The organism is Nostoc sp. FACHB-110, from assembly GCF_014697425.1.
GTDB lineage: Bacteria > Cyanobacteriota > Cyanobacteriia > Cyanobacteriales > Nostocaceae > Nostoc_B.
Genome location: NZ_JACJRU010000034.1, coordinates 1 through 57671 on the forward strand (window position 1 = coordinate 1; position 57671 = coordinate 57671).

Annotated in this window: 59 protein-coding genes and 2 riboswitches (1 of these 61 running past the window's edge); of the genes, 23 read left to right on the plus strand and 36 right to left on the minus strand. The window is 39.0% G+C overall.

Going from position 1 to position 57671, the window contains the following annotated elements; translation table 11 throughout:
* Positions 1–170, plus strand: a 170-nt coding sequence (locus H6G69_RS24475) for a transposase (protein ID WP_190691724.1), incomplete at its 5' end; no start/stop codon positions are given.
* Positions 171–258: 88 nt separating this feature from the next.
* On the opposite strand, the gene H6G69_RS24480 is transcribed toward H6G69_RS24475, so the two are convergent.
* The 3 genes from H6G69_RS24480 to H6G69_RS24490 all read right to left on the minus strand — a co-directional run bounded on the left by H6G69_RS24480 (position 259) and on the right by H6G69_RS24490 (position 1764).
* Positions 259–465: a hypothetical protein gene (locus H6G69_RS24480; RefSeq protein WP_190691725.1), complete on the minus strand. Its 207-nt coding sequence runs from the start codon at positions 463–465 to the stop codon at positions 259–261.
* A gap of 760 nt (positions 466–1225) precedes the next feature.
* Entirely contained in the window at positions 1226–1501 is a 276-nt protein-coding gene (locus H6G69_RS24485; protein ID WP_190691726.1) for a type II toxin-antitoxin system RelE/ParE family toxin, read from the minus strand.
* Positions 1498–1764, minus strand: a complete 267-nt coding sequence (locus tag H6G69_RS24490) for a CopG family ribbon-helix-helix protein (protein ID WP_190691727.1) — start codon at positions 1762–1764, stop codon at positions 1498–1500. Before H6G69_RS24490 ends, H6G69_RS24485 begins: the two co-directional genes overlap by 4 nt.
* A 523-nt stretch (positions 1765–2287) precedes the next feature.
* On the opposite strand from H6G69_RS24490, the gene H6G69_RS24495 reads away from it, so the two are divergent.
* A complete protein-coding gene (locus tag H6G69_RS24495; protein WP_190691728.1) occupies positions 2288–3187 on the plus strand; it encodes an ABC transporter substrate-binding protein in 900 nt (299 codons plus the stop codon).
* Positions 3188–3260: 73 nt separating this feature from the next.
* On the opposite strand, the gene H6G69_RS24500 is transcribed toward H6G69_RS24495, so the two are convergent.
* The 4 genes from H6G69_RS24500 to H6G69_RS24515 form a co-directional block, all read right to left on the minus strand.
* Positions 3261–4208 carry an FTR1 family protein gene (locus H6G69_RS24500; RefSeq protein ID WP_190691729.1) on the minus strand — a complete coding sequence of 316 codons (948 nt, stop codon included), beginning with the start codon at positions 4206–4208 and terminating at the stop codon, positions 3261–3263.
* Positions 4209–4337: 129 nt separating this feature from the next.
* Positions 4338–4772 (minus strand): bacterioferritin, encoded by a 435-nt coding sequence (locus tag H6G69_RS24505; protein ID WP_190691730.1) that lies wholly within the window; start codon positions 4770–4772, stop codon positions 4338–4340.
* Positions 4773–4922: 150 nt separating this feature from the next.
* Positions 4923–5957 (minus strand): helix-hairpin-helix domain-containing protein, encoded by a 1035-nt coding sequence (locus H6G69_RS24510; protein ID WP_190691731.1) that lies wholly within the window; start codon positions 5955–5957, stop codon positions 4923–4925.
* Between the two features lie 192 nt (positions 5958–6149).
* Positions 6150–7175: a multicopper oxidase domain-containing protein gene (locus H6G69_RS24515; RefSeq protein ID WP_190691732.1), complete on the minus strand. Its 1026-nt coding sequence runs from the start codon at positions 7173–7175 to the stop codon at positions 6150–6152.
* 195 nt (positions 7176–7370) lie between these two features.
* Here H6G69_RS24515 and H6G69_RS24520 point away from each other — a divergent pair, with 195 nt between their 5' ends.
* On the plus strand, positions 7371–7553 hold the full coding sequence (locus H6G69_RS24520; RefSeq protein ID WP_397326988.1) for a DUF6887 family protein: 183 nt from the start codon (positions 7371–7373) through the stop codon (positions 7551–7553).
* A gap of 79 nt (positions 7554–7632) precedes the next feature.
* On the opposite strand, the gene H6G69_RS24525 is transcribed toward H6G69_RS24520, so the two are convergent.
* From H6G69_RS24525 to H6G69_RS24545, 5 genes are all read right to left on the minus strand, one after another.
* Entirely contained in the window at positions 7633–8532 is a 900-nt protein-coding gene (locus H6G69_RS24525) for a DUF4351 domain-containing protein (RefSeq protein ID WP_190691734.1), read from the minus strand.
* A gap of 194 nt (positions 8533–8726) precedes the next feature.
* Positions 8727–9464: a hypothetical protein gene (locus H6G69_RS24530; RefSeq protein WP_190691735.1), complete on the minus strand. Its 738-nt coding sequence runs from the start codon at positions 9462–9464 to the stop codon at positions 8727–8729.
* A 207-nt stretch (positions 9465–9671) separates the two neighbouring features.
* Positions 9672–11078, minus strand: a complete 1407-nt coding sequence (locus H6G69_RS24535; protein WP_190691736.1) for an NAD(P)(+) transhydrogenase (Re/Si-specific) subunit beta — start codon at positions 11076–11078, stop codon at positions 9672–9674.
* Positions 11075–11368 carry an NAD(P) transhydrogenase subunit alpha gene (locus H6G69_RS24540; protein WP_190691737.1) on the minus strand — a complete coding sequence of 98 codons (294 nt, stop codon included), beginning with the start codon at positions 11366–11368 and terminating at the stop codon, positions 11075–11077. The genes H6G69_RS24535 and H6G69_RS24540 overlap by 4 nt, the downstream gene beginning before the upstream one ends.
* A gap of 72 nt (positions 11369–11440) precedes the next feature.
* A complete protein-coding gene (locus tag H6G69_RS24545) occupies positions 11441–12616 on the minus strand; it encodes a Re/Si-specific NAD(P)(+) transhydrogenase subunit alpha (RefSeq protein ID WP_190691738.1) in 1176 nt (391 codons plus the stop codon).
* A gap of 733 nt (positions 12617–13349) precedes the next feature.
* Here H6G69_RS24545 and H6G69_RS24550 point away from each other — a divergent pair.
* The 9 genes from H6G69_RS24550 (at position 13350) to H6G69_RS24590 (ending at position 20007) form a co-directional block, all read left to right on the plus strand.
* A complete protein-coding gene (locus H6G69_RS24550) occupies positions 13350–13904 on the plus strand; it encodes a DUF2808 domain-containing protein (protein WP_190691739.1) in 555 nt (184 codons plus the stop codon).
* Positions 13905–14181: 277 nt separating this feature from the next.
* Entirely contained in the window at positions 14182–14316 is a 135-nt protein-coding gene (rpmH, locus tag H6G69_RS24555; protein ID WP_190691740.1) for a 50S ribosomal protein L34, read from the plus strand.
* 25 nt (positions 14317–14341) lie between these two features.
* Complete coding sequence (rnpA, locus tag H6G69_RS24560; RefSeq protein WP_190691741.1) at positions 14342–14761, plus strand: ribonuclease P protein component; 420 nt, start codon at positions 14342–14344, stop codon at positions 14759–14761.
* The gene (locus H6G69_RS24565) at positions 14748–15134 is read left to right on the plus strand and encodes a PH domain-containing protein (RefSeq protein ID WP_190691742.1); all 387 of its coding nucleotides are present in this window, start codon (positions 14748–14750) and stop codon (positions 15132–15134) included. Before rnpA ends, H6G69_RS24565 begins: the two co-directional genes overlap by 14 nt.
* 239 nt (positions 15135–15373) lie before the next feature.
* Positions 15374–16516 carry a membrane protein insertase YidC gene (gene yidC, locus H6G69_RS24570; protein WP_190691743.1) on the plus strand — a complete coding sequence of 381 codons (1143 nt, stop codon included), beginning with the start codon at positions 15374–15376 and terminating at the stop codon, positions 16514–16516.
* Between the two features lie 3 nt (positions 16517–16519).
* Complete coding sequence (locus tag H6G69_RS24575; RefSeq protein ID WP_190691744.1) at positions 16520–17035, plus strand: R3H domain-containing nucleic acid-binding protein; 516 nt, start codon at positions 16520–16522, stop codon at positions 17033–17035.
* 112 nt (positions 17036–17147) lie between these two features.
* Positions 17148–17654, plus strand: a complete 507-nt coding sequence (locus H6G69_RS24580) for a DUF177 domain-containing protein (protein WP_190691745.1) — start codon at positions 17148–17150, stop codon at positions 17652–17654.
* Positions 17655–18754: 1100 nt separating this feature from the next.
* On the plus strand, positions 18755–19099 hold the full coding sequence (locus H6G69_RS24585; RefSeq protein WP_190691746.1) for a DUF1815 family protein: 345 nt from the start codon (positions 18755–18757) through the stop codon (positions 19097–19099).
* A gap of 407 nt (positions 19100–19506) precedes the next feature.
* The gene (locus H6G69_RS24590) at positions 19507–20007 is read left to right on the plus strand and encodes a thioesterase family protein (protein WP_190691747.1); all 501 of its coding nucleotides are present in this window, start codon (positions 19507–19509) and stop codon (positions 20005–20007) included.
* Between the two features lie 542 nt (positions 20008–20549).
* Here the strand turns inward: H6G69_RS24590 and H6G69_RS24595 are convergent.
* Together H6G69_RS24595 and dxr are read right to left on the minus strand one after the other, a co-directional pair.
* Positions 20550–20747, minus strand: a complete 198-nt coding sequence (locus H6G69_RS24595; protein WP_190691748.1) for a hypothetical protein — start codon at positions 20745–20747, stop codon at positions 20550–20552.
* Positions 20748–21244: 497 nt separating this feature from the next.
* On the minus strand, positions 21245–22441 hold the full coding sequence (gene dxr, locus H6G69_RS24600) for a 1-deoxy-D-xylulose-5-phosphate reductoisomerase (protein WP_190691749.1): 1197 nt from the start codon (positions 22439–22441) through the stop codon (positions 21245–21247).
* A 340-nt stretch (positions 22442–22781) separates the two neighbouring features.
* Here dxr and H6G69_RS24605 point away from each other — a divergent pair, with 340 nt between their 5' ends.
* On the plus strand, positions 22782–24086 hold the full coding sequence (locus tag H6G69_RS24605; protein WP_190691750.1) for a mannosyltransferase family protein: 1305 nt from the start codon (positions 22782–22784) through the stop codon (positions 24084–24086).
* Between the two features lie 76 nt (positions 24087–24162).
* Positions 24163–25551 (plus strand): DUF2079 domain-containing protein, encoded by a 1389-nt coding sequence (locus H6G69_RS24610; RefSeq protein WP_190691751.1) that lies wholly within the window; start codon positions 24163–24165, stop codon positions 25549–25551.
* Between the two features lie 33 nt (positions 25552–25584).
* Here H6G69_RS24610 and H6G69_RS24615 read toward each other — a convergent pair whose 3' ends face one another.
* Positions 25585–27135 carry a glycosyltransferase family 39 protein gene (locus H6G69_RS24615; protein ID WP_190691752.1) on the minus strand — a complete coding sequence of 517 codons (1551 nt, stop codon included), beginning with the start codon at positions 27133–27135 and terminating at the stop codon, positions 25585–25587.
* 823 nt (positions 27136–27958) lie between these two features.
* Between H6G69_RS24615 and H6G69_RS24620 the strand changes: the two genes are divergently transcribed.
* Positions 27959–28870 carry a polysaccharide deacetylase family protein gene (locus tag H6G69_RS24620; protein WP_190691753.1) on the plus strand — a complete coding sequence of 304 codons (912 nt, stop codon included), beginning with the start codon at positions 27959–27961 and terminating at the stop codon, positions 28868–28870.
* Positions 28871–28992: 122 nt separating this feature from the next.
* Here the strand turns inward: H6G69_RS24620 and H6G69_RS24625 are convergent, their stop codons facing one another.
* The 3 genes from H6G69_RS24625 to aroB form a co-directional block, all read right to left on the minus strand.
* Positions 28993–29442, minus strand: a complete 450-nt coding sequence (locus H6G69_RS24625; RefSeq protein WP_190691754.1) for a hypothetical protein — start codon at positions 29440–29442, stop codon at positions 28993–28995.
* Between the two features lie 262 nt (positions 29443–29704).
* Entirely contained in the window at positions 29705–30277 is a 573-nt protein-coding gene (locus tag H6G69_RS24630) for a Uma2 family endonuclease (protein WP_190691755.1), read from the minus strand.
* Positions 30278–30320: 43 nt separating this feature from the next.
* Positions 30321–31415: a 3-dehydroquinate synthase gene (gene aroB / locus H6G69_RS24635; protein WP_190691756.1), complete on the minus strand. Its 1095-nt coding sequence runs from the start codon at positions 31413–31415 to the stop codon at positions 30321–30323.
* 201 nt (positions 31416–31616) lie between these two features.
* Between aroB and petL the strand changes: the two genes are divergently transcribed.
* Entirely contained in the window at positions 31617–31712 is a 96-nt protein-coding gene (gene petL / locus H6G69_RS24640; protein WP_190691757.1) for a cytochrome b6-f complex subunit PetL, read from the plus strand.
* A gap of 79 nt (positions 31713–31791) precedes the next feature.
* Here the strand turns inward: petL and bioB are convergent, their stop codons facing one another.
* On the minus strand, positions 31792–32808 hold the full coding sequence (gene bioB / locus H6G69_RS24645) for a biotin synthase BioB (protein WP_190691794.1): 1017 nt from the start codon (positions 32806–32808) through the stop codon (positions 31792–31794).
* 501 nt (positions 32809–33309) lie between these two features.
* Between bioB and rimJ the strand changes: the two genes are divergently transcribed.
* On the plus strand, positions 33310–33888 hold the full coding sequence (rimJ, locus tag H6G69_RS24650) for a ribosomal protein S5-alanine N-acetyltransferase (RefSeq protein WP_190691758.1): 579 nt from the start codon (positions 33310–33312) through the stop codon (positions 33886–33888).
* A 2454-nt stretch (positions 33889–36342) separates the two neighbouring features.
* Here rimJ and H6G69_RS34865 read toward each other — a convergent pair.
* The gene (locus H6G69_RS34865) at positions 36343–36402 is read right to left on the minus strand and encodes a hypothetical protein (RefSeq protein ID WP_397326990.1); all 60 of its coding nucleotides are present in this window, start codon (positions 36400–36402) and stop codon (positions 36343–36345) included.
* A 1384-nt stretch (positions 36403–37786) separates the two neighbouring features.
* Between H6G69_RS34865 and H6G69_RS24660 the strand changes: the two genes are divergently transcribed.
* Complete coding sequence (locus H6G69_RS24660; RefSeq protein WP_190691760.1) at positions 37787–37990, plus strand: high light inducible protein; 204 nt, start codon at positions 37787–37789, stop codon at positions 37988–37990.
* A gap of 44 nt (positions 37991–38034) precedes the next feature.
* Positions 38035–38253, plus strand: coding sequence for a high light inducible protein (locus H6G69_RS24665; protein WP_190691761.1), 219 nt, complete (start codon positions 38035–38037; stop codon positions 38251–38253).
* 36 nt (positions 38254–38289) lie between these two features.
* Here the strand turns inward: H6G69_RS24665 and H6G69_RS24670 are convergent, their stop codons facing one another.
* The 11 genes from H6G69_RS24670 to H6G69_RS34490 form a co-directional block, all read right to left on the minus strand.
* The gene (locus H6G69_RS24670) at positions 38290–39405 is read right to left on the minus strand and encodes a sensor histidine kinase KdpD (RefSeq protein ID WP_190691762.1); all 1116 of its coding nucleotides are present in this window, start codon (positions 39403–39405) and stop codon (positions 38290–38292) included.
* A gap of 27 nt (positions 39406–39432) precedes the next feature.
* On the minus strand, positions 39433–39846 hold the full coding sequence (locus H6G69_RS24675; RefSeq protein WP_190691763.1) for a hypothetical protein: 414 nt from the start codon (positions 39844–39846) through the stop codon (positions 39433–39435).
* Complete coding sequence (locus H6G69_RS24680) at positions 39847–40344, minus strand: Rab family GTPase (protein ID WP_190691764.1); 498 nt, start codon at positions 40342–40344, stop codon at positions 39847–39849.
* 2 nt (positions 40345–40346) lie between these two features.
* Positions 40347–42134, minus strand: coding sequence for an OmpA family protein (locus H6G69_RS24685; RefSeq protein WP_190691765.1), 1788 nt, complete (start codon positions 42132–42134; stop codon positions 40347–40349).
* Between the two features lie 264 nt (positions 42135–42398).
* Entirely contained in the window at positions 42399–43007 is a 609-nt protein-coding gene (locus H6G69_RS24690; RefSeq protein WP_190691766.1) for a hypothetical protein, read from the minus strand.
* A gap of 155 nt (positions 43008–43162) precedes the next feature.
* Entirely contained in the window at positions 43163–44500 is a 1338-nt protein-coding gene (locus tag H6G69_RS24695; protein ID WP_190691767.1) for an ArsB/NhaD family transporter, read from the minus strand.
* Positions 44501–44614: 114 nt separating this feature from the next.
* Positions 44615–45259, minus strand: a complete 645-nt coding sequence (locus H6G69_RS24700; protein WP_190691795.1) for a universal stress protein — start codon at positions 45257–45259, stop codon at positions 44615–44617.
* 203 nt (positions 45260–45462) lie between these two features.
* Positions 45463–45600: riboswitch (cyclic di-AMP (ydaO/yuaA leader) on the minus strand.
* Between the two features lie 17 nt (positions 45601–45617).
* The gene (locus H6G69_RS24705; protein ID WP_190589509.1) at positions 45618–46454 is read right to left on the minus strand and encodes an ABC transporter ATP-binding protein; all 837 of its coding nucleotides are present in this window, start codon (positions 46452–46454) and stop codon (positions 45618–45620) included.
* 57 nt (positions 46455–46511) lie between these two features.
* A complete protein-coding gene (locus H6G69_RS24710) occupies positions 46512–47954 on the minus strand; it encodes an ABC transporter substrate-binding protein (protein ID WP_190691768.1) in 1443 nt (480 codons plus the stop codon).
* Positions 47955–48068: 114 nt separating this feature from the next.
* A complete protein-coding gene (gene ntrB / locus H6G69_RS24715; protein ID WP_190691769.1) occupies positions 48069–48920 on the minus strand; it encodes a nitrate ABC transporter permease in 852 nt (283 codons plus the stop codon).
* Positions 48874–48996 (minus strand): hypothetical protein, encoded by a 123-nt coding sequence (locus H6G69_RS34490; RefSeq protein ID WP_277883453.1) that lies wholly within the window; start codon positions 48994–48996, stop codon positions 48874–48876. Before H6G69_RS34490 ends, ntrB begins: the two co-directional genes overlap by 47 nt.
* A 20-nt stretch (positions 48997–49016) precedes the next feature.
* Positions 49017–49217: riboswitch (cyclic di-AMP (ydaO/yuaA leader) on the minus strand.
* Positions 49218–49543: 326 nt separating this feature from the next.
* On the opposite strand from H6G69_RS34490, the gene H6G69_RS24720 reads away from it, so the two are divergent.
* Positions 49544–50734, plus strand: a complete 1191-nt coding sequence (locus H6G69_RS24720) for a sensor histidine kinase (protein WP_190691770.1) — start codon at positions 49544–49546, stop codon at positions 50732–50734.
* 49 nt (positions 50735–50783) lie between these two features.
* Here H6G69_RS24720 and rnc read toward each other — a convergent pair whose 3' ends face one another.
* The 4 genes from rnc to H6G69_RS34700 all read right to left on the minus strand — a co-directional run bounded on the left by rnc (position 50784) and on the right by H6G69_RS34700 (position 53414).
* Positions 50784–51467, minus strand: coding sequence for a ribonuclease III (gene rnc, locus H6G69_RS24725; RefSeq protein ID WP_190691771.1), 684 nt, complete (start codon positions 51465–51467; stop codon positions 50784–50786).
* A 63-nt stretch (positions 51468–51530) separates the two neighbouring features.
* Positions 51531–52043, minus strand: coding sequence for an NYN domain-containing protein (locus tag H6G69_RS24730; RefSeq protein ID WP_190691772.1), 513 nt, complete (start codon positions 52041–52043; stop codon positions 51531–51533).
* 421 nt (positions 52044–52464) lie between these two features.
* The gene (locus H6G69_RS24735) at positions 52465–53052 is read right to left on the minus strand and encodes a Uma2 family endonuclease (protein WP_190691773.1); all 588 of its coding nucleotides are present in this window, start codon (positions 53050–53052) and stop codon (positions 52465–52467) included.
* 56 nt (positions 53053–53108) lie between these two features.
* Complete coding sequence (locus H6G69_RS34700) at positions 53109–53414, minus strand: hypothetical protein (RefSeq protein WP_313951955.1); 306 nt, start codon at positions 53412–53414, stop codon at positions 53109–53111.
* A gap of 401 nt (positions 53415–53815) precedes the next feature.
* Here H6G69_RS34700 and bchD point away from each other — a divergent pair, with 401 nt between their 5' ends.
* From bchD to H6G69_RS34495, 3 genes are all read left to right on the plus strand, one after another.
* Entirely contained in the window at positions 53816–55855 is a 2040-nt protein-coding gene (bchD, locus tag H6G69_RS24745; protein WP_190691774.1) for a magnesium chelatase ATPase subunit D, read from the plus strand.
* Between the two features lie 283 nt (positions 55856–56138).
* On the plus strand, positions 56139–56717 hold the full coding sequence (locus H6G69_RS24750) for a Uma2 family endonuclease (protein ID WP_190691775.1): 579 nt from the start codon (positions 56139–56141) through the stop codon (positions 56715–56717).
* Between the two features lie 70 nt (positions 56718–56787).
* Positions 56788–56922, plus strand: coding sequence for a hypothetical protein (locus H6G69_RS34495; RefSeq protein ID WP_277883455.1), 135 nt, complete (start codon positions 56788–56790; stop codon positions 56920–56922).
* A 165-nt stretch (positions 56923–57087) separates the two neighbouring features.
* On the opposite strand, the gene H6G69_RS24755 is transcribed toward H6G69_RS34495, so the two are convergent.
* Positions 57088–57671 carry the 3' portion of an RNA polymerase sigma factor SigF gene (locus H6G69_RS24755; protein ID WP_190691776.1) on the minus strand. It continues 202 nt past the right edge of the window, so the window shows 584 of its 786 coding nt (coding positions 203–786); its start codon lies beyond the right edge, outside the window; its stop codon occupies positions 57088–57090.

Here is a 57671-nt window from a genome sequence, read left to right on the forward strand (position 1 = left end):
AAATTGTTAATGCTTTGAAAGGTGTTTCTAGTCGCAGGTATGGACAAGCCGGATACAAGAAACCCCACAAAGAAGCCTTGTGGAGTCCTAGTTATTTTGCTGTATCCGTAGGGGGTGCGCCATTAGAGATCCTAAAGGAGTACATCAGAAACCAAGAAAAGCCGTCGTAGAACGACGGGGCTTGTATCCCATTCTTTTGGTCAACGGGTAAGATGCGCTCGCGCCTAGCCAGTTAAATAGAAGAAAAAATTGCTTAACTTATTTACTCTTTAAGCGATCTTCGGTAAATAAGTGCGACACGCCAAACTCAGCTCTTTTCAGAATTTGCTCCCATTCTGCGTAAGTACGTATTCTGCCAGTACCTGCTTTCACTTGTTCAGGAGTCAAGGGACGTTGGACTACCCCAAATCTTCTGTTGGCTAGTCGAATAACTAATCGCTCCCTGTCGCGTAAACATAAACTCATGAACTTTCTCTCCTGGGCTTAAGTATCTTGTCCCCTGGTAGCTCATCCCAATCTTATTATTATAGTATTCAAAAGCTCGTGCTTTTGAAAACAGTAGAAGTAAACACTCATCGTTTGAATTAAGCTGAGATAAGAGTTTTAAGCCTACATTTACACAGTACCAAATTAGCCATTTACCTACAGGCTCTACCAACCTGTTTGATTTTGTACCTCTACTAATAGGATTTGTCTCCAAATTATCAATCATTACAAAAGATGGGTTATCTTTTGGAAAAATCCCGTATTGAACCAATCCCCACACTTCATCTTCAATACTCATCTTGACTATGGTTAAGCCATCTCTGTTACTTCTCCACAACTCTCTCCAGGGAAAACTCCAATTTATTGGCATATCAGACAAACTAGCTGGAGATAAAACGGCTTTTTTTAGTAGTGTCCCCTCAATCCTGGCGGGAACTTGATATGCACCTATATCCAAATCCATAGTATTTTGTACGGGGCAAGTTTTAAAGCGAATATTTGCATTTATTAAACTTACTTCATTGTGTACATTTCACAATTCAACATTGGGCTTGGCATAATCGCGCCTTACATAGATTTGCGTTTATGTCACTGTATCAAAGATATCCAATTTATTATCGATAAACAAATTGTGTCCCGACCGAGCAATAAAGCTGTGCAGCCGCACCAAAGTTTAAATAGAATAGCGTTTCTTACTTTTTACCTAATCGCTGAATTGATTTGGATTTTCTGCGCTTACTTAAAAATCACGAAATTCCTTGCCGTGCCATACCCGTAAGACAAATACTGTATCTTCCTCACGCAAGTAACGAACCACGTAGTTTCCAGCGATTAGCTCACGCACATTTTCAAGCTCTGGGACAGGACGGCCTATGTCGGGATAAAGTACGAGTTTTCCTATGGCCTGCCTAAGCCTGAGCGATACTCGCTCTGCCGCCTGCGGATTATTTTGGGCAATGAACTCTCTTAGTCGTACTAAGTCCTGCACCGCACTGTCTGAGAACTGAAGCTTCATATCTTCGGTGCTTGAGTTTCGCCACTGGTTCCCCAGGTTTCCAGCCACTTCATAACTTCCTCACCAGAAACGACTCTTTGTGCTTCAATATCGGATATCGCTTCTTGTGTCTCTTCAAGCATTCTCAGCTTTTGCTCTTCCCGTGCAATATACTGCCGTAGAGCGTCGTTAATTATCCAGCCTTTCGTTCGTTGCAGTTTCGCTGCGGTTACTTCAAGCTTCTCTTCAAGGTCATCATCAAGCCTGAAACTTGTAGTACTCATACCTTAACTTCAGAATAATGCGTTATATTGCATTGCATTATAACAGTAATTAATTTGTGTTATTCATCTACGAAAAAAGACAGGACTTACGCAACTGGCACAGGCGATTGTCCTTACTTTTGAACAACATCCAGTCTCTTAACTCACATAAGGCGTATATTTGTTATTTAATTAACAATAGTTTTTGTACCTCATCATATATATTATGTAAAGCTTTTCTCAATAAACCTTGTATACTCAATGGCGAGTGGCATAGTCATCAATTCATTAAGAAATTTTGGCTAATGTCTATTCTCGCCTTTTCCAATATATATCATAAGTTTTTTCAATATTAGCAAGTTTCCATCTTTTAAATTTGAGTTAATGTCCAAAAAGGCTGTATTAAGTAGGGATGTTACAGCTATGCGAAGATTTGGGAGTTTGAGAGAATAAGATTAGCCATAACGCACCATATTTCTCTACAAATTAAGGTTTATTTTATAAATTATCTTTAATTTGGCATACAACTCAAAAGGAATTATATATGTATCGTCAATGGATATTACCTGCCTTAGCAATTGTATTAAGTATAGTCTTGAGTGCTTGTAGTACTGCAATTACTCAACAGCCGCCAGCGACAGTAACAGAGGCTAACACAAAACCTAATAACCAACAAACTATCAACAGAGTTGTTACCCTTTCGTCTCTTGCTACGGATATTATTTATCAACTTGATAAAACAAAGCTAGTAGGTATTACGGGAAGTTCATTATTTAAAAATAATCCAAACTTTCAAGATATTACTCGTGTCAGTGAAGGGCAAACTCCTCCTAATTTAGAAAAAATCGTAGCTTTAAAGCCAGATTTAGTGATTGGTGCAGAAGGCTTTTCTAATCTAGTAATTCAAAGGTTAAAAGAATTAGGAATTTCTACTTTGCTAACTCAAGTGAAGACTTGGCAAGCGTTGGAAGAACTTACTCAAAAACTAGCGCAGTTAATTAATGCCAATCCTCAGCCTTTGTTAAATCGTTATCAAAGTTTTTTACCAAAAAATCCAACCAAGAATACTTCTACTTTAGTTTTAGTTAGCAATCAACCAATTTTAGCACCGAATAAAAATAGTTGGGCAGGAGATTTGCTGGCAAAATTTCAGTTAAAAAATCTCGCAGCAGAATTACAAGGTAAAAGTTCTATAGGTGGTTATATTACTTTATCACCCGAAAAAGTTTTAGAAGCTAATCCAGAGGCAATAATTTTAGTTAATGCTCCGCAAGCAAATTCTCAATCAGATATTTTAGCAACTTTTAAAAAAGAACCTTTTTGGCAAAAGCTACAAGCAACTCAGAATAATCGAGTTTATGTTTTTGATTATTATGGATTAGTAAATCCCGGTAGTATAGATGCAATTGCTAAAACTTGTCAGCAACTTAAACAAAATTTGTAAATAAAAATATCCCCGACTTTGCCAAACAGTCGAGGATAGGAATCTCATTATCTTTGTTGGTAGTAAGATTTATTTACTTTCGTGCCATAGAAACATTGTTAGGAGATTTTATAAGACTGCCATTTAAACTGCGGAAATAAAGCCCTCCGACAGTTAGTAAAAATGCAATATATCCTACTGCTTCTACGACATAAAGATGTTCTCTATAGCCAAATAATGATTTGAGAATTATTCCGGGAAATTGCTCATCTGGCAAAATACTAGAAGTATTCCAAACCATTGGCCCTAAGATACAAGAATGCACTTTGGTGAAGTGTTCATAATAAAAACACAAGCTTTCTGTAGCACGGCTACTAAGAGATAAGTTAGCTACAGCTTCATCAAAATGTACTAATGCCGAAACTACTAAGCCAGCAACAATCAACACCAAGAAAACACCCATTACTTGGAAAAACTGGCGGATGTTAATTTTAACACCTAGTTTAAATAGCAATACGCCAATTCCTGCTGCTACTAACAAGCCACCTAATGCGCCAATTGTGGGAATGAAACCTTGCTGAAAATTAGCGGCGATGAACAGCACGGTTTCAAAACCTTCTCGGACTACAGCTATTAAAATTAAGCTAAAAATACCCCAGCCAGCATTATTGTTTTTTGTTAGTGCTTCTGTCACTGCACCTTCAACTTGGGCTTTCATAAATCTGGCTTGTTTTGTCATCCAGATTAGCATCCAACTGAGCATTGCGATCGCCAGCAGACTAAATACTCCTTCTAGTGCTGGTTCCATCACAGAAGTATACTGAGGATTAATTTTTCCCAATGCTTGAATTAAGAGACTAAACAGCACACCTATTAATGCGCTGACAATAATACCAACAAAAACACCAGCATACACCCAAGAATTAAGTCGGGATTGTTTGGCTTTTTTCAACAAAGCCAAGACAATACCAACAACTAAGGCGGCTTCCACCCCTTCTCGGAGTGTAATCACAAAAGTAGGTAAAGCAGTACTAAAATTCATTGTCTTGTCTTCAGTTTAAAGTCAACAGCCCCCAGTTAATAGTCTAAAGTCAATAGTCGAAAGTCAAGAGTTGAGCAGCTAGAGTTTTTGACAGTTGACTATTGACCCTTGACTACTGACTATTGACTATCAGCTAAAATCTCGCAGCATCTTCTTCAATTCCAGATTATGCAGTTCTTCTTGTCCAATCATCCCACGCGCAAATTCTTCTAAGTAAACACTGGCGTTACTTACAGTATCCAAGAGGGTTTTGTATAATTCCAATGCTTTCTTTTCGTGGGATAAGCTTTCTGCCAAGATGTCTTTGACAGAATGCTTATAAGTTTCTTCCATTGGCGCAATTCTCAGGGTAGGGTGTCCGTCTAAGCCTGTGAGAATTTCTCCGACTTGTTGGGCATGAAGTAAAGATTCACTTGCTTGCCCTTTAAAGAAGGCTACAATGGGAATCCGGTTTGGGCCTGTCACCATTAAGGAATAATGTGTGTAACGCACTACTCCTGCTAGCTCAAATTCCATGATGGTGTTCAGGAGTTCTATGGTTTTTTTCTGGTCAAGCTCTTGCATCAGTTGTTAAGTTCAGCAAAATATAAATGGAGCGATATGAGTAATTATTAGGCATAAAGTAGATAATAACTTCATTTTTCATCCCTAATAAATTTCTCACTTCCACTCATTTTAAACGTGTAAATCTGCAATTTTCTGTTAGTTTCGAGTCTATCGTTGTGCTTGGGTGCTGGATTTATCAATAATTGCTTGCGAGTTTTGCTCAATGGTTTTTACCAGCTTTGTTACTTCTGGAGGTGTCTTAACTGGTTGAGCAGGCGGTACAGCACTGGGCCAGACTTTTGTTAATTCTGCAAAACTGGCTTCGATAGTTTTATGTGCTTCTGGGTTGTTTTGAGCTACTTGACTAGAAATACTTTTATATAATTCGTTGGAATAAACTACAAAACCACGAGAATCTTGATATTCAATTGCTGCGGCTATTTTACCATTAGCGATCGCTGCCCCATATTCGGAATTAGCAGCATCTAGCAACCCATTAATTACTTGTAAGACAAATTCTGGTTTTGAGCGTTGGGATTCTGGTAAAACTGCGATCGCACCATCAACAGATTCTACAGAAGCAGTAAAATTAGTTTTAACTTTGGCATCTTTCGGATTAGATTTGACTAAATCTTGCAAACTTACTAAAGTACTCTTAAATTCTTTGACTTTGCGCTCATTTAATTGGTCTTCTACATCTACATAAATTTCTTCAACTGGGTGTCCTATATGAGGTTCTGCTTGTTTGGGAAGATTTTTGTCTAACAGTTCTTGTGCTACTAAAAGATGCCCTTTCATCAAGCCCAACTTGGTCATGTAATCGACATCTTTCACTTCACCAGTTAGCACAACTTCCTGAACAGTTACTTGGTCTTTAATTTGTTCAAACTGTTCTTGAGTTATTACTTTTTTGTTAACTAAATCTTCTGGGTTAGCATAGGGACGACCCGCTTGAATTTTGTTAGATAAAGCTGGGACACCTAATTTAGCTTCAAACTTATCTAACTCTGACAAAATCGCAGTATTGATATTTATTTTAGCTTTGCTTCCGTGACTTGCGTGAGTAGTCGCTTCTGATACTTGCGCCGTTGTAGTCGTAGCTGGCGCAGATGAATTTTCTGCGGTTGGTGTGTTGTTACAAGCACTTAGACTGACAATTGCCGCAGTCGCAACAGCTAAACAAATATATTTAAAGTTTTTCATTTTTTCGGCAGTTAATATGACTCAGTGTCGTAGAGTTTGCTATGCTCATTTTGCAGGTAATGACATATTTTGGCAACTGCTTGCAAAATTTTTGGCGATAATTTTAGATTTTTTTCAATATAATTACGAATCAAAGCGATTAAAATTATTGCTCAAAGGCAGTTTTGCAGTAAATTGACAGCAATAATCAAGCTAAGAACTTTTTAATTGATTTTGAGAAGTATTATCAGCAATTACTTCAAATTGTCCCATACAACCATTTTGTGCGATCGCATCTTGGTGCGGATGGAACATATACTTACCGGGATGGCGATAGGTGAATTCTAAAATGTGCCGTTCTGCCACACCCATCGTAATCACATCTGCTTTTTCACTAGGAGTCATAGTCATCCCAGTGCGGTAAACATCAAAAAAGTTAGCGTGTAAGTGAAAAGTTACTGCCGGATCGTATTCAATGATGTTGAGGACATATAGCCGAATCAACTGATTTTGGTAAATTGGGATGGGATGATGCATATAGTGATGCGGCAACCCATTGAAGGCGTAATATTCATTGTGGTTATCATCATTAATGTCATATCCAGCCATCACCAGCACCATTTCATCAGCAGGGGGGCGCGGCGTAGGCGGATCAATAATAAACATTCCATACAAGCCCTTGGCAATATGGCGCGTCACTGGTTCAATATGACAGTGGTATAAATGAACACCGTAAGGTTCTGCGTCAAACTCATAAATTGTGGCACTACCATTACTCACTGGGCGAATACCATCCATTTCTGCCGGATGAACACCATGAAAATGTAAAGAGTGAGAATGCCCCGCCTTATTGAGAAATAATACTCTTACCCGTTCGCCTGCTTTTGCTCTTAGCGTTGGCCCGGGAATACGCCCGTTTAAATCCCAAATATTGTAAGAAACAGCACTATTGAGTTGAATTACAGATGTACCTGCTGTTAACTGAAATTCTCGAATAGTACGCCCATTTTCCTGCTTGAGCGTGCCATAGTCAAAATTTCGTAACACCTGCATAGGACTTGCAACTTGTTTTGTTGCTTCGATTTCCAGTGGCGGTACTTTCACAATTGATTTGCTTTGTGCATTAAGGGTATGCCAAAGTGCTGCCGTACCTGCAACCCCAGCAGTGCATATACCCCATTTCAGCAGTTGACGACGACTTAATAGTTTTTCTGCACTGAGTACGAAGTTGTTTGGCATCACCTTAGAATGATTATTGGCACAAAAAAGTTGCAAAAATTTTGCAACTACAGTTTTTTATCTTATAAGAAGTAAGAATTATTAGCAATAATCTCTAAAAATTGCTTCACATCTATCTAAGGTATTAAATTTGAGGTATTGATCAGTAATTTTTTTCTCACGCAGAGACTCACAGATGCGGATGGTTTTGATTCAATGACTCAAATTGAGTATAAAGTTATGTCTGATGGTGAATTGCTTGCGTATGTTAAGCAACATCCTGAAGACAATGAAGCTCTTTATGCATACGTAGATAGAAAACGCGCAGGTTCAAACGCAGTTCCTATAACACTTGAACAAGCTGAAATTGAACTCAAACAGCGAATTAATCAGGAGTAAATTTTAATATTGAAGTTACAGAAATTTTCCAAGCAATACCCGGTCTTAGTATATGCGATCGCTTAATAGGATAAATATTTTATTGTTGCTGTTGCAACCAAGCCATTAAATCCGCTTCAGTAGAAAAATCTAGCAAAGCTTCTGCTAAATCTTCTAATTGAGTTAACGATAAACCGCGCAGTCGCTCTTGTAATTCAGGAGTAATTGCACCAATGCGCCTGGTTAATTGACGATGGATTATTTTCAACTCTCCTTGTTGTATCCCTTCTTCCATCCAACTGGTGACTATCTGCATAACTACCTCTTGTTGAGTTGGTTCAAATTGGGCAATTTCCGCCTGGAATATTTCATTTTCTTGGGCATTTAGCCGTAGGTAACTGTCAATAAACCCTGAAATTAACTGCATTCTTGCTGGATCTAACTGCAATGTAGCTAATAGGCGCAGACACTCAGATTTTACTCTAGGACGTTCTTGTGGTGCTATGTTCATTTTAGCCATCAGCGCACTAGCTACAGGATTTTGCTGTTGTAGATACTCTCGCCAATTCAAGCGATTTAACTGAATCACATCATAGTTGAATTGCAAGACGACTTTATTAGGAAATGCAACTTGATGAAAATCTTGTTCGACTTTTTTGGGGCGATCGTAAGAAAATAAAGCAATTGGATAAACTGGCAAACCGTATTTCTCATACAATCTGGCAAAGTAGCGATACATTCGTAAATCAAATGCTTCTTGATAATAAGCTTGATGTTCGAGATGTATTAAGAAACAGGATTCCTGTCCTCTAAATTTTGCTTTTACTACTATGTCAGTTTCATATTTTTCACCAGCCGTAACATCGGTAAATACTTCTTTATCAAGGAAGGTGATGGTGTCTCTTTCCAGATAAGCAGTAATTTCTGGGAAGAATAACTCGATGAATTCCCAAAAGAAGGTAGTGAGTAGTTCTTTGAATAGGCGATCGTGGTCTATCATGATTAGATTTATATAGCAATCCTATTTGAGATATAAACAGAAGCAATCTGGAAGGCTTGTAAATAAACTATCCTGCGAATGTGTCGTTTGTAATTCATTTAGGATTGCTATATCATCTTACTGATGAGCGATCGCTGTTTTTAACGAACCGCAAAGTTCGCAAAGAATGCTAAGGAATTCAGCATATTTCTATCTCAAAGTTGAGCAGCGATCGCTCTACCAATGCTATGAAAGTATTGTTTAGTTAGTCCGAAAGCTACCGGATGTTTTGCCATAACAAATACAGTATGATTATTTCTACAAGTTAAGAAACCTTCTGAGGTCGATGTAAACTCTACATTTGTTATCTTTTCAGTGATTTTTCTCCAAGAGTATTCATATAATTTACCGTAGAAAACAACTCCTTTAGGTTTATGTTCTTTGATTTTCTGAGCAATATAATTTCTTCGAGTTTCAAGACAATAATTTTCAAAAGCTGCTCTATCAGATAAATAAGTTAATTTGGTGTGATGCTTAAATATCCAATGCTTTAGAGATGGTGACGGTAAAGGCAATAATTCTAATAAACACGTCTCATTATCTTTTCTACCTAACTCATTTATTTGATATTTACGAATATCTTCTACAGTAATATTTTCTTTTCCTTTAGCACTTAATACAGCCCGAATCAATCCTTTCCAAGTTGGTTGTATTGCTGCGCCTGATTGAAAACCAGCAGGCCATCCTATATCTATATGATATTCTGCAACATCATCTATTTCTCTATGACTTCTTTTCGCCCATATATTTATTCTGTTATTAATATCTTTAAAATCTCCTCCTGCTTCTTCCATGCCTATAAACCAATAATTACCTTTGTAATTACCATAGCCATAAAATGTGTCGATTCTCTTTTCTAGAAGCTTATCATCAAAAAATTCTTGATTATGCATATTTACACGTTTTTACTTACTATAAGTAAAATTGACTAATAAAAAATAATCTAAATTATAATCAATAAATTTTCTATACTTTGCGTCTTTGCGCCTTTGCGCGAAATAATCTCTAAAAAACTTGCCTCAGAAGCATCACACCTCCAAGGCAAGCCAACTCTTTAATTCTTTACTCCGCGCCCTCTACGTCTTGGCGGTTCGTTTCTCTTACAGTTGCTTCACTTCCGAAACCAACTTCGCCACCATATCTTTCGCACTACCAAACAACATTGTGGTTTTATCTTTGTAGAACAACTCATTATCTACACCAGCAAAGCCAGCACTCATTCCGCGCTTAATGACAATTGTCTGCTTTGCCTTATCCACTTCCAAAATCGGCATCCCATAAATTGGGCTATTGGTATCGCTACGCGCCGCAGGATTTACTACATCATTTGCCCCAATTACTAAAGCTACATCTGCTTGTTCTAATTGAGGGTTAATATCATCCATGTCATACAACTGGGTATAAGGTACATTTGCCTCAGCCAGCAAGACGTTCATGTGTCCAGGCATTCTTCCAGCTACAGGGTGAATGGCATACTTCACATCCACTCCCATACGTTCTAACTGATCTGCTAATTCTCTTACACTATGTTGTGCTTGAGCAACAGCCATACCGTAACCAGGGACAATTACCACGTTCCGTGCATATCCCAACATCATCGCGCCTTCTTCAGGATCAATGCTGCGGACAGTTTGATTGGCTGTACTACCACCAGCAGCACCACCGCCAGCTGCACTGACTGAACCAAAAGCACTGAACAGCACACTGAATAAAGAACGGTTCATTGCCTTACACATAATTTCGGTAAGGATGATACCGGAAGCTCCTACTAATGCGCCTGCGATGATTAACATATTGTTCATCACCACAAATCCGGCGGCGGATGCAGCGATCCCCGATAAGGAGTTTAACAGCGAAATCACCACAGGCATATCGCCACCACCAATAGGGATGACGAACATCACACCCAGCACCAAGGAAACCGCCACTACTGCCAAGAATATGGGTAGGCTATCTGGTGAGACGATTAAGTAAGCACTACCAGCTAAATAAGCACCTAAAAGTAACAGATTAAATGGTTGTTGAAACGGAAATGTAATTGGAGAACCGCTAATTAAACCTTGTAATTTGGCGAAGGCGAGAAAACTTCCTGTGAAGGTGACACCACCAATTAACACATCTAACAACATGGAAATGTTGACATCAAGGGGGATGGGTTGAGAACTGCCTAACAACCGCCAGAATTCGGCAACGGCGACTAGTGCTGAAGCCGCACCACCCAAACCATTGAGTAAACCAACCATTTGGGGCATTTCTGTCATTTGGACTTTGTAGGCTGCGATCGCACCAATTCCTGAACCAATCGCCAAGCCTAACAAAATCATCTCATAGTTCAATACGTGCTGATCCAGCATGGTGGCGACAATTGCTAGCAGCATTCCCACGGCTGCAATCACATTCCCATTCCTTGCTGTCGCTGGTGATCCCAGCTTTTTTAAACCAAAGATAAATAAAGATGCAGCGACTAAGTACGTCAGCTGAATCCCAGTTGGTAAAAAGTCGCTCACGCCTTAATCTCCTTTTTCTTAAACATTTGCAACATTCTATCGGTGACTAAAAATCCACCGACAACGTTGACTGTAGCCAGTACCACCGCAATCAAACCGAGAATTACAGAAATATTAGTTTCTCTAGCACCAGCAGCGACAATTGCCCCTAGTACCGCAATGCCAGAAATCGCGTTTGAGCCTGACATCAAAGGTGTGTGCAGAGTTGGTGGCACTTTGTTGATGACTTCAAAGCCAATAAAAGATGCCAATACAAATACAAACAAAGCAGCGAGTAATGCGTCTGTCATGTTGAAAAAACTCCTTATATGAGGGGCTAGGGGTGCTTAGGTTAGAGGTTAGAACTCCCTACTCCCTATTCCCTAATTCACAGCAGGTTGTTGAATGTTGATAGCTTGCAGTGCATCCTTAACTCGTTGATTGCGAATTTCGCCTGTATGTGTAATGCAAGCTGCATCGATAATGTCGTCGGCAAAGTCTACTTGCAAAGCTTTTTCTTTGTTAATTAATAGTTGCAGCAAAGATGTCAGGTTCTTGGAATACAACTGACTGGCGTGGACGGGCATAGATGAAGGAAGATTAATCGGGCCAATTATTGTTACACCATTCCAAACAATATCTTTACCCGGTTCTGTACAAGCGCAGTTACCACCTTGTTCAGCTGCTAAATCGACAATAACTGAACCTGGTTTCATTTGAGCTACCATTTCTTCGGTAACTAGCCTTGGTGCTTGTTTACCTGGGACTTGGGCAGTTGTAATCACCACATCGGCGTTTTTAACGTGTTCAGTGACGACTTCTTGGGTGCGTTGTTTGCTAGCTTCCGAAATTTCTTTGGCGTAACCGCCTGCTGCGGTGGTTTCTTCATCTAGTTTGACTTCGACGAATTTCGCCCCTAAACTTTGGACTTCTTCTTTCACAGCCGGACGAATATCAAAGGCTTCTACTACTGCGCCTAAGCGTCTGGCGGTGGCGATCGCTTGCAGTCCTGCCACACCTGCACCCATAATAAATACTTTAGCTGGGGCGATTGTGCCTGCGGCTGTGGTCAGCATCGGGAAATATTTTGGTAATGCAGCCGCAGCAATTAATACGGCTTTGTAACCTGCTAACGATGCTTGTGAAGAGAGTGCATCCATGCTTTGCGCTCTGGTAGTACGGGGGATCAATTCCATACTCAAAGCTGTAACTTTGCGGTTCGCTAATTGCTGGGCTACGATGGGATTTCCTAAAGGATTGAGAAAGCTAATTAAGACCGATCCTTCGTGGAGTAAATCAATTTCTGATCGTCCATCTTCGCGCTCTTGTGGTGGACTAACTTTGAGTAAAATATCAGCTTGATTCCACAATTGATCCGTATCACTAATAATTTTAGCTCCTACGGCTTCATAGGCAGAATCGCTAAAAAACGATCGCTCTCCTGCACCTTTTTCTACCCATATTTCTAAACCCTGTTTAATTAATCGAGCAACGCTGTCAGGATTTAATGCCACACGACGTTCACAAACTTCTATTTCTTTAGCAACTGCTATTCTCATGAAATCTCCTAGAGATAAATACTTACATATCTGCAAAACCTTCAATTTTCCCAGTTTTGGGACTTTCCACTTTGATAGTGGATCTGCATTAATGTTAGCGATCGCGCGTTGTTTGTAGATTGAACCTGGAAATTTATATTTCCCATTCTTACTGATCAAGACAAAGCCTAACCTAGCTTGTTATAACTGGCAAAACTGACTGGTAGTTACCCATAAGTTCACATACTACCAATCCTATGCTGATTCTCCAGTTAATATCTTTGTCTTTAGCTTATTTTCGGGATTAGAAAATTTTGCATTCCTTACATCTTGCTATTTTGTAAAGTTAGAAAATCTTAATAATTTTCGAGGATTTTTAAAGATTACTATTTCTTCAATACCAACTTATTTTTATAAATCTAGCCTAATATACTTGGCTATCGCTGATGATATCGCTCAATTTTTATAACAAAGATATTAAACTTATATACACTTGTACATATTTAGTAATACACTCACATTTAATTTGCCCAAAAATCAGCAGATTGCCAAGCTACAAACCTATATTTTTGCCAAAATTATTGATAGCAACTTTCACCTATGATTGCTTGCTTGTCTCATCTTTCTATGATTGACGGCACTTTTTGTTTTAAGTTATCGTCCAAATGTCAAGAAATCAGTAGTAAAGTTTAGTTAAGAATACTAAACTTAGGTGTTTACATAAAAAAGCTATATCTGCTAGAGGAGTTAAACTATGCAACCTTTACTTGGTGGCAAATCTATTCGACGTAAATCATACCTGGCAATACTTTGCGCCTTAGCCGTAAGTAGCAGCTTGATAACTGGTTTGACAACTAAAGCTGTAGGGCAAAGCTTACCTGGCTTCACACTATTTAGTGGTGTCAAACCAGAATATCAACTTCCTTTCCGGTTAGATTTTGGGGGACAGACTAACAGTAAAGATAGATATAGGCTGAGAATTCCCCAACAAAAGATGAAATTGGCAGTCGCTCAATTTGCGATTACTTATCCTAATTACTACAAAGGCAGGTTTGATACCAAAAGTATAGAAGTTAGAGTCAAAGATAAAAAAGTACCGCTTTCAGAAGTGAAATGGGATAAAGAAGGTCGAGTCATTGAAATCTTTCCCAAAGAACCAGTTCCAGCAGGCAGTCGCGTTGAGTTAGTCTTATCTAACGTGGATAACCCTTCATTTGGTGGGACTTTTTATTTCAACTGTCAAGTTCTCTCGCCAGGAGATGTACCCCTACTGCGCTATTTGGGAACTTGGATTTTGAGTGTCAGTTAAATCAAACAATTTTAGGTTCTAGATTTTAGATTGATTGCAGTCACTCGGAGAATGCAGCTAGAAGTGATTGTGAGATTTTAGCAATATTTGAACTAAAAACACGCCAAAATCACCCTAACAAAAGTCCCCTCAAGTCTATCAAACCACCTAAATCGCTGTCTGTTCACCGCAATGGCTTTAAGCCTTCAAATATAATATTCGGTGGACTCTTGGCAAAAGACAATGGTAAGATTATAGATTGTGACTTTTTATCAGAATCGCCTTAGAGGACAACAGTATGAAAAGAACCCTGGGCGGCACTTGCCGCAAGAGAAAAAGAACCTCAGGATTTCGTGCCAGAATGCGGACACCAGATGGCAGAAATGTGATTAGAGCTAGAAGAAGAAAAGGCCGCCATCGTTTGAGCGTTTAGAGCATTTTCAGCAACCAGAACAGTTGTGGCTTTGCCTAAGGCGAATCGACTTAAATCTCGCAAAGATTTTCAGGCAGTTTTCCGAGAAGGAATTCGGCGCCAAAGTTCTCATTTCACATTGAGAGCTTTGCGACCCCGACGTTCCGAAGAAATTTCTTGGGATACTGCCTCTAATACACTAACAACCAATGCAAAACAAGTTGTTAGCACACAAATTGGCATATCAATCAGCACAAAAGTCAGTAAAAAGGCTGTAGTGCGTAACCGAATTAAACGTCAAATGGCAGCAGCTTTGCATCAGTTGTTGCCAAAATTATTACCAGGATGGCGGTTAGTATTTGTTGTGAAGCCAACAGCAGCAAAATCTAAGTGCGGAAGCCAACAATTTCTGCAAGAATTAGAGCAGTTGTTGGCACAAGCTGAGGTATTAAATGGGCATTCGTGAAGAAGTTTATTATGAAGGCGGGCCGCACATTGGCGACTTAATTCTCAATTTGTTGATTGGACTGACTGTTGTAGGAATTCCCTTAACAATTGGGTCAATTGTCAGAGCATTGTGGCTACGCTATCGGATTACAGACCGCAGAATTTCTGTAACTGGTGGTTGGATGGGGCGCGATCGCACTGACATTATCTACTCAGAAATTGTCAAAATCGTTAAAGTTCCTCGTGGTATTGGCATTTGGGGAGATATGGTAGTCACCCTCAGAAATGGTAGCCGCTTAGAAATGCGGGCAATTCCCAAGTTTCGTGAAGTATACGACTACATCAATGAAAGAATTGCTGTTAAAAATCCCACATCCACAAGTACTAATTAAAAGTAGGGAATAGGGAGTAGGGAAAAGGGAGTAGGGAAAAGAATAATTGCTCTGTATAAAATAAACAATTTACAACTTCCCACTTATCAAATACTACCTACAACTCCCAACTCACCACTCCCCGCTCCCAAATTTCATCATGTGCGGCTATCCGTAGCAAGAGATAGTCGCAGCGGAATCATGATTTAGATAAATTAGATCCAGTTAAATTTACAGTACCTCAGGTTGAATTCAGAATAATGGATTTTGGTATCGGGTTCCTCTCAAACAACGTAATGTTGCCAATCATAGACTTTTTCTATGGCATTTTGCCGAGCTATGGATTGGCGATCGTTGCCTTGACATTGATAGTCCGCTTTGCGCTCTATCCCCTGAGTGCTGGTTCAATCCGCAATATGCGGCGGATGCGAATTGTGCAACCTCTAATGCAAAAGCGGATGGCAGAAATCAAAGAGCGTTACAAAGACGACGCCCAAAAGCAGCAAGAAGAAATGATGAACGTCCAAAAGGAGTTCGGCAACCCCTTAGCTGGATGTTTGCCACTGCTTTTGCAAATGCCTGTATTGTTAGCGTTGTTTGCTACCCTACGGGGATCGCCTTTTGCTGGGGTAAACTACTCTGTTAACTTGCAAATCTTTCCTGCTGAACAAATCGAAAGAATTCAACCCCAAGCCTTTGCTACAGCCCCACAAAACATTTACGTTGCTGATGGAGAACATCATAGAGTAACTGCTATTCTCCCTGGTGGTAACAAACTATCAGTAGGAGAAAAAACAAAAATACAATACCAGACTTTAGAAGGTAAACCCTTTGATGTCTTATTAACCGAACACCCAGAAACAAAGCTAACTCCCGAATGGAAAATCACCAAAGGCGAAGAAAGAATTAAAATCGATGCCCAAGGTAACATCGAAGCCTTACAACCAGGAGACGTGACAATTCAAGGCACAATTCCCGGGCTAGCAGCAGATAAAGGATTCCTCTTCATCGATGCCTTAGGGCGAGTTGGTGCAGTTGATCCCGATGGAACTATCCACTGGGATATCGTTGCTATGGTGATCTTCTTTGGGATCAGTCTTTACGTGAGCCAAATACTCTCAGGCCAAAACTCCAGTGGTGGCAACCCACAACAGGATACAGTCAACAAAATCACACCAGTTATCTTTTCTGGGATGTTTTTGTTTTTCCCCTTACCTGCTGGGGTGTTGATGTATATGGTAATTGGTAATATTTTCCAGACATTGCAAACTTATATTCTCTCCCGTGAACCCTTGCCAGAGGAATTACAAAAGATTGTAGAGACGCAGGAGAAACAAGCAGCTACTGAACAAAAGTCATTACCTTTTGAGCCAAAAAGTTCTAAGAAAAAGCCTACAGGTTGATAGATGAGTAACAGTTCCATGCAGCGAGGTCAGCAGTGGTTAAAATCACTGCTAGAACTCACTGGGGTCTCTGCTGATATTCAGGGCAATTTAGAAATAGCCCAACCTGAATACGACGATTCCCCAGAACCAGATAATTACTGGTTAACGATTGACGAAACTAAATTGACACCAGCACAAATCCAAGTTTTCATCGGTGCTGATGGTTCTGTGCTAGATGCAATTCAGTATCTAGCTAATTCTGTCCTTAACCTGAACCAACCCCAGGAAGAACAAGCATCCTATACCATCGAATTGAATGGTTATCGGGTGAGGAGACAAGCAGAAATTCGTTCCTTAGCTGAAGATGCAGCCAATGAAGTACGTAGTTCTGGTAGAGAAGTAGAGATAAAATCCCTCAGTTCAGCTGAACGGCGACAAATTCATACTTTCTTAAAGGAATTTTCTGATTTGGAAACTTTCAGTCGCGGCAAAGAACCCCATCGTCATTTAGTTGTTCGTCCAGCAGTGGAATTCTGAAAGCCCACTCAGTCAACAACTTCGACTGTTCTCAGAGCTAAGATAGATATGTAATGTCAGCAAAATTGCTGAGTGAAAACATAAGTTATCGTGAGGATGTCTCACAAATCCTATGGACGCAATTTTTATTCCGCAGCTAACCAAAGCCCCGGAGCGGACAGAGGAAATTCAGGTTAAAGAGTTTCTGCCTGGACTGGATACATTAACACCAGTTCGCGGTCGGCTCCGTGTTCAGCATCACGGTAACTACCTGGAAGTTTCCGGTCAGGCAGAAGCAATTATTACTTGTACTTGTAACCGCTGTTTACAGCAGTACAATCACAGATTGACGCTGAATACCAAAGAAATTATTTGGTTAGATGAGGAGGCCAATCAAGCTCAAGATTTGCCATTAGAGCGAGAAGTAGCAATAGAGGATTTAGTAGAAACCATATCGCCCAATGGTTACTTCTATCCTAGTGAATGGTTGTACGAGCAAATGTGCTTAGAAATACCTCAGCGTCAGTTATGTGACCTCAACTGCCCAGGTATTTTAACCGCTGCTAATGATAGTTCAGATCAGCCTGTTGATAGCCGTTGGGCTGGACTAGAAGCTTTAAAAAGGCAACTTCCAGGATAAGTTTTTCTAATTATTAACAGCGTTAATAATCATAAGTATAAAACCCAACATTGATAACATTGTTGGGTTTAGTTGTAGGTGTGACTGACAAACTTATTCGTCAAAAGTAGGAGCTAGAAACAGAGAACCGATTGATTTAAGCTTGTCAGAGCAAGAAACGTTGAATAAATCCTATATAAAGTTGTACATTTATTTGTTGCATTAATCGATAACTACTGTTACATTAACTAAACTCAAGTATTAATTATTATCAATTAATAGAATTTATCAAGGATAGGCTCTATTCAACAGGGAAAGATAGTTATACTGAGTTATTTATATCTTTGCCAGTTTCGGATTAATACCTGATCTTATATATGTTCTCTTCCTTCAAGTTGCTGCCTAGCATTAGGTAACTTACCCCAGCAAATCTCAAAACTTCATAAAAATTGCCGAATTGGCAACATACTGATTCTGAGTTTAGTTATTCTCTGGGTTGAACCTATAGATAGTTGGGTGGCAAAATTATCTTAGTGTTCTGAGAGTAGCTGATGTATTAAAAATATTAAGCAAGCTTGCAAAAATTCGGAATTTTTAAGTCTAATCTCTGCAAGTTTTTCTACCAAACTCCATATATTTATTGAGGAGGTATGGATTTTTTGGAATTACTGCTTGGGTAATTTGCAAATTTGACTAAATGATACTTTCTGTCTATTGACCACACAAAGGCATGAAGAAGGTTGAAGAGCTTTCAAGCTTTTGCTAGTCATGCGTTAGGCTACACATAGCTATAGAATAATAAATCCGTAGCTTTTCTGTGGTTGATTGGTGTCGAATTTGAGTTACTCTTAAAGCGGATTCTGGCAAGTACTATCTACTAGGACAGAAATATATAAAGAAATAATAAATTTTTGGGGCTTCTGTCTGAAAAATTAAACTTGCAAACTGAATAGTTTGATACGGCAAACTTAACAGTTATCCAATACCCTAAGCTAGGTAGTTAATTAACTACTGTAAATGTATCCGGGAATTGTAATGAATAGTTTACAATACCAGTGTGTGAGAAAATCTAAAAAAAATATAAAAGTGACTAAAATGACTGTGGTGTCTGGAGGACAAAAGTGTTTCAAAGGCTAGCGCATCAACATCGGCAATTCGTTCAAGACTTGGTAATGAACTTACAAGCCTTGGCAATTGTATTAGAACGACGTGGTTATCCTGCGTCTTGTTATACCTGTGGTGATCAGATGAATAGTGCCTCTTTTATGGTGAGCCTAGGCAACAACCATCTGATTCGATTTTTGGTATCAGATTATGGGATTACTTGGACAGAAATGCGTGATGACCGCGAATTGATGAAGTTGGAAGGAGCAGAAGCAATCAACCAGTTACAGGAATTAGCTAATTTGGTTAAGCAGTCTACGCCAGCCTATTCAGCTAGTAAAGCTTTAGCTAAGAGAAGTTAAGGGTTTCTGTATCTGATGGGTTACTGGCAAAACTACTACACGAACCAATCGCTGATTCAGTATAGGTTCCTGGTAATTGGTAATTGGTAATTTTGGTAGGTTTTTCAAACCACCATTACCCATTCACCATTACCTTGAATAGATCGTGAATAAATATAACATTCTGCAAAGGTTGTGCATCTGGAATCATCAGGATGCCTGAGTTTAACTGTGGAAAAGATTAGTAATTTTAAAGAGACAAGAATATTTGGGTGTTTTGTCTGGTGTTTGCAATGCGGGTGTAGATTTGGAGAATGAGTAGAAATTTTTGGCGCGATCGCTAATAAATATAATTTTGATCTGGTATGGATGCATCATTTTTATGATATTCCAGATGTGGAAAACTATTATTGCTCTCAAACTGGAATATGTCTGAGCCACAACCAAACCCAGCACAGCTACCACCAACTAATGCTATAGACATTCCTTCAAATCGTGCTTTTGAAAGTTGGTTTGAATATCCTGTCAGAGTACAACCCCATCACACTGACTATTCAGGTATTGTCTGGCATGGTACTTATCTTACTTGGATGGAAGAAGCACGGGTAGAGTGTTTACGTTCTATTGGAATTGAATTTGCCGATTTAGTGGCTTTAGGCTGTGATTTACCAGTAGTGGAACTTTCAGTACGCTATCACCGCTCAATGGAGTTAGGTATACCAGCTATTGTGAAAACGCGGATGAATGAAGTGACTGGTGTACGCATTAACTGGGATTATGCAATTGTTTCTCCAGATAGACGGCAATTATATTTAACAGCAAAGGTAACACTAGTAGCATTAGATAGAGAAAGAGGAAAAATCATGCGTCAGTTACCTACAAATGTCAAAGATGCGTTGGCTAAGATTTCCTCAATACACAATAATTGAATCAGCCCAATGCAAGGAAATAAAGAATAGAAATACAAGTATCTTGCATCTAGCACCAATGAATAAAGTTCGTGGCTAGACAAACCTTATCGCGCTGGTGCTGCACTGGCCGCACTACTAGCAAAGCTAGTAAATTCCAGGATTTTAACCCAGCGCATCTATCTAGGTTTTGTCTATGCAGCGGCGAATTTTATCAAATCAAAGATATAGCAATCCTATTTGATTTGTGAAAATTAGAGAGATTCATATCCTCGAATTATTGAAGAAGTTGGGTATCTTGTTCTTCACGAATGATTTAGGATTGCTATAAGAGTTTTCAAATTATTCAGCAAGCCATAAATATTAGAGCCATTACAATAATATAAATTCTTTAAATATGAAAATAGAATGTAAGAATTCATCACCTAGTAGTCAGAAGTCATAATTTAGAAATATCTAGAGAATAGATAAATTAATTTATCAAATATTCCTCTTCATTCTTGAACCCTTTTGAATCGTGACTTCTGACTACTGAATACTTAGCATAGAATTGTTAATTGTGGTTATTTATTCACCCGAATTTGTGATAAGGTTTGAGTAAACTGAATTATTTGATGCCAAATATCTTGGGGAGTAATTCCAAAACCTACTTGTAATAAAATAATAATTGCAGCAATTGTTATAGCATTACTGACGGTTGTTTTGAAAATTTTCCAAAATATTGTAAAGACAATCCAAGCAATAATTAATGTAGGAATCATAAATGCTAATCAGTGGTAAATCTATCTTTTTTTATTTAGCTAAAAGATAAAAGTTTGTCTATGTGGTAGAGCTATAGCAGTCCTAAATAATTTGTAAAATTTCTATATATTTTTCTTCTTTCTTAGCTTTGCGTTCTTCTCTACGAGACGCTGCGCGAAGGCGTTCTTGGCGGTAGCCTGCGGCAAGCCGCTTACGCGTCTACGTTTCCATATATATGTTTTTCACGACCATTTAGGATTGGTATCTTAATTAAGATTTTCTAATCAAGTATAAACTATCTAAATATTGTAGATAATCATGCTAATTTTAATCATTGCTTTTAGTAAAAATATAAATAATGTAATTAAAGATTATATAAATTTGTAGGCATAAAATTTCTACCTGTAAAATTAAAATTTTTAGTAGTGCTGGAAAAATATCTATTTTATGTAAGTCCGCAAAGGCGGACTTAATTTGAATAGCAGCAAATGTGATTTGCTTAGTACTTTGAAAGGATTTAATTCAAAGAAATTACATGGGGTTTGGTTGTTAAATTTTTAGTTGCTGTTAAAACTTCTTGTCTAGCCCATTGATCTGCTGCCAAAATGTCATCTAAAGAAGGATTTGCACAGTTATGATTTTGATGGCGATCGCACACCCATTCAATACACCGAGGAATATCTAAAAAGCCAATTTTCTCTGCTAAAAATAATGCGACAGCTTGTTCATTAGCGGCATTTAATACAGCTGGCATTGAGCCACCTGCTTTGCCTGCGGCATAAGCTAACTGCATACAGGGATATTTTTGATGATCTGGTTCGCGGAAAGTTAAACTACCTGCTCTCACCAAATCTAGTCTTTCCCAATCAGTGTAGATGCGATCGGGCCAAGATAAGGCATACAACAACGGTAAACGCATATCTGGCCAACCAAGTTGTGCTAACACAGAGGTATCTTGCAACTCAATTAATGAGTGAATAATACTTTGCGGATGAATAACAATCTCGATATCTTGGTAATCTAAGCCAAACAGAAAGTGAGCCTCAATTACTTCCAATCCTTTATTCATTAAAGTAGCAGAGTCTACCGTAATTTTTTTACCCATCGACCAGTTAGGATGTTTGAGAGCATCACTAACAGTAACTTCTGGTAACTTTTCGACAGGCCAATCACGGAAAGCACCACCAGAGGCAGTGAGTATAATCTTACGTAATCCGCCTTGGGGAACTCCTTGCAGGCACTGAAATATTGCTGAATGTTCAGAATCAGCAGGTAATAGTTTTACACCATGTTTCTCTATTAAGGGTAGAACTACAGGGCCACCAGCAATTAAAGTTTCTTTGTTGGCGAGGGCAATATCTTTACCTGCTTCAATGGCGGCGATGGTTGGCAACAAACCAGCGCAACCTACAATACCTGTAACGACAGTTTCGGCATCGCCGTAGCGAGCAACTTCAATCACTCCGGCTGTGCCAGCTAGTAAAAGAGGTTGGGGATCAACGTCTTTGATCGCAGCTTGGAGTGCTGGTAATTTATCTTCAGCAGCGATCGCGGCTATACTTGGCCGAAACTGCCGAATTTGATCTGCCAACATCTCCACATTATTCCCGGCAGCTAATCCCACAATCCGAAATTGATCTGGGTACTGCGAGACAATATCTAAAGTCTGAGTACCGATTGAGCCAGTGGAACCAAGAAGAGTAATAGCTTTCACAATTGCTTAAGGATTTACGGATAACTCCCACTATAAATTGCCTGGGACTCATATATCACAGTGATCCCCATAATCAGTAGTCAAACTCTCTTTTACTTGGCAATTGGAATAAATTGTGTATATAAATACTATATTGTTAATGATAAATGCTGAGAATTTCGACAATAAAAACTTCATTTTGAATACGGATACGATGGACTCAAACAAGGTAAAAATATTTATTGCGGTTCAGATGGAATTCAATTCTGATTTTAACAACTATGTTTTTAATGATACTAATAGTTTGGAGCAACCATAGGTAAAAAGATACATCAAGGAGCCTGTAGAACAACTGAAGCCTATGGTTAGGTCTCAAATATCAATCATAAAATTTTTCTGGAAAAATGAAGCGATTTTTCCAGCAGCAATGTGGTTTGGTAGTCGCATCTTAATTTGGTGTGCCATGTTGCTATTAGCCCCACATTTACCCTCAAATCATACAGAAGAGTCTATGATTTTAGGCTGGAGTGCTGTTGATGGCTGGGATAGTGTTCATTATCGAGCAATAGTGACTTCTGGATATGAATTTGTGGATGATGGGAAACAACATAATTTAGCTTTTTTCCCGCTGTTCCCTTTGTGTATTTGGGCATTAATGCGCCTGGGTTTATCTTTTGAAATTGCAGGTACACTGGTCAATAATTTGGCGTTTTGTGCTGCACTCTACTGTATTTACTTTTGGGTAAAAGAACATTGTGGTATAAAAGCAGCACAGTGGGCGACGGCTGTGGTGTCTTGGTGTCCGATGGCGATGTTTACAGGAGTAATTTATACCGAGGGACTGTATTTATTTTTGAGTACCTCGGCACTGTGGGCTTTTGACCGCAAAGATTACCCTTGGGTGGCTTTTTGGGGTAGTTTGGCTACAGCAACTCGGCCTACAGGTATAGCATTAATTCCAGCCTTAGCGATCGCAGCTTGGCAAGAACGCAGACCAGCAAGTGCTTATCTTGCCAGTTTAGCAAGTGCCACAGGCATACTTTTATTTAGTTTGTATTGTGCCATTTATTTTCACAATCCTTTAGCTTTTATCGCAGCGCAGCGGGGCTGGCGGCCTTCCTTGGGTTTTGATTGGCAAGGTTGGCTAAATATGCTGATGCAAATTGTAGTGGGTGATAATTGGAAATTTGGTTGGGTACAAAACCCCAACGGCGGACTACAAGATCCTTGGCATCCCTTGTTATTTAGCTTGGTGGTTGGCTGTATTTTTTGGATGTGGCGTACTCAGAAAAGTTTGCATTCCTTAAATAGAATCTATGGTTTTTACACCTTGGTTGCATTTTTGCTCATTATTGCTGAGGAAAAACTCATCAATAATTTGCTGAATGCGTTGATGCTTTTAGGTGGCGGCTTTGTCTTGTGGCGTTTTAGGGCAGCACTCACCCCCGTAGCTATAATTTATGGCTTTTGCGGTATCGGTTTGTTACTAGCTTCTGGTGGTACGATTTCTTTAAGCCGTTTGGCTTATGGAATCATACCTTTGAGTGTTGCTATTGGTGTGCTGCTGTCGCGTTATCCCCGTCAGGGATGTTTAATGCTAGGTTTATTTGCGATGTTGCTGGTCAAGTTAGCTGTAGGATTTGCCCAGGAACAATGGGTAGGTTGACATCTGCCTAGCTATCAAAGATATTGACGAAAGCATAGAAAATGTTAATTTTTTGATGGTACGTATGCGAAAAAGTATGAGTCATCTTCAGCCTCTTGGCTGGATGATTGGTATTAGCAGCTTAATTTTATTTGCTGCTAGTAGCCTGAGACACGCTTTGTTTCAATCTACGGCTCTTGATTTAGCAGTTTTTGACCAATGGATATACCTAGCTAGCCAAGGTCTACAGCCAATTTCATCATTTTTTGGATTTCACCTACTTGGGGATCATGCTGCTTTCATATTGTATGCGATCGCCCTACTATACAAAATTTATCCTAATGTACACTGGCTATTTGCTGTACAGGCGCTCGCTTTAGCCGTTGGTGCTGTACCAATATATGCTTTAAGTCTACAAAGTGGTTTAAACATTACTTATGCACGAGCGATATCACTCTCATATTTGCTTTATCCTGCCTTATTCAATATCAACTTTTTCACTGACTTTCGTCCAGAAGCAATCGCCGTACCAGCATTATTATGGGCAATGTGGGCAGGAATCGCTGGTCGAATTGGACAGTTAATGTTTGCTGTTATTTTAGCCTTAAGTTGTAAAGATATTTTGAGTTTAACTGTAATTGCTTTAGGGCTTTGGCTGTGGCTAATTCAACACCGTCGTTGGTATGGTCTAGGGTGTATTTTTATTGGCACAGCTTGGTATTTAATCACAATTGTTTATCTTGTTCCGCTACTCCGTAGTGGGCAAGCTGGCGGGGTTATATTTTATCGTTCTCTTGGCGATTCACCAAAACAAATTCTTTGGAATATTATTACTAATCCTAGTTTAATTGCAGGAAAATTTTTTGTCCTTGATACAATACTTTATTATTTTCTTTTAATTTTACCAGTAATTATTGGCTTACATTGGCGAAAAATCGCTGTAATTTTGCCAGCCTTACCAATGCTATTACTCAACATTCTTTCTGATTATTGGGCACAAAGAGATTTAATTCATCATTATTCTTTGTTGATTTTCCCATTTATAATTGTATGGTTAATAAAATCTATTAGTTATTATCAGCAACACAACAAAAGACTTTGGTTAAAGCCGAAAATTTTAATTATTTGTTCTATAATTGCATTTTTATTACTAGCTAAGTATGAATTTTTTGTAACTCGTTATCTATCAAGTTTACCTAATCTGCGATCACTTTATACTGCTGTCAGTTTAGTACAACCAGAAGGAGGTATTTTAACAACATCACGAATTGCTCCTCATGTGAGCCAACGTCCTATGGTTAAGTTAACTGACATCAATTTAGATTTATTACCAAAAAGTGATAATGCTTTTAAATATATATTGTTAGATGCCAATACCAATAATAAACGTGAATTCTCTTCTACCTTCATTAATCAACTACAAATTAACAAAGATTTTCGTTTAACTTATAAGCAAGACAATATATATTTATTTACCAAACAGTAGTTGATAAACGTATTGATTTTAAGTACAAAACAATTATTTTATAGATGGTGCAATTAAACTAAAATCTTCAACATTACCCAATATTTGATTGTTATTTAAATTTAACGTTTTTAAGGTAGTTTTGTTGACAAGTAAATAAGCATTATTAGTTAATTTTTTTGGTAACACTAAATCATTTGCTGGCATAACTTTGCAGTCGCAGTAAAAGTCTAAACTAGGACGACCATAAGCAAAAGAAGTGTAAATTATTGTTCCTGGTGGAACATGATTGCGAATTAATTCTGCTACTGGTTTGACTGCAAAGTTTTCATTTAATTCCCAAATCCAAGATTTGGAACTCATTAACAGGAATAGAACTAAATACATTCCTGCAAATAATACGGGAATAAATCTGCGATCGCTTGCTAAAATCAGCCATCCACTTATACTCATAGTAATGAATAAAACTATACTCATAGCAATTAGTACAGGTTGATAATCACCAATCGTAAAGTAAACAATACCTCCTATACCTGCAATAGCAATGACGAAGAGAAAATATCCCAAAATTCTGGCTCTAAAGTGAGTTTGCTGCCAAATATCACTCAATTTTAATCCAATAGCTAAAGCCAAAAAAGGATAAACTGGCATGACATACCACGGCAATTTAGTAGTCATTAAAGAAATTGTGCCTAAGTAAATAGTTGTCCCAATTAAAATAAGACTACCCCAGCTAGTTTGGCGTTTTTTCCAAGCTAAATAAAACCCTCCTGGCCAAAATAACAACCAGGGGAATGAATATTTGAGTAATTCAATCAAATAGTACCAAAGAGGGCCTGTATTACCTTCTACAGACTGTCCTAAACGTGCGAAAGTCTGTGCTTGCAAATTGACCTCTAAGAAATTACTACCATAATGTTGCCATTGGGCCAAATACCAAGCGATCGCTGGGAATATGCCTAAACAAATTCCTATCCATAAATAACGATTTTTAATCAAAATTAATTGTTGAGAAGCAAACACAAATACACCAACAATTCCCGCTAAAAGTAAAACTAGCATTCCCTTGGTTAAAGTAATTAGCCCTAAACAAACTCCTACACCTACAGCCCAGCGATGATGATGACGCGCTTTGAGCAAACAAAATAATAACAACAGAAAAAAACTAATACTTGCACCATCAAGCATTGCCAAGCGTCCGTGACGTACCACAGGTAACATTGTTAAATAAACTAATGCTGCAAACAAAGCAGGTAAATTTTGCTGAAAAAGCAAATTGCCAACTAAGTACAGCAAAGGAACTCCTAAAGCTGTTAAAACAGCACCCGGTAAGCGTGTTGTCCACTCATTTACACCCCCTAAAGAGTAAGTCCAAGCAATTAATAAGTGCATCAGAGGTGGCTTGTTGTGATATGCTTCACCGCCCAAAGTTGGGTAAAGCCAATGCCAAGAACCTAGCGGAGCGCGCCAAATTTCCCGGGCTACTTGTGCTACAGTACCTTCGTCCCAATCTCTTAAAGGAGAGTTACCTAAAAAGATTAACCATAAAACTAAAGAACATATAAGTAAGATTAATAGCCATTCTTTATCTCTGTATGGAAACATATTGAAAATTTAGTTATCTAAATTACAAGAGTTTATGTATTTTTAGGTATTAGCAAACTTGATAAATTTGCCATAGCAATTAATTAATCATCTTAAAATTACCAACATTGCCTTTGGTCTGAGAATCGACTGTTATGCTAAGATATACAGCTAAATAAATTTTAATTAAAAATCATGAGTTGCTCACATCATCTCAATAATTAATCAAAGAGTATATAAATTGACTAATTGATCTGCTTTAACAATGAGAAACTATTTTTTATAGGTTGCTGTTAATTAACTTGATGAATGGTAACTAAAGATGTCAAGATAAACTTAATTTTTTGTAAATGTAAAAAAATGTCCCCAAGCAGTAAAATCTACCTAGAGTGATTTCAAAATAGATAACCTAATAATTAAGTTATCTACTCAATAACTTTTATTTATCTGCAAACATTGATGCTATTTCAGGGGGTGAGTAATTTTAGCAGCATTAGTTACATACAAGTGAAAGTGCTGACTAAGTTTTAAGAGTGGATTTTCTAAAATTAGTAAATTCACTGAATCACCTGTTAAAGAAAAACCTCATACTATTTGAGTATAGAGGCGAAGAAACTGGGTACATATTACCTGAATGTTTTTGGATGGCGATCGCTCCAAGCTAGATTGCATTTACCATAACCTATGGTGTTACAGCAAAACTCAAATGTTAACTTCAATTAATCCAGATGTAAAATTTCAGGATTAAAGTGGTTAACTTGGGTATCTAATTTTTAAAGAAAAATGTGCTATAAAGTACCGTCAGAACCATACTTGATGGTTCTACCCTTGAAGGAGCTATAAAGTGGAAAATAATAAATCGTTACTTTGGCCGCAAGGTATATTAATTGCTTTGCTTGCCTTGGGTGCTACCTTGAGCGTCGGAGTTATGATGCTGATTAGACCCAATACCTCTGAGGCGCAAAGCAGTCAAATTATCAATGACAATAATAATTTAGTTGCTAAAGTCGGCACTCAAAAGCGGATTGAGAGTTTAAAAACAACCATGCTCACAAGTTGGCAGCAAGAAGCACAAGCTAAAGGGCTTGGTTATAATTTAGCTGCTCGTTTTCAAGGGGCAATAATTAAAGAAGCTAAACTCAGTCCAGCCCAAAAAGTCATTGCTTTGACTTTTGATGATGGCCCTTGGCCTCAAAGTACTGCTCAAGTATTAGATATTCTTAAAGAAAATAATATCAAAGCTACTTTTTTTGTTGTTGGACAGAACGTCAAAAATTATCCAGAATTATTGAAACGTATTAATGCAGAAGGTCATGTGATTGGTAATCACACATGGCATCATTGGTATCATTTTATGAACCCACAAGCCGCTGCTTATGAAATTGACCATACAACAGACATGATTTATCAAGTTACAGGGGTGAAAACTAATTTGTTTCGCCCACCTGGAGGGATCATGCATAATGGCGTGGCTGCTTATGCAAAGGGCAAAAAGTACGCGGTTATTATGTGGTCAACCGATTCTGTAGATTACTCTATGCCTTCTGTACCAAAGTTAATTGATAATGTGTTTAGATTAGCTAAACCTGGTGGTATTGTACTAATGCATGATGGTGGAGGAAATCGTTCTCGAACTGTCCACGCTTTACCTGAGATTATTGCTAGATTTCGCAAGCAGGGATATCGCTTTGTAACTGTTTCAGAACTTTTAGAAATGCAAGATAAACAGCAAAGCACAATTGCTCAGAAAAAGTAATAGTTTTAATAGATAATTTACTATAGTCATCCTAATTGAAAATAAAAGTTAGATAACCCAGATTGATAAAACAAATCTGGGTTATTTTTTTGATGAATCAATTACAGATTTATATATTTAGTTTACCGCTTAAATTTTTCTTGCCATTCTTTTAAGCTAATGTATTTATTCTCAATTAAATCAAGAACTTCAATTACACGATTAGTACTAGAAACACGAAACCAATAAATTGTGGAATCGTGATCTGGTTGCTCTTCATATATCCGAACTACATAGTATGGTTCATCGGGAGTAGGAGAGCTATCCACTACTGCACCTACTTTGATAGCACCTCTAGAAAGCCTTTCGATTTCCCGTGCTTTACGTTGTACTTGGGGTAACTTCCAAACTAAATTAAGAGCAGTCTTGTCATCAATTTCTCTAGTGAATTCAGCAACTTTTATATTAGAGATTAAGGTTGGCTGAATTAACTCAGTTTGGGAGTCATGATGAGGACTTTCAGAAAGAGCTAATTGGCATCCCATACTCATTAGTAAAGAAGCCATTATAGGGAAATAGATGAATCTTGTCATGAAACAATTCTTGAGTGTTATGGTTGGCTTGCTTGTTATGTCATACATACACTAGGTTAACAGTCTCTACCTCATTGTTGAGGTAATTAACCATTTCTTCTTATTACGCTTAACAATTTGCTTTTTGTTATCTATAGCAGTCCTAATTCATTCTTGAACAATCAGACAACAGACTTATTAACAAAGTCTGGAATATAGATATAACGACTGTTAACACATATTGTGAATTAAATATTTTTACCAATTGATAATCGAAAAATGACTATTTTAAAGGTATTTTAGCTTTTTGAAATACCTGCTCTACTGTAAATTCTAAACCTGGAAATAAGGAATCTTGTAGCAGTTCATCTCCCATATATGTTTGTGGTGCTGCATCTGGAAAAAAAACAGTAATGCTTCTGGCTTTACTGTCAACTACCCACACACGCAGCACTTTTGCATCTAAATAATCTTTTGCTTTAGCTGCCATTGCACCAAATGTTTGCCCCGGTGAAATAATTTCAATAACTAAATCAGGTGGAACAGAACATACTCCTTCTTCTTCCCAATCAGAGGGTAAGCGATCGCTTGAGATATATACAATATCAGGTACAGGAACCCAATCTCGCCCTCTACGAGATAAGGAAACAGCTAATTCTGGACATACCTCTCCTTGAGAATCACACAATTCTTCAATCAAATTGAGAAGCGCACGAGTCAATTTAGAGTGAAATTTTTGCGGTGACATTTTTGGTATTGTTTGACCATCCACGAGTTCATAGGTGATATCTCCTTCACCTGGGGTAAGGTTGAAAAACTCTTGCAAGGTCAATTGATTTTTAGCTTGGAGAATCATGGCACAAACTAGCAGTTGGCTAGTTCAATTGTAGTTGGCTAATCTATTGCATGTTTTGTAATACTTGGCGGATGGTGTCTGCGGGTACTTGGTCTGTAACTGTGACTACACCAATTTGGGTTGGTAAAACAAACCGGACTTTCCCAGCTTTGACTTTTTTATCTAGTTGGAGTGCGTTAATGATTGCTTCGATATCGACCCCAGCAGGTATTTGTGTCGGTAAGCCGGTTTTTTGAATGATGGCGTTTTGGCGGTTGGTTTCCTCTTGCTGCCACATACCCAAGTCCACAGCAATTTGTCCGGCTGCTACCATCCCAATGGCGACAGCTTCACCATGATTGACTAAACGATAACCTGTTAAGCTTTCGATCGCATGACCTATGGTGTGGCCGTAATTAAGAATAGCCCGTAGTCCCCCTTCTTTTTCGTCTTTGCCGACGACATCGGCTTTGGCTTGGCAAGAACGGGTTAATATTTCGTTGAGTAACTCTGGCTTAATGTATCGCAGTTGATTGAGATTTTTGCTGGCTTCTAGCTGGGTAAACAATTCTGCATCCCAGATAACACCATATTTAATGACTTCTGCCATCCCTGCACGAAATTCCCGTACAGGTAGAGTTTTTAATACTTCGGGGTCTATTAACACTAGACGCGGTTGATGAAATGCGCCTATTAAGTTTTTGCCGTTGGGATGGTTGACACCTGTTTTGCCACCTATGGCGGAGTCTACCATTGCTAAGAGGGTGGTAGGTACTTGCACAACGTTAATTCCCCGCAGCCAAGTGGCGGCAGCAAAACCAGTCATATCACCAATTACGCCGCCACCCAAGGCTACCATTGTGGCGGAACGTTCCAGGCGGTTTTCCAGGGCGACATCGTAGATTTTTTGGATGGAGTTAAGGGTTTTGTAGCGTTCTCCTGCGGGTAAGCAATAACTAGCGACATCAAAACCCGCAGATTGTAAAGATGCGATCGCTCTTTCGCCATAATGTTTAAAAATAGTCGGATTAGAAACCACTAATACTTTCTTGCCTAGCTGGAGATCGGCCATTTTTTGACCAAGTTGATCTAAGCTAGCAGGTGCGATCGCAATCTCATAAGACTGCTGCGGTAAATTAACGTTAATTACAGAAGTCATTGCCCAACCTTAAAATGCGCCCGTGGGCTTGTATTCTACCGCAATCTCAGTCTGAAGTCTGAAGTCTGAAGTCTGAAGTCTGAAATTTCTTGTTCTGTCTCCCTACACCCCACACCTTTGTTCTTGAGCAATGACCATTGACTATTAACCAATAACTAATGGTTCAATAGATTTAGTGAAGTATTGTGGAGAAATATCAAAATGTTTGCAGTAGTAGCTTACATCGGTTTTTTGGCTTTATTCACCGGCATAGCAACTGGTTTGTTGTTCGGTTTGCGCGCGGCTAAAATTATCTAATCATTAAGGGGATGAGGGTATAGGGGTGTAAGTGAGACAGAATTTGACACCCTTACACCCTCATCTCTTACACCCCTGTTTATCCCACAGCTACAGGGCTAGCTACCTGATTTTGATTTTGTCTTTGGGCTGGTGGACGCATTTGTAAGCCCAATAAGTTCAACATTTCTTGGTCAGCATCATAATCTGGACAAGGCGTGGTGACAGTGAGCATTTTGTTGTCGTCACTAGAGAAGATAGAATTAGCTCCTGCCATAAAGCAAAAAGCTTGTTCCACTTGAGAAAGTCTCGCTCGTCCGGCACTCAGACGCACGTCAGAAGTGGGCATGACAATACGTGCTGTGGCAATCATCCTGACTACTTCCCAAAAAGGGACATCGGGTTGATTTTCTAGGGGTGTACCTTCAACTTGGGAAAGAATGTTGATTGGCACTGACTCTGGATGAGGGTTGAGATTGGCCAGAGTGGATAACATTGATACGCGGTCATCAACAGTTTCGCCTAAACCTAGGATACCGCCAGAGCAGACGGTGACGTTAGTTTGCCTGACATTTTCAATTGTATTCAAGCGATCGCCATAAGTCCGAGTGGTAATAATTGTGCTGTAATAATCCTCAGAAGTGTCTAAGTTATGGTTGTAGGCATACAACCCTGCCGTTTCTAGTCGTTTTGCTTGGTCTGCTGTCAACATTCCCAAAGTACAGCACACCTCTAAACCCATGTCGGTAACTTCTTTTACCATACCCAACACTTTCTCAAACTGAGAATTATCTCGCACTTCCCGCCAAGCCGCACCCATACAAACACGACTGACACCTTTTTGTTTTGCTGCTTGGGCAATACCTATTACTGTCTCTTTATCTAGCAAGGACTGGGGCTTGACCTCGGTTTGATAACGAGAAGATTGGGCACAGTAGCTACAATCTTCGGGACAGCCGCCTGTTTTAATAGAGATGAGCTTACAGACCTGTATTTTGCTTGGGTCATGATATTGGCGATGCACGCTAGCAGCTTGATAAATTAGCTCTAGCAATGGCATATCGTAAATCTGCCGAATTTCTGCTTCCTGCCAATCGTAGCGTATTCCCACCGACATCATCCTTGTTATTGATTGGATTGATTAATATCTGTCTTCTTGCTGGATTTCCTGAAGTACCGCCGTCAATCCCAAAACTGTAGACATTAGACATCAGCTTACCAAGATTTTGAATGGATGGCTGTTATTTGTCATTGGTCATTGGTGATTTATCCTCGTTCTTAGGCTCTTTCTTGCTTCTACTCAGCACCAATCACAATTCCCACACCATTATTCTCTAACAATCTGGAAGTAACAGCCAATTATCAGCGTTTAATTATCCTCTCAGAGGCTCTAAAAATGATGACTGAGGTAATTTTAGAAGCTAAACCAAGGAAAGTTCAGCACATATGCGTGTTGTCGATTTCTCTAGAGCCAATTTGGAAAATGCTAATTTTGCTAAATCTTGTTATAACAGTTTTACTATGTTCAATCAGCAGTTTCAGCCGTAATTAGCTGGTATCAGGAAAGTTAAAAAATCAAAATACTGTTAGTGCAAGTTATTAATTTAATCAAAGTTTTATGAAGTCGGAATTACCAATTATTACTAGCGATCGCCTTTTATTACGGATTGCGATTCACGAGGATATTCCCCAAATTTTGAAATACTTTACAGATAATAAAGCTTATTTAACTCCGTTCTATCCTCAATGGGCGGAGCATTTTTTTACTGAAGAGTATTGGCAATATCAACTAGAGAATACATTTTTAGAATTCATTCATGACCAATCATTAAAGCTGTTTATTTTTCCGAGAAATCGGCCGAACAAAGTTATCGGTACGATTAATTTTAATAATTTTATTCGGGGTGCAGCACATTTTTGTTATGTAGGCTATAGCCTAGCTGAAAATGCTCAAGGTAATGGTTACATGACAGAAGGCTTAAAAGCAGCTATTGATTATGTATTTGAAGACTTAAATTTTCACCGGATTATGGCAAATTATATGCCACATAATCAGCGCAGTGGTAATGTTCTCAAACGATTGGGATTTGTGGTTGAAGGCTATGCCAGAGACTATTTATTAATTAATGGCCAATGGCAAGATCATATTTTGACTAGTCTGACAAACCCTCATTGGCAAGCTAGCAAAGATTCATAGGATTTATAGCAAAATTCAGGGGGAGAATAGCTTTGAGAACTCAATTGTGTACCTACTAATGGTTCGTTTCATTAATTGTGAGAAGTTGGTGGTGGTAAGATCCCCGACTTTTTTACCGTCGGGGATCAATGACATATCATAATTGGCTTGGTGGACTACTAGTTGATGAGCCAATACAGTTCAGAACAGCATTTTTTCTTTTCCTGTTCCCTGACCTCCATAGAGAAGCTTTCTTAACTCAACGGTATTGGTGAATGAGCCTAGACAAACAATACCGCGATCGCACCACCAAAGGCGGCGAAAATTGCGGAAACTACGGCTGTAGCAAATAACCACCAAGCAGCTGTGGCTGCGGCTTTGCGGGTTTCTTCGGCTTGCTTTTGGGCTTGGCGTTTGACTTCTTCTAAACGGCGTTGCGCTTCTTGTTGGATGCGTTCTGCGCGTTGTAAGACTGTGTTCCGAGCGCGTTCTACTTGGTCAATAATCCGGTTAGCATCTTCCTCGGAGATATCTTCGCGGGAACTCATGATGGCGACTAGAGTATCACGGTTGAAGGCAGATAAGCGATCGCGCAAGGCATCAAATCCGGCTTGGGGATCGTCAAATAACTGGCGCACATCCCGCTTAATGCCATCATAGTTAAGTTCTGGGCGATCTAAGGAATTGAGATAGTAGCGGATACGGGCAAAAACACCATCCACCACATCTTGTATCCGGCGTTGAATACTGCGTATTTGCTCAACAAATTGATCCCGGACGGAAATCATATTATCGGCAATTCTGGCGGCTTCTTCATCGCTCATATCTTCCCGAATTTTCAGTAAGGCGATGATGGTAGAACGGTCAAAATGCGCCAAGCGATCGCTCAAACTTTCTACCCCCACCCGGGGATCATGCAACAATAATTGCAAGTCTCGTTTGATACCTTCGGGATTGAGTTCTTCTTTACCAGTTTGCCGCAAATATTCTTCTAGATAAGCTTTGAATGTATCCATTCTTTGCTGGGTACGAGTAGCCAAACGGCGGGGCGCACGTACAATATTGCGGATGGATGTTTGCATCGAGTCAATTATTTGGTTGACTTGTTCTTCACTCAAGTCTCGCCGTTGACTCAGCAATTTAACTAAGGTATCGCGGTCTACTTGCGATAACCGTCGCCGCAAAGCGATCGCACCTTCTCTGGGATTGGCAAACAAGCGATCTAAATCTCGTTGAATTCCTTCGGGGTTGAGTTCTGCTTTGCCAGTGTTCCGCAGATAATCTGTAATTGTGATCATCACAGAATCATATTGTTCTTTGGCTTTGTCAGCGACGGCTTGCGGTGCGTGGCGAATACTGTGCCAAGAATCTTCTACAGTATTAATAATGTTGTTAACTTGGTCTTCGCTCAAATCTTGGCGCTGACTCAATAACTGCACTAAAGTATCGCGGTCAAAGCGAGACAATCTGGCGCGAATTGCACTGATCCCGGCTTGGGGGTCTTCTAATAGTCGCTTCAGGTCGGCGCGAATCGCATCAGGGTTTAATTCTGCTTTACCAGTGTTCCGCAGATATGATTCTACATTTAACCACAGGGTTTCTGCTTGATATTTTGCCTGTTCGGCTATACCTTGGGCGGTAATTAACACGCGATCGCGTTGTCTTTCCAACTCATCTAAAATTGGTTCAACTTCATATACTTGCACATCGTTGCGTTCTAGCAGAATTTTCCGCATTTCTGCCCGGTCAATGACTGCAAAACGGCGTGACAGTGTTTCAGAATCTGCATCAGAGTCCGACAACAAAGACTGAAAATCCCGTTCAATACCTTCCGCAGTCAAATCTGATTTTGGTGTCACCAATAGATAACTTTCGACTCGCCGTTGCAAATCTTGGGCGATTTCCCTTTCTTCTTCGGCTACAACAGTAACTAATACTGATTGACGTACAGCTTCTAGCCTGTCGGCGATGCGTTGAATTTCAACTTGGGTGAGTAAACCTCTATCTTGCAGAATTTTGACAAAATCATTGCGCGACAGGCGGTCTAATTCTCTTCTAATTATCCCAGGGTCAGCGGCTGGGTCATAAATAACATCGCGGAATTCTTGGGCAATTCTTTCTTGGCTGAGTTGCCAAGCATAAGTGTTATGCAGATAATTTTCGATATCAGCGCGAATTGGGCTGTAAGGTTTGGAAGGTAAGGGAAGACCTAATTTATCAGCTTGTTCTGTGGCTTTATCTTTGGCGGTGGTCAAAGACTGTAAAATCTTTTCCACATCAATATCTGATAAATCAGTGCGTCCCAAAACAATACCAGTTAAAGCCGTTAGACCTTGCTGGAGTGTCTGCTGAATGGGCCCTGGTGTGGCTTTTTGGTCGGCTTGTTTCGCGGAACGGCTTTCCGCAATTAACTGTTCTAGTTTGGCGTTGAGTTCGTCGGTTCTGGTTTGTCCTGGGGGTAAGGATTTGAGATAGTCAACTAATTCCCCTAAACGGTCTGGGACAGGTTGCTGTTGACCTACCACTTGCTGCCAAACATTGTAAAGTGTGTCTGCAATGCGGTTAACGTCGCGTTTAGAAAGGTCGGTGCGACTGCTGACTAAATCGATAAATTTTTCCCGGTCGATGTGGCGTAAATCGGGGCTACCGGAGATCGCTTTTAATTGTGGATCATTGAGTAATTTTTCAAATTCGCCCCGGATTTGCGAGAGATCCAACTCTGGTGGACGCAGTTTTTCTAGGTAATCTTCAACATTTTCTCGAATACTAATCGGGTCAATGGCACTACCTAATTCTCGACGTACAGCAGCTGCGGCGGCTTCGGCGGTGGCTACCACTTGCTGATTCACGGCTTTCGCACCCAAAGCGGCGGTAGCAGTACCCATAATCGCCTGAAAACCAGAGGTAGCAGTATTCACCACTGAACCAATTAAGGAACCCACAGTAGTGGAACTAACCCACACTAGTAATAAGAAGTATGCACCCCAAATCACTAACCCGAGAATTGCCCCTAATCTGGGATCAAAAATCACTAAGCTTAATTTTACGGCTAGGAAACTGGCTATTAATAAGGCGATGGTAACAGTAACTAATGTCCAAATCCCTACCGCCGTACCAATTTTGCGAATTGTGCCACCAAAACTGCCTGTTTCCCCATTACTAGAATCGGAATCTGAGGAATGTCCTAAGTAGGAAATACCAGCAGCAACGGAGAGATTGGTTAGCACTAATTGAAAAGCAAAAGCTAAAATCACCCCGGAAATTAAGGCGACAAAAAAGCGCGGCCCGGATGTCAGCACCGATGCTTGCGCTGGCGTGACGTTGGAGGGATCTACAGAAGTTTGTGCTACCCATAACAATGGTTTGTAGAGTCCCAACATAATGCCTGTACTTTGAATCATTGTATTTCCTTATTTTTTAATGTTTAACTTTGGAGAGATATCAGCAACATTTGAGCAGCAACTATGCAATTAATATGTGTTAACAATCGCCATACCTAACTCTTGTAAATCTCAGAATCGGGCAATTTAGGCGATTTCAGCATCCATCTCAAGTTTGAACAATATATCTAGCGTCGGATAGAAGTTTGGTGAACCGGAAGATTTAATTTTGAGGAGATTGCTTAAATCAATCCGCCAAAAGTCTTGTGTTTGCCAATATTTTGCTATTTTATTTCTATCTATAAATATCACAAAAAGAGTTTGATTTTATCCTCAATGACCTAGGCTTTAACTAATAGTGATTTACATTTATTTACAAATATGATTTTTGTCACCATCTCTAGATGGAGATGTTAATAGTTTCTAGCTTTCTTTATCGTCCACAAGAAGTGGCGCGAGTTTGTACCTTCAGGTGGAAAGCAACCTAGGAATAAATAGCTAACTTTAAGTTAAGTAACAAATGAATTTGGAATCAAACAATGGAAACTCGCTCCTCCACTGATTTACCAACAGTTGCTACAGAATATAACGGTATTGACCGCAATGCGTTTATCTATGGTTGGACTCCACAAGCTGAACTGTGGAATGGTCGTTTAGCTGCAATTGGATTTCTCGCCTATTTACTCTGGGATTTAGCAGGTTATAGCGTGTTGCGTGATGTCTTACATCTAATTGGTTACTAATTCTGATTTAGCCTTAGCAAATTTAATTTTGGAGAGAAAGAAAGATGGAATCTCGCACTACAGAAACCCGCAATTCTACGGATTTACCAGCTGTTGCTCCAGCTTATAACGGCATAGACCGAAATGCGTTTATTTTTGGTTGGAATCCCCAAGCAGAATTGTGGAATGGTCGCCTCGCAGCGATTGGATTTTTGGCTTATTTATTATGGGATTTAGCAGGTTATAGCGTGTTGCGTGATGTCTTGCACTTGATTGGTTATTAAATTTAAGGAATAGGGAAGAGAAAGCAGGATTTATACCTATTCCCTTGGTCTAGGAAGGCGGAACCAAAATCTGGAACCGCCTTCTGGGCGTGCTAAATAACCAATAGTTCCTCCCCACCGTTCGATAGTTATACGGCAAAAGTAAAGACCGATTCCGGCTCTACCTGAGTGATTTTGAGCTTGGGAAAACTTTTGAAATAAATTTTCTACCATCGTTGGTGGTACACCTTCCCCTTCGTCATCAATAGTCAAGAGAATAGACTCTGTTTCTGGCTGCAAATTAATCGTGACACGAGAATCTTCTGGACTGTGACGATAAGCGTTTTCTACCAAATTAGTGATGACTCTATCTAAACGGGATTGTTCGCCAACAACTTTCCAATTTGCTGTCATATCGATGTCTGTAGCTAGCTCTAATTGTTGATTGCTCAATACAAAAGTCGATTGAAAAAGCTCAATGGTTTCTTGGACAGCTACTAAAATATCTGGAGCCGTGTCTATATTAACTGTAAAAGTTTCTAGCGATCGCACTTCTAAAGAAAATGAATCTAAAACATTTCTAATTAACATTTCTTGTTTAATAGATTGTTTTCTCGCTAGTTCTAAGTTTTCTCTACCTTTATCTGTTAAATTTTCAAATTCTAGTAGAGCTAAACAACAATTAATCGCGCTCAATTGTCCAGCTATATCATGAATAATACAATTAACTAATACTTCTTTGCGTTGATTAAGTTTTAATAATTGCTGATAATTTAATTGTTGTTCTCTGCCTGTTTGAATCAGAGAATGCTTGTCTTTAAATTTATCTTTTGCTAATTCAATTAACAAAATTTTGCTATCATTGATACATAAAGCATAAGCTTGTAACTGTTGTTCTTGCCCAGTTAAATCTTTTTCAATCCATAAGCCAGACTCTAGTTTGCTTTTACTTTTACTTTGCCAAAATTCTTCTGCATCAAACAAAAAGTTTTCTAAAAAAGCAAATTCTTCTTGGGGAATTAACATATTCATTCCCGACATACATTTCTGGCTACAAAATCGCCGCAGCCAATCAGGTACTTTGCCAGTAATTTGAAATAAGCCAATATCAATACGTTCTAGGACTAAAATATTTAAGGATTCAATTAAATCTTCTAATAGATATCGATTCATAGATGATAATTTGCATAATTTAGCTGTTTATGTTTGAGTCTGCTGCTGTGATATGCTAGTTGATTTATCTTCGAGCAATGTGCAATTATTGGCTTCTTGCTGCATAGGAGAGAGATGTTTTTCATCTAAAATACTATCTAATAACAATACCCAATCACCTTCTGGAGAGGGAAAAATATGAATATCTGCACAGATGCCCACTTCAATTTTAATTAAGGGAAGAAATAAAGGCTCATCATCTAAAGGAAGTAAGCCTTCTAGGAAAAAAAACTGTTCGCATACCTGCATTCCTTGGTGGAGATTTGTTATGCCATATGCAGCGATTTTCCCTCCCCAATCTAATAAAGAACCATCCTTTTTGACTAAGAAATAAGCAAGCGATCGCTCTTCGATGATAAAGTTGAGGATATATAAAATTACAGCATCAGGGATATCTGCCATTTATCTATTTAATATTTGATTAGTCAGAGTTTGAAAAACTTCTTCTACTCCCTGTCCAGTTTTAGCACTGGTTTTAATAGCAGTCCAACCTTTTTGAGAAATAGCATCTAATTCATGAGTTTCAATTTCCCATTCATCTGTCATATCCCACTTATTCAACACGACAATAAAAGGTACTTTCCCAATACTTTCTTCGACTTTGTTTTGTAGTTCAAAAGCTTTATCAAGTGTATTGTGCCGAGTGCCATCTACAACTAAGATATAACCAGATGAACCTCTGAGGTACGACATTCTGACTTTTTGAAACTCGTCTTCACCGTAAAGATCCCACAGGATTAAATTAACATTTTGTCCTTGAATATCTAGAGTTTTTTTATCAATTTTCACGCCGACAGTAGTATAGTATCGATCAGAAAAAATACTATATATATATCGAGAGACTAAACTAGTTTTACCCGTGGCAAAAGCACCCACCATACATATTTTTTTTTGCAGCATGTTTATTGATTTTTATCTGTTATGAATACTTGAAAAGAGACGCGGCGATTTAATCGTTTGGCATCTAAATTTAATTCTGACTGGTAAGGGATTCTAGAGCCTAACGCCATCATTTTAAGTTGATTGGTATTAATTCCTTGTTCCTTTAAATAAGATACGATTTTAGCCGCACGGGCTTGGCTCAAAAATAAATTTTGTTTTTCTGTACCAGTAGTATCTGTGTGTCCTTGAACTTGGATCTGAACATTTTTATCGAGTGATTTGGCAATATTTAAAATTTTTTGGATACTTTTGCTTAATTTATGTAGCTTGTCATTTTCTCCGGCGACAAAACTATCTTGCCCTTCGACAAATAACAGCGTAGCTGTTTCGATTTGCTGTTTAGCTAATTCCAATTCTTTAATTTCACTAGGCAACAAGTTTTTAGCTTGAAATTGTGTTAACCCTGGCACAAATCGCCACAATTGGTGAGATTGGAGAATCCATTTTTGGGGTGCATAACCTGTGGCGAAAAGAATACCTTGATTGTCAACTTGCAATGTCACAGTGCTTGGTGGTTGTAACAATTTAGCAGTTCTTTGAGTTAATATTTTTGATTCCAAAGATAAATAAGGTTGCCACTGCTGAATTACTTTTTGCGGATTCAGATTTGTTTGCCTTATTAACACATTAGGATCTACAGCTAAAGGATCACGCATTCCGGAAATAAAATGTTTCCCATTGCGGTTTTGAGTATTGATGACGACAATTCCCGGCTGAGATTTCAGTTGATGAAGATAAGCTTGCAAACGCAGGGATTCTCTAATATTAAAAAAGCTCCATGTTCCAACTGCGATCGCAATTAAACCAAACAAAGTCCAAGCATAAGTATAATTTTGCTTTTCAGCAGTTTTATACTGCATTGCCAAACAGTTTGCTAAATACGGTTCACTAGATTGAAATGGTTCTGTTTCGCCGACAAATTGATGTAGTTCGATGCTTAATTTAAGATGAATTTTTTCGATAGCTGCTTGAAAAACCTCACGTAATTCTTGTGGTGGTTTGCCGCGAATTATGCCAGCTATAATCGCTTGAGGCCCTGCTTCTACCCAAATTGTTAATTCACCAAAGCGTAAACTTTGCAATGTCTCTGCTTGCTGAACCTGAAAAGAATCTTTGATAAAATCTTGAATGGCTGTTAACATTGCTGCTACTAAATCAGGCTCTTGTGCTGCTATTTGCTTTAACATGACGTGATGCAGCAATAGCCCTGTTTCTCGGTGAATCAAAAATATTTGTTCGACTCGGTAAATTAAAGTCCGCAACATCACAATTTCTGCAAAGGATTTACCTGTGCGTCGCGCTTCAATTCTCCATTTAAAACTTTCTGGCGATAAGCTATGTTCTAAGGTTTGATTTAGCGATTGCATCATCTCATCTAAAGCCGTAGCGATCGCTTTGCGGGTGGCTGGCCCGATAATGGGAAAAAATGCTTCGGAAAGCACATTTTCGTCTTGAGTAACTGAGGTTTGAATAGCTTCTTCTATAGTCGAAACCATCGCTTCTACCAGTTGTTTATCTTGCTGAGAACGCAAAACCACAGCTTCAGGAAGCAAGCGACTAATATCTTCTGCTTCAATTTGCAGATTATTTAATCTGGCGTAGAGTTTATCAAGTTGCGTTGGTTCGACACCAAGCAACAGACTACGCAGTAAATTTAATTCATCTTCTGGGAGAGTATCTAAGTTAGATAATTCGCCATTGTTACCTGGCGATTTTGCAGAAAATAGATTGTGGGGATCATTATTCATGGCTCAAATCCCCTAATTTACAATTTAAAGACGATCGCATCCTGATGAAAACAAGAACAGCGTTAATTTAAAATGTCTCTAGCTTTGTTTTCATCCTAAAATTATGAGTTTTTTAGGGAACATAATCATATAGGCATCCGATTTGATTACTGAACATACTTTATGTAGGTAACAGAAAACAAGACACTAGAGGTGTTTTGTTTTTTTAAATCAAAAATCAATCCTATATTATATAAATTTAATTAGTCTTCTCTGTACTAAAATTCAAGATTGATGATCAGCATTCAGCCGAATTGCTAATTCGGTAAACAAAGTTGCCAGTTTAGTTCGGTCTGTTTTATCTTTTTGTAATTCTTGAGTTTCGCGGTTGATTACAGCTAAAATCTCTTCATATTTGTGCTGAATATCATCTTGTAAATTCTTTGATTGGTTGAGAATCTGCTCGCGCAATTCCCGTTGACGGTTAGTAGTTTGTTCGTCAAGTTGAGCAATTTTATTTTCTAATGATATATTGATATTACTTTGCTCTTCGCCAAGCGATCGCACCACTGCATCACGTTCTGTTTGTTCTTTCTTGAGTCTTGCTGTTAACGAATCTACCTCCTGTTTAACGTAGCTTTCTAAAGCATCTAAACGTTTGCGAGTTTCATCACGTACATTTACCAATTCCGCAATTAAACGTTCTTCTAAACGTGCAAATCTTTTATCAAACTCGCGTACCTGAGTACCAAAAAGAATATCTCTGACTTTATCTAAGCTATTAGTTTCGCCAATGCCGTTAGCATTAAATTGCAGCTTGTTATTAACTTGATTTGAGACCCCTTGCCCTGGTTCTACCGTATTTTGATTGATATATTCTTCAGGCGGGTTCATATATTTTGATCCTTAGTGAAGCTGAATTTAGTTTTGTTCTGTTACTTATGATGCTACATTTGGCGGCGAGGCAAAACCATACACTTAAGTATCTTTAAATACACTTCATGAAAATCTTCCTTCCCAGGGAGGAAATTATATTAACTTTACTCATCCTACAGCAGAAACCGTACCCACACATATAAAGACGAAGTTGCCAGTTGCAAAAACATCACAGGAATACCGTAGCGCAAAAAAGTTGGAAATGAAATGCGACGACCGTGTTGTTCGGAAATTCCGGCGGCAACTATATTAGAAGATGCACCTACAAGTGTGCCGTTACCGCCTAAAGTTGCGCCAAACATCATAGCGTAAAACAAAGGTAAAACTTCCACCGGAAATTGCCCTTGAAAGTCTTGTGCTAAAACTTCTGTGGGTGCGAGACCTACACTCACAAGATATTGTTTGAGTAAAGGAACCATTGCTACTACTAAAGGAATATTCGGTACAACACTAGATAAAATCCCTACAAACAACAATAAAAATAAAGAACCGAGAACAATATTTTTGCCGAGAATAGTTGCTAAAAATCCAGATAAACCATTAATTACTCCAGTTTTTTCTAATCCGCCAATTAATACAAAAATACTCATAAAAAATATTAATGTACTCCAATCTACATCACGTAAAATATTGTTAACAGTATCAATGCGGCTGTGATGTGATAGTAATAAAGCCAAAGCAGCACCTAATAAAGCAACAGCAGCAGGTGAAATCGGCACTGGTAAAGATTCGCCAATGACAAAAAATATTAAAACAAAGGCTATAATCACCGCCCCTACAGTTAATACTCGTGGATGATTAATTTGGGTATGTGGTAATTCTTCCAAATTATCAATTTTAGTCTGCCAAATTGTGCGAAATAAAAATGGTAGGGTGGCTGTGACTGTAACAATCGCAATTACTCCACCCAAACTTAAATGCCAGAGATAATCGATAAAACTAATATTAATTGCATCTCCGACAATAAAAGTTGCCGGATCACCAACTAAAGTTAATAAACCTGCGCTATTGGCAATAAATACCATTAATATCAACAATGGTACAAAATTTATGCCTATTTCTTTTGCCATTGGCGGAATCAATGGCGCTAATAACATTACAGTTGTGGCATTAGGTAAGACTGCACAAATCGGCGTAACAATCCCGACAATACTTAATAACAAACGTTTGCCATCACCTTTAGCTAAAATGACAATTTGAGTGGCTAAATAATCAAATATTTTCGTGGGTTCAAATGCTCTAACCAGCACCATTACACCAAAAAATAAACCTAATGTGCCATGACTATTACCGATATAACCCACGGCTTCTTTTAATGTCATAACGTTGGCAAAAACTAATAGCAATGCTCCCAATAAAGCAGCAATGGTCAGATGCACCCATTCGGTCATAATTAAGATAATTACACCCAAAAATGTCATAATACTCAACAGAGCTTGCCAAGTTGCCACTTTATTCCTCTTAGTTGATGATTAGTTGCATATTACTAAAAAAAGCCACCTCAGTACAGGTGACTTTTCATTAATATTATTTAGATCAAGAATTACTGCCATTAAATACAGTAGTTATTCATCGATGCCATTAGGTATACCTAAAATAGCACAAGGGAAGTTAAAACCTAGTGACTGAATAATTTCATGATTAATAGATTTGCATCCGAGAAATAAAACATCAGCCGCCTCTGATTTCACGACTTTTGTCAGTTCTTCTGCCACATCACCAAACCGCAAATGCGATTTAAAAGACCCTTGCCATTCTTCTGCTAAACTTCTGGCTTGCCAAAGAATTTTATCTGCTTGTTCTAGATGCGTTATAGTTTGTGTTTGGAAATTTTGCGCGATTCCAGGCAATTTTGGGGAAGTTAATACAGATGTGGTTGATTGGTAGATATCACTAACTCCACATTCACAAGGTGTTAAATAATTTGTCCATTTGACTTTATCAAGATAGCGGTCATCTTGATGATTTTCGACTACGTAAACTGCTTGAACGGTAACTTGTTTGTTGGTTGCTAAACGTGTTTGATGAGCAATACAAAAAGCAATATCTAGGGCTGTATGACTATTAGGTGATGCATTGTAAGCAACAATTAAGTTGATGGCTTGTGCGGTTGGATAATTTTTAAAAGAATGTATTTGTGGTTCTGGTATTAATACCATTTGCTCCACTAAATCATATCTACCTATGGCGCTTTGCAGGCGCACTAACATTGGCTTAATGTTCACAGTTTGACTTCTCCTACAGGGAATGAATTAAAAATGAGAAGCAGGGTGAATGAAGTATGAAGTATGAAGTGTAAAGTATGAAATTTTCCGTAGTAATTTCATCCTTGAGACTTGATCCTTCTGGATTCATTTTTATCCTTGATTTCAAGAAACCCCAATAATAACTGTTATGACAGCCAAATTTTTGGGAGTTCCCTCCATTGCCGACGGAGTTAGCTGACGGGCTAAGACTGGAAGGTGTCTTTCTTGAAGATTAGCCCCATGTATATGGTTCCTCCGTTTCAAATCATGATTTTTGATGGATTTGAATTAGGCGACCCGCTAAAAGAAATAATAAACTAATTTATTCATTTTGGGTGAAGTATCTATCAAGAAAATTCAAGGCATAATTACGCAATTCAAAATATTCTTGAGAATTACGCATAGCAGCGCGATCGCGTGGATGATCGAAAGGTACTTCTAAAATTTCCCCAATATTAGCGGCTGGGCCATTAGTCATTAAGACGATGCGATCGCTCATATAAATAGCCTCATCAACATCGTGAGTAATCATCATCACGGCTTGGCGATTATTTTCCCAAATATCTAATACTTGCCGTTGTAATTTTCCTCTAGTTAATGCGTCTAACGCCCCAAAAGGTTCATCCATCAGCAACATTTTCGGACGAATTGCTAAAGCCCTGGCAATACCTACCCGTTGTTTCATACCTCCAGAGATTTCATCAGGATACTTATCTGCTGCCGGGGTTAAGTTTACCATTGCCAAGTGTTCGTTAACAATGCTAATTTTTTCAGCGCGAGTTGCATTTTTTAACACTTCATCTACGGCTAAACGAATGTTTTCTCTAACAGTTAACCAAGGCAATAAGGAGTAGTTTTGAAAGACCATCATCCTTTCTGCGCCTGGCTTGCGGATTTCTTTGCCATCTAGTCGCACTGAACCAGAAGTTGCTGTTTCTAACCCGGCAACAATTTTTAACAAAGTTGATTTACCACAACCAGAATGACCAATTACCGAAATAAATTCATCTTCACCAATGCTGAGATTGACACTATCCAAAACCACAAAATTACCTTTATCGGGTGTCGGATATGACTTGACTAAATTTTCAATTTCTAAGAAGTTATTACGAGACATAACTTGCTGTTCAGTATCGATTGAAGTGGGTGTATATTTCATCATCACAGGCTCCGCTAAAATTGGAACTATTTGTTAGTCAATGTTGAGAATTAATACCTAAGACATAAAAAAACGCACCGGAGATTTAGCCCGAATTGCAAAACTATTGAGATAGCCTACCGGGTCACTAGGGTCGAAGGGTTTTTTGTCAATAAATACTTCTGCTGCTTCAACTTTGTAATCATCTTTAGGGCATTCAATACCCATTTCTGCGGCTATTTCTCGATATAAATCTGTTCTCCAACCTTTTTCAGCTAATTTCTCAGCGTTTTTGGGAAATTCATGAATTTGTCCCCACCTGGCAGCTTGGGTCATCAACCAAATACTTCTCGAACGCCACATAAATGTTGAGTGTTCATTTGGCTGTTTGGGCAAGTTGTCGGGAATGTCGTAAAAGATGGTAGTATCAGCCGCTTTGATGGTGCGGTCTTTGCCATCAAACCCACCATAGTTATAACTTCCCAAAATGCCTGGGGCTGTAAATTTAGTAATTGGGGCATTCTTATTTTTCGGTCTCGCACCTGTAAAAGAACGGTCAGTCAGTAGTTCGGCGACTTCTTGGCGATTTTCGGGTTTGCTGCAATATTGGCAAGCTTCAATCATCGCCTTTACCAGAGAACGATAGGTTTTGGGATATTGATTGATGAAGGATTCCATCACGCCTAATAATCTATCGGGGTGTCCTAACCAGACTTCCTTACCTTGGGCGAAGGTAAAACCAACACCTTCGTTACCTGTAATGGCTCTGGTGTTCCACGGTTCGGCTACCATATAAGCTTGCATTGCCCCAATTCGCACGTTTGTCACCATTTGGGGAGGTGGGACGATGATGACGCGAAATTCTTTGAGAGGGTCAACACCAGCCGCCGCAGATATATAACGCACGAAGTATTCGTAAATCGCGGAACTCAGAACTACTGCCCAAACTCGATTTTCTGGAGGCTGCTTGTCAAAGTAGGCGCGGAAATCTTTACCAAAGGCTTCTAATGCCCCTTCGCCATATTGTTGTTGATACTCGTACCACGGACGTAAGCCAAAATCCCACATAGCCTTGTTCATCGTCATGGCATTACCGTGGCGATGAATGGTCATGGCTGCACATAAAGGTGCGTGACGCGCCCCTTCTGCCCCAATTCTGGCATTGGTGACAGCCCCCGATACAACAGGGGAAGCATCTAAACGACCAAAAATTAAACCATCGCGGGAAGTTGCCCAACTCGCTTCGCGGTTGAGTTTGACGTTTAAACCATACTTGCGAAAGAAACCTTTTTTCCAAGCGATCGCAAATGGCGCACAATCATTAACAGGAACGTAACCAACGGTAATATCCGGTTTTTCTAAATCTTGAGGTCTGACTACAGGTTTGACGGCTAAGGCTTCTTCTGTTAATCCTTTTGCTGACCTATCTCCCGAAATTCCACAGGAAGATAAGGCTATTCCGGCTGTTGTGGTTCCCAGTCCTAAGAGAAAGTCTCTTCTAGTCCAGTTATTGTCAGTCATTGTTGTAGTTCTTTGATTATGTTCGCGCACAGACGCAAAGGCGCAAAGAGACTCTACGATTTCTCGGCGTTCTTGGCGACTTGGCGGTTCGATATTAAAGGCTGCTAAATTCTGTTATTTCGCGGTTGTTGGGCGATGAGTCACAAATTCTTGGAGTTTACCAACGGCGAAATCGAGAATTAGTCCGGTTAAACCAATGACAAATACAGCCAGAAAAACAGAACTGAGATTCAACCGACTCCATTCATCCCAAACAAAGAAGCCAATACCAATACCGCCTGTCAACATTTCGACGGCGACAATAACTAACCACGCAATGCCTAAGCTAATTCGCAAGCCTGTGAAGATATAAGGTAAACTGGCAGGCCAAATAATTTTAGTAATTCTGCGCCAGCGTGGCATTTCTAAAACCTGTGCCACATCTATATAATCTTTGGGAACGCTGGCAACTCCTAGGGCTGTGTTAATAATGGTCGGCCATAAGGAGGTGATGAAAATTACAAAGATTGCTGAGGGATCTGCCAAGTTAAAGATAGCTAAAGCAATGGGCAACCAAGCCAAGGGCGATACTGGTTTAAATATCTGAATAATGGGGTTGAGGGCTAACATTGCGGGCCTGGACATCCCAATGAGAAATCCCAAAGGAATGGCGACGACTGCACCTAACGAAAAACCAATCAATACGCGGCGCAGACTGGCTAGTAACAACCAACCAATGCCCAAGTTACCCGGCCCCCGTTGATAAAAGGGATTTAAAATGTAGTCTAAATTGGCAATTAACGCCTCTGGTGGTGTGGGCATTAATTCATGGTTGACTAAAGCAACCACCCACCACAGCAAAATAATGCCTAAAAAACCCAATATAGGTAAAAAGACGACATCTTTAGTAATAATGGGCTTGCTTTTCTGCCATACGGCTTTACCGGCGATCGCCGCGATCGCTGCTAAATTTAATTGCAATATCATCTTTAACCTCAGCAGGTTTCAGTACGGGTACAAAAATCTGAGCAGTACCAGCCTTGGACACTGATGAGATCAACACATTATAAAAATGCTATCTCTTCAGTCTCCTCTCAATGCCTACGAAGTTAGCTGACGGGCTAGGGCTGAGAGATGCCCCTCTAAATTAAGTATGAAGTATGAAGTATGAAATCAGTTTTTCAACTTTTATGCTTCAGCCTCTTTGTCAGATACGCCCCAAAATCTGGTTCCTCCGTTTCAGCGTTACGTACTTTGACACGCTGAATTAGGCTGACTTACTCGAATTGACAACAATATAGCGAAATATAACATTGCTGTCCAGTAAAAACAACTTCGTAGGATAGATTCTATTGATTGCTATAGCTGGATTTATTTATCATATGATTTGGCAACGATGTGTAACGAATATCTACTATTGCCTCGTTAGTATTACTCAACAAAAAGCCAAAAAATGCAATCTCAAGAGTTAAAATCTATCGTTATGAGTAAGTGATTTCCTTCTTGTTATAGTTGAATGATTCGGTTAATTCGGCACAAAAAAATCACCATTCTCGATAAACTAGTTCTAGATAAAATTTCTTCACTAAATCTTTGCAAAATTTAACGTAATGGATTTTAGTCTCATACTGGCTGAAAATACTAACAGTATCATTGAGAAATGGGTGACAGCAGTTAAGCAAGATAGGCAGATTGAAAGTGCTGATGACTTGTCTTATACAGCGATTAGAAATCACATTCCTGATGTGTTTCAAGCCATGATTAGTGTGCTTGCGCCATCTCAAAAAAGTGATATCAAGTCTATACTGACAGCCAGTTGGCAACATGGGTTACTGCGGGCTGAACAAGGTTTTGACCCAACAGAAATTGCCAGAGAATATCGTCTATTAAGAATAGTAATATTTGATACTTTAGAGTCAGATTTATTGCAGGGAACGCCAGCAGAAATTGTGCGTTATATGCGTTTAATTGATGCTGTAATAGATGAAGCGATCGCACGCTGTTTTAAGAGTTATGTTGAAGAGCGTTTGCGAGAATTAAAGCATCTACATTTATCATTAACTCTACATAACGAAGAATTAACCCGTTTAATTAATGCTAATCAAGATACATTTTCGCAATTAGCCCACGAACTAAAACATCCTCTAACATCAATTATTGGCTATTCTGATTTATTTTTACGACAACAAAAACGTAACTCTGATATTAAAGATTCTTATACGAACTTAGAACATATCGAGCGAGTATTACGCAATGGCAGACACTTGCTGCGTTTAATTAATGATGTATTAGAACTATCAAGATATGATGCAGGTAAAGTAAAACTGCAAATCATACCTACCAATATCCAAGAATTGGTAATTAATGTGTGTGAAATGTTGGAACCGTTAGCAGAAGAAAAAGATTTACAAATTATTGTAGACTGCGATCGCTGTCCGGCAGAAATATTCACAGATGAGTTTCAATTACAACAAGTAATCACCAATCTTGTTAGTAATGCCATTCGCTATACAGAATCAGGTAGTGTCTCAATCGTATGTCAAATTTTAGACAACAATAATTGGTCATTTACAATTGCTGATACAGGAATTGGCATTGCGCCAGAAAACCAAACGCGGGTATTTGAGCCTTATTATCGGATAAATAAAAGCGATCGCACTTACCTACCTGATAGTACAGGATTAGGGCTGGCGATCGTTGCTCGCTCAGTTAAATTACTTCAAGGTGAAATCAAGTTAGAATCTCAATTAGGAGTGGGTTCAACCTTTACTGTAATTTTTCCCTTACAAGTCAATATTTAATTCAGCTTTTTTGCCTAAATTAGCCATTGAACTTTAAACCTATCACCACCTACAACCAACCTTCTTGTTTCAACTTAGCTAGTGCATTTTCAGCAGCAGCTTTTTCCGCATCTTTTTTATTGCGTCCTTTTCCTTCACCGTACTCTTTACCATCAACAAATACTTTTGCGGTGAATATTGGTGCGTGAGACAAACCACCCACCTGTTTTGTGATATATTCAGGCGGGTTTATTGTTATATTGCGTTGTACCCATTCCTGAAAACGGTTTTTTGAATCTACATTCGAGCGAACTACAACAATTTGTTCAGGTACGGAATTAAATAAGGGTTCAACAATTGCTCGCACTGCTTCAATATCACCATTATGATCTAAATAATAAGCACCAATCACTGCTTCAAAAGTGCTACTCAGCAAATTAGGATTTTGAAAACCACCATCTAAAATCGCTCCTCTTCCTAACCTCATTCTAAAATCTATACCAACTTCTTCAGCAAATTTGGCTAATTGCTTTTCATCTACTAAAGCAGAACGTCGGCGTGTTAATTCATCTTCACCCTTTTCTGGGTGGTGGCGATAAAGATACTCACCACTTAAAAAGTTGAGAATAGCGTCACCGAGAAATTCCAAGCGTTCATTATGTTCTCCTTCACCTGGGTTTTCATGAACATAAGAACGGTGAGTCAGCGCTCGACGTAAAAGTTTTTCATTCCGAAATGTTAGAAGTTTGTGCATTTTTCTTACTTGTCCAGTTGGGAATAATAGATAATGTTTATTCTGCTAATAAGTAGCAGTAGCCTAAAATTGACTTGTGTTTTTCATTAACTCTGGTAGTTCATCCACCAAGTAGAAATTATTGTTGCCAACAAGTTGCATTAGTTTATTACTAGCACTACCTTTTTGAGCAAAAACTATCACCTTTTTATCTATAGCTTGGAGAATCGCAATTAAGCCAGCATAATCTCTATCTCCTGATACAAGAATAATTATTTTGGGGATAGGTAAATGTTGAGGAGCAAAAAGCTTTACACAGTCAGCTATTAAACGATTATCTGCACTGTTTTCAGAAGAATCTGGAACGTCAACACTTTCAAAATGAAGTTTATTTAGTATGTTTTTGATGGAAACTTGATTAGGATAATGTGAATTATAGTAGAGTTTTTTGTAATCTACTCTTCCTTGTAATTGTGCAAACTCTAGCAAAAGAGTAGCGGTATTCTTAATTCTTTGCACATTTTGAATATCACAAAGAACGGCAACAGAAGTTTTGTTATGTTTACTTTGTGTTTTAGATGCTGAATTAGCAACCATTTTAGTTTCTCCAGTATTGGTAATATACTAGGCAGCATCTAAAAATCACACATAAATCAGTAGTAAAACCTTAAATATGAAAAAGATTGATAATGAATATCAATTCTCATACTAAGGAATCTACTTTTGACTTTTGCTTTAGTCTCAGAGATACAACTCACTTTTTACTTACACTTCAAGCCTTGAAATATCCCCCTTCCTGAATATCCGCCTAAGTATTCTCTTTGAATACTCAGGGAAAGGGATAACTCAAAGCTTGGCAAGTATTAAGGAGTTGTTCTCACCTGAGACAAACTCAAAAATCAAAGCTTTAGAGTGCATTTATTTTGCTGTCTATAAGTATAGATTCGCACAATCAATACTGGATGTCAAGATAGTTTTTTGTAAAAAATCACAAACCTGAACAGGAGAGCAATATCGCTTAAGAATTTGACTTTAGCGGAAATACTTTATTTAAATCGATAGATAAATCTGAGAAACAAGGCAAAGATATAACTTGATTAGGTAAAACAATTCGCTTATTTAAATAACCATATTTACCGTGATTATCTTGATAAGGTTCGCTATAACATTCTAAATAATTATCGAATAAATTAAATATCCAATAATTGGAAATTCCAGCTTGAGCGTAAAGAGGAATTTTTATATCTTGGTCATAACTTAATGAAGAGTCGGCAACTTCCATTACTAACAAAACATCAGCAGGGCTAGGATGAGCCGATAGATAATTATCATCTTGGTTATGCAAAATAGTAAAGTCTGGTTCGGGTTCACTATTAGGTGGGATAGAAATTGGAGCTTGACATTGTAGAGTAGCTTTGTCTCCTACTAATTTGGGTAATTCTCGTAGTAAGTGGCGTAGACAAGTGGCATGAGCAGTACCCTTTGCTACCATTTGAATAATTTCCCCTTTGATTAATTCAATATGATCATCTTCATGAAAAAAGTCTAATTCTGTAAGTTTGTGATATTCATCTAGGGTAAAGCGTTTAGCTTGAGCAATAGTCATAAATTTTAGATCAAAATACGATAACCATTATTTTAAAATATTTTTAGAAAGATTACCTATGATTTGTTTTGAACGATCGCACTATACAAAATACCTAATATTTTCTTAATATCCTTGATATAATACTCAGTTAAATCAATGCTAACAATATTTTCTTCAAGCTTCAAAAATTGCCAGATAGTACCGATTGTCATAGCACCATAAATTGTCTTAATGGGGTTTCCAGCTTTCTCATTAAAGGCTTGGGTAGCTACCATTTCCGCAATACATTGTGCCAAACCAGACCGCAAATTTTCATTTTTACTTTCTACTAAAACAATTACTGGGCTACGTACAAGTAATTGCTCACTAGACAAACTCAAAATAAAATCACAAAAGCCATTTAGCCCGCGTTGAACATCTACATTAAATTCAACACCAGAAAATCAACTAATTTCATAATTAAATTTGCGTCTAATTTCTAACAAAATCGGACTAATTATCATTTCGCTCCGGGCTTTTTTTGAGCTTATGGCTACAGCTAAATCTACATTTTCTTGCAGTATAGTAGATAATAAATCACTACATTATTGTTCTGGTACATCGGCAAATAATCCAGAATGCTCGTCAAGATTTAAACAAAAATTATCAATAATTTCAATCAGTTTAAAATCACTGTAAGCCATAAGAAATAAATAAAATTGGTGGAATAAAATCTAACTTAATTCTAAATGAGCCGGAATTCTTGATATGCTAAAAACCAAGACTAGCTATTTTGGAAACAATGCCTGCGCCTACAATCACTCCAACGATCGCCTCTTTTCCCTTGACCGCCGTAGTCGGTCAAGAAGCGATAAAATTAGCCTTGCTGTTAGCAGCAGTCGATCCGGGTTTGGGAGGAGTGGCGATCGCAGGTCGTCGCGGTACGGCAAAATCTGTAATGGCGCGTGCTATTCACGCCCTACTCCCGCCAATTGAAGTTGTTCCTGATTCGATTAGCAACTGCGAACCTACTCGCCCCGAAGAATGGGACGATTTACTGTTAGCCGAATACGCCGAGAAAGATATTCAGGATGTCCCTACACAAATCATTCCTGCGCCGTTTGTGCAAATTCCCCTCGGTGTCACAGAAGACAGACTTGTAGGTTCTGTGGATGTGGAACAGTCGGTGAAGCAGGGAGATACAGTTTTTCAGCCTGGGTTACTCGCCACTGCTAACCGGGGTGTACTGTACGTAGATGAAATCAATTTATTAGATGACCAGATTTCCAATCAACTTTTAACAGTATTATCCGAAGGTCGCAACCAAATCGAGCGGGAAGGGATAAGTTTTCAACATCCTTGCAGAGCATTATTTATTGCTACTTACAACCCCGAAGAAGGCGCACTGCGAGAACATTTACTTGATAGAATTGCGATCGCCCTCTCGGCTGATGGTGTACTCGGTTTAGATCAAAGAGTCCAAGCAGTAGAACAAGCGATCTCTTTTTCCCAATCTCCCCAAGAATTTCTCCAGCAGTACAACGAAGACATCGACGGACTAAAAACCCAAATTATTCTGGCGCGGGAATGGTTAAAAGAAGTCACTATCACCCACGACCAAATCGCTTACTTAGTTAATGAAGCCATTCGCGGTGGTGTCCAAGGACACCGCGCCGAGTTATTTGCTGTGCGCGTCGCCAAAGCTGCCGCCGCCTTAGAAGGACGCACCACCGTTAACGCCGATGATTTACGTCGCGCTGTCGAATTAGTGATTGTACCACGGGCAACTGTAGTCCAAACACCACCACCCGACCAACCACCGCCACCTCCTCCCCCACCACCACCACAAAACCAAGACGAGTCAGAACAAGACCAACAAGAGGAAGAGGAAGACAAAGAAGAAGACCAACCCGAAGAACCAGAAAACCAAGAACCACCAAGCATCCCCGAAGAATTTATCTTCGACCCAGAAGGTGTAATTTTGGATGAAAGCGTGCTGTATTTTGCCCAAATGGCGCAACGTCAAGGTAAATCTGGGAGTCGCAGCTTAATTTTCTCCGAAGACCGGGGACGTTACGTCAAGCCGATGTTACCCAAGGGTAAAGTTCGGCGCATTGCTGTAGATGCAACCCTCAGAGCTGCTGCACCTTATCAAAAAGCGCGGCGTGAAAGACAACCAAACAGAAAGGTAATTGTTGAGCAAGGTGATATTCGCTCAAAACGCTTGGTTCGTAAAGCCGGCGCATTGGTAGTATTTGTGGTAGATGCTTCTGGCTCGATGGCTTTGAACCGGATGCAGTCAGCTAAAGGTGCAGTTATGCAACTGTTAACTGAGGCTTATCAAAACCGTGACCAAGTAGCCTTGATTCCCTTCCGAGGAGAACAAGCGGAAGTTTTATTACCCCCAACACGTTCTATCGCTTTAGCAAAAAACCGTTTAGAAAGATTACCTTGTGGTGGCGGTTCACCCTTGGCGCATGGTTTAACCCAAGCTGTACGTGTTGGTTTAAACGCCCAAATGAGTGGCGATATTGGGCAAGTTGTAGTAGTAGCCATCACTGATGGCCGGGGTAATATTCCGTTAGGGCGTTCTTTGGGCGAACCCCAGGAACCAGGAGAAAAACCGGATATCAAAGGCGAGTTATTAGAAATTGCTGGCAGATTTCGGGCTTTGGGAATGCAACTATTGGTAATTGATACCGAAAGTAAATTTGTTTCCACCGGCTTTGCCAAAGAACTAGCCCAAACAGCCGGAGGTAAGTATTATCATTTACCGAAAGCCACAGATAAAGCCATTGCCGCTATGACCAGAGGTGCGATCGCTGATCTAAAATCACGGTAGTTAATCAATGATCAATGGTCATTGGTAATTGATAACTCCCCATCTAACCTGCCGTGTACATACAAGTCAAAAATTTGTAGTATGAAAACCTATCCCGCCTTGAACTAAAGTTCCAGGCTCATAGCCAAAGTCCACAAAGCGTGGACTGGAATAAATTTCTAGTTGAGTCCTCTTCAGAGGACTTGTGCTGTAAGACTCGGAATTAATTCCGAGGCGGGATAGATGCACTCAACCCAGATTTGTGTATACACCGCAGCCATTTAACTCAGCACTGTTTAAATCTATGGTTCAGTCTTCTAATCAACGTTTAACAATGGAAGAATTTCTCGCACTTCCTGAAGGTGATATCAAATACGAATTTGTTAACGGTGAAGCTGTTCCTAAATATAAAGACGATGAAATGTCACCAAAATTTTTTCATGGTGCGACTACTGGTGCTTTATTTATAATATTGTCTTTATGGGCAGAAAAAAAAGGGCGAGTAGTAGTTGAGTGGGCAATAAAATTAAACCGAAATCAGCAAGATTGGATACCTATACCTGATTTGACATATATTTCTTATAACCGCCTTGCGGCAGATTGGTTGCAAGATGAAGCTTGTCCGCTTGCACCTGAATTAGTGATTGAAATTATCTCACCTGGACAAACTTTTGGAGACATGGCTGAAAAAGCCACAGATTATCTCAACGCAGGTGTTTTGCGTGTTTGGGTAGTCGATACAAAAGCCAGAACTATCACTGTATTTGTCCCAGCTTCCTTACCAATGACCTATCGCCATCATCAAGTAATTGGTGATGATTTATTGCCAGAGTTAGAAATTACTCCTAACACCATATTTCAACGTGCAGGCTTAAATCTCTAATATAAGTTCGGTGTACTTCTTCAGAGAAACCGAAACTTAGGGTTGCTCAACCCAACAAAGCGTAGCGTAAATGTTGAGTTTTACTACCCTAGATTCAGCATTAGCACGTTTATGGGAGTTAAATCTTCTTAATCTAGATTTAATTGATGAGATGGTAAAATTTTTTGGCGATCGCACCCTGAAATACCAAGCAGATAATTACTGATAAATAATCTTTAAAATCAATCAATTCAAAGCTTGGTCTTAATTAGAGGAAATTTGAGGCATAAATCTTTCCTCTTCAAAATTTTGTATTATAGCTAGCTAGATTTAGATATTTTAGAGCAATATTAATTATCCAAAGCTCTTAACGACTTTGCTCTAATGAAAATCAAGAGCCAGATGCGACTGCTTGTGGTTGCAAATAATTAATCAAATCATTAATACCTTTTTGCAGATAGCGTGTCACAGTCATTGGACTAGTACCAATGTTTTTCGCTGCATCCTTGCGTGAAAGTTCTTTTAAGAAAACCATTTCTACTGCCATCCGGGGCTTTTCTTCTAGCATATTAATTGCCCCTTGCAGTTGTTGGCGTTCTTCTTCTTGTTGCTGCATCACCACAGAACGAGGACAAGGTAGTGCTTCACCTAAAGTAATTTGACAATCCACATAGTGAACTGCTGTAGCATCTAAACTTAAAGGCATCCGGTTTTGGGCTGCTAACTTAGTTTCTTGCCATTCTTGCAGAGAGACTTTCAGTATCTTAGCAATTTCCGCATCTTTGGGAGGACGACCTAAAGATAAAGCCAATTCTTTGCGAACTTTTTGTCCTTCATTGTAAAGTTCTTGCCAACGACGAGGAATTTTTAATAGTGTACTGCGATCGCGCAAGAAATGTAGCATTTCACCACGAATATACGGTACAGCAAAGGAACTAAAAGCATAGCCTTGACTAGGGTCAAAACGCTCAATTG

Coding starts and splice junctions, on each gene's coding strand:
- H6G69_RS24500 (WP_190691729.1), bottom strand. CDS start 4,208: ATGAATTTTAGTACTGCTTTACCTACTTTTGTGATTACACTCCGAGAA.
- H6G69_RS24590 (WP_190691747.1), top strand. CDS start 19,507: ATGTCTGAGCCACAACCAAACCCAGCACAGCTACCACCAACTAATGCT.
- bchD (WP_190691774.1), top strand. CDS start 53,816: ATGCCTGCGCCTACAATCACTCCAACGATCGCCTCTTTTCCCTTGACC.
- H6G69_RS24685 (WP_190691765.1), bottom strand. CDS start 42,134: ATGAATAATGATCCCCACAATCTATTTTCTGCAAAATCGCCAGGTAAC.
- H6G69_RS24665 (WP_190691761.1), top strand. CDS start 38,035: ATGGAATCTCGCACTACAGAAACCCGCAATTCTACGGATTTACCAGCT.
- ntrB (WP_190691769.1), bottom strand. CDS start 48,920: ATGATATTGCAATTAAATTTAGCAGCGATCGCGGCGATCGCCGGTAAA.
- H6G69_RS24720 (WP_190691770.1), top strand. CDS start 49,544: ATGGATTTTAGTCTCATACTGGCTGAAAATACTAACAGTATCATTGAG.
- H6G69_RS24550 (WP_190691739.1), top strand. CDS start 13,350: ATGCAACCTTTACTTGGTGGCAAATCTATTCGACGTAAATCATACCTG.
- H6G69_RS24575 (WP_190691744.1), top strand. CDS start 16,520: ATGAGTAACAGTTCCATGCAGCGAGGTCAGCAGTGGTTAAAATCACTG.
- H6G69_RS24495 (WP_190691728.1), top strand. CDS start 2,288: ATGTATCGTCAATGGATATTACCTGCCTTAGCAATTGTATTAAGTATA.
- yidC (WP_190691743.1), top strand. CDS start 15,374: ATGGATTTTGGTATCGGGTTCCTCTCAAACAACGTAATGTTGCCAATC.
- H6G69_RS24625 (WP_190691754.1), bottom strand. CDS start 29,442: ATGACAAGATTCATCTATTTCCCTATAATGGCTTCTTTACTAATGAGT.
- aroB (WP_190691756.1), bottom strand. CDS start 31,415: ATGACTTCTGTAATTAACGTTAATTTACCGCAGCAGTCTTATGAGATT.
- bioB (WP_190691794.1), bottom strand. CDS start 32,808: ATGTCGGTGGGAATACGCTACGATTGGCAGGAAGCAGAAATTCGGCAG.
- H6G69_RS24485 (WP_190691726.1), bottom strand. CDS start 1,501: ATGAAGCTTCAGTTCTCAGACAGTGCGGTGCAGGACTTAGTACGACTA.
- rpmH (WP_190691740.1), top strand. CDS start 14,182: ATGAAAAGAACCCTGGGCGGCACTTGCCGCAAGAGAAAAAGAACCTCA.
- H6G69_RS24730 (WP_190691772.1), bottom strand. CDS start 52,043: ATGGTTGCTAATTCAGCATCTAAAACACAAAGTAAACATAACAAAACT.
- H6G69_RS34495 (WP_277883455.1), top strand. CDS start 56,788: ATGTTGAGTTTTACTACCCTAGATTCAGCATTAGCACGTTTATGGGAG.
- H6G69_RS24520 (WP_397326988.1), top strand. CDS start 7,371: ATGACTCAAATTGAGTATAAAGTTATGTCTGATGGTGAATTGCTTGCG.
- H6G69_RS24675 (WP_190691763.1), bottom strand. CDS start 39,846: ATGGCAGATATCCCTGATGCTGTAATTTTATATATCCTCAACTTTATC.
- H6G69_RS24705 (WP_190589509.1), bottom strand. CDS start 46,454: ATGAAATATACACCCACTTCAATCGATACTGAACAGCAAGTTATGTCT.
- H6G69_RS24565 (WP_190691742.1), top strand. CDS start 14,748: ATGGGCATTCGTGAAGAAGTTTATTATGAAGGCGGGCCGCACATTGGC.
- H6G69_RS24710 (WP_190691768.1), bottom strand. CDS start 47,954: ATGACTGACAATAACTGGACTAGAAGAGACTTTCTCTTAGGACTGGGA.
- H6G69_RS24510 (WP_190691731.1), bottom strand. CDS start 5,957: ATGAAAAACTTTAAATATATTTGTTTAGCTGTTGCGACTGCGGCAATT.
- H6G69_RS24660 (WP_190691760.1), top strand. CDS start 37,787: ATGGAAACTCGCTCCTCCACTGATTTACCAACAGTTGCTACAGAATAT.
- H6G69_RS24610 (WP_190691751.1), top strand. CDS start 24,163: ATGAGTCATCTTCAGCCTCTTGGCTGGATGATTGGTATTAGCAGCTTA.
- H6G69_RS24605 (WP_190691750.1), top strand. CDS start 22,782: ATGGTTAGGTCTCAAATATCAATCATAAAATTTTTCTGGAAAAATGAA.
- H6G69_RS24750 (WP_190691775.1), top strand. CDS start 56,139: ATGGTTCAGTCTTCTAATCAACGTTTAACAATGGAAGAATTTCTCGCA.
- H6G69_RS24595 (WP_190691748.1), bottom strand. CDS start 20,747: ATGATTCCTACATTAATTATTGCTTGGATTGTCTTTACAATATTTTGG.
- H6G69_RS24615 (WP_190691752.1), bottom strand. CDS start 27,135: ATGTTTCCATACAGAGATAAAGAATGGCTATTAATCTTACTTATATGT.
- H6G69_RS24540 (WP_190691737.1), bottom strand. CDS start 11,368: ATGACAGACGCATTACTCGCTGCTTTGTTTGTATTTGTATTGGCATCT.
- H6G69_RS24735 (WP_190691773.1), bottom strand. CDS start 53,052: ATGACTATTGCTCAAGCTAAACGCTTTACCCTAGATGAATATCACAAA.
- petL (WP_190691757.1), top strand. CDS start 31,617: ATGTTTGCAGTAGTAGCTTACATCGGTTTTTTGGCTTTATTCACCGGC.
- H6G69_RS24505 (WP_190691730.1), bottom strand. CDS start 4,772: ATGCAAGAGCTTGACCAGAAAAAAACCATAGAACTCCTGAACACCATC.
- H6G69_RS24480 (WP_190691725.1), bottom strand. CDS start 465: ATGAGTTTATGTTTACGCGACAGGGAGCGATTAGTTATTCGACTAGCC.
- H6G69_RS24690 (WP_190691766.1), bottom strand. CDS start 43,007: ATGAACCCGCCTGAAGAATATATCAATCAAAATACGGTAGAACCAGGG.
- rimJ (WP_190691758.1), top strand. CDS start 33,310: ATGAAGTCGGAATTACCAATTATTACTAGCGATCGCCTTTTATTACGG.
- rnc (WP_190691771.1), bottom strand. CDS start 51,467: ATGCACAAACTTCTAACATTTCGGAATGAAAAACTTTTACGTCGAGCG.
- H6G69_RS24545 (WP_190691738.1), bottom strand. CDS start 12,616: ATGAGAATAGCAGTTGCTAAAGAAATAGAAGTTTGTGAACGTCGTGTG.
- H6G69_RS24680 (WP_190691764.1), bottom strand. CDS start 40,344: ATGCTGCAAAAAAAAATATGTATGGTGGGTGCTTTTGCCACGGGTAAA.
- H6G69_RS24700 (WP_190691795.1), bottom strand. CDS start 45,259: ATGTTAGTGCGCCTGCAAAGCGCCATAGGTAGATATGATTTAGTGGAG.
- H6G69_RS24630 (WP_190691755.1), bottom strand. CDS start 30,277: ATGATTCTCCAAGCTAAAAATCAATTGACCTTGCAAGAGTTTTTCAAC.
- H6G69_RS24490 (WP_190691727.1), bottom strand. CDS start 1,764: ATGAGTACTACAAGTTTCAGGCTTGATGATGACCTTGAAGAGAAGCTT.
- H6G69_RS24670 (WP_190691762.1), bottom strand. CDS start 39,405: ATGAATCGATATCTATTAGAAGATTTAATTGAATCCTTAAATATTTTA.
- H6G69_RS24525 (WP_190691734.1), bottom strand. CDS start 8,532: ATGATAGACCACGATCGCCTATTCAAAGAACTACTCACTACCTTCTTT.
- H6G69_RS24580 (WP_190691745.1), top strand. CDS start 17,148: ATGGACGCAATTTTTATTCCGCAGCTAACCAAAGCCCCGGAGCGGACA.
- H6G69_RS24530 (WP_190691735.1), bottom strand. CDS start 9,464: ATGCATAATCAAGAATTTTTTGATGATAAGCTTCTAGAAAAGAGAATC.
- H6G69_RS24515 (WP_190691732.1), bottom strand. CDS start 7,175: ATGCCAAACAACTTCGTACTCAGTGCAGAAAAACTATTAAGTCGTCGT.